Annotated in this window: 57 protein-coding genes, 22 tRNA genes, 3 rRNA genes and 1 riboswitch (2 of these 83 cut by a window edge); of the genes, 67 read left to right on the top strand and 15 right to left on the bottom strand. The window is 42.5% G+C overall.

Annotated features, from left to right (window positions below):
- The 11 genes in view from NST15_RS14425 to NST15_RS14375 are tightly spaced (at most 35 nt apart) and all read left to right on the top strand, a layout consistent with a single transcriptional unit that may run on beyond the window.
- Window positions 1-1,274: the 3' portion of a PBSX family phage terminase large subunit gene (locus NST15_RS14425; RefSeq protein ID WP_160758062.1), read on the top strand. Its footprint begins 28 nt before the window's first position; only the last 1,274 of its 1,302 coding nucleotides appear in the window; the start codon falls outside the window, past its left edge; its stop codon occupies window positions 1,272-1,274.
- The gene (locus tag NST15_RS14420) at window positions 1,271-2,728 is read left to right on the top strand and encodes a phage portal protein (RefSeq protein WP_035389215.1); all 1,458 of its coding nucleotides are present in this window, start codon (window positions 1,271-1,273) and stop codon (window positions 2,726-2,728) included. Before NST15_RS14425 ends, NST15_RS14420 begins: the two co-directional genes overlap by 4 nt.
- Window positions 2,729-2,763: 35 nt before the next feature.
- Window positions 2,764-3,855, top strand: coding sequence for an XkdF-like putative serine protease domain-containing protein (locus NST15_RS14415; RefSeq protein ID WP_342498604.1), 1,092 nt, complete (start codon window positions 2,764-2,766; stop codon window positions 3,853-3,855).
- Window positions 3,856-3,877: 22 nt separating this feature from the next.
- Window positions 3,878-4,801, top strand: a complete 924-nt coding sequence (locus tag NST15_RS14410; RefSeq protein ID WP_035389210.1) for a phage major capsid protein — start codon at window positions 3,878-3,880, stop codon at window positions 4,799-4,801.
- Between the two features lie 13 nt (window positions 4,802-4,814).
- Window positions 4,815-5,198 carry a DUF3199 family protein gene (locus tag NST15_RS14405; RefSeq protein ID WP_007500574.1) on the top strand — a complete coding sequence of 128 codons (384 nt, stop codon included), beginning with the start codon at window positions 4,815-4,817 and terminating at the stop codon, window positions 5,196-5,198.
- Window positions 5,195-5,551, top strand: a complete 357-nt coding sequence (locus NST15_RS14400) for a YqbH/XkdH family protein (RefSeq protein WP_017358987.1) — start codon at window positions 5,195-5,197, stop codon at window positions 5,549-5,551. The genes NST15_RS14405 and NST15_RS14400 overlap by 4 nt, the downstream gene beginning before the upstream one ends.
- Window positions 5,548-6,045, top strand: a complete 498-nt coding sequence (locus NST15_RS14395) for an HK97 gp10 family phage protein (RefSeq protein WP_017358988.1) — start codon at window positions 5,548-5,550, stop codon at window positions 6,043-6,045. The genes NST15_RS14400 and NST15_RS14395 overlap by 4 nt, the downstream gene beginning before the upstream one ends.
- A gap of 4 nt (window positions 6,046-6,049) precedes the next feature.
- A complete protein-coding gene (locus NST15_RS14390; RefSeq protein WP_017358989.1) occupies window positions 6,050-6,505 on the top strand; it encodes a DUF6838 family protein in 456 nt (151 codons plus the stop codon).
- On the top strand, window positions 6,492-6,704 hold the full coding sequence (locus NST15_RS14385; RefSeq protein WP_008344108.1) for a hypothetical protein: 213 nt from the start codon (window positions 6,492-6,494) through the stop codon (window positions 6,702-6,704). Before NST15_RS14390 ends, NST15_RS14385 begins: the two co-directional genes overlap by 14 nt.
- A gap of 3 nt (window positions 6,705-6,707) precedes the next feature.
- Window positions 6,708-8,054, top strand: coding sequence for a phage tail sheath family protein (locus NST15_RS14380; protein WP_017367936.1), 1,347 nt, complete (start codon window positions 6,708-6,710; stop codon window positions 8,052-8,054).
- A gap of 1 nt (window position 8,055) precedes the next feature.
- Window positions 8,056-8,499 (top strand): phage tail tube protein, encoded by a 444-nt coding sequence (locus tag NST15_RS14375; RefSeq protein ID WP_003213309.1) that lies wholly within the window; start codon window positions 8,056-8,058, stop codon window positions 8,497-8,499.
- A gap of 276 nt (window positions 8,500-8,775) precedes the next feature.
- Here NST15_RS14375 and NST15_RS14370 read toward each other — a convergent pair whose 3' ends face one another.
- Window positions 8,776-8,832, bottom strand: a complete 57-nt coding sequence (locus NST15_RS14370; protein WP_229200408.1) for a putative holin-like toxin — start codon at window positions 8,830-8,832, stop codon at window positions 8,776-8,778.
- 183 nt (window positions 8,833-9,015) lie between these two features.
- Between NST15_RS14370 and NST15_RS14365 the strand changes: the two genes are divergently transcribed.
- The 21 genes from NST15_RS14365 (at window position 9,016) to NST15_RS14265 (ending at window position 25,387) form a co-directional block, all read left to right on the top strand.
- Complete coding sequence (locus NST15_RS14365; protein ID WP_008344099.1) at window positions 9,016-9,456, top strand: phage portal protein; 441 nt, start codon at window positions 9,016-9,018, stop codon at window positions 9,454-9,456.
- A 41-nt stretch (window positions 9,457-9,497) separates the two neighbouring features.
- Window positions 9,498-9,635 (top strand): hypothetical protein, encoded by a 138-nt coding sequence (locus NST15_RS14360; RefSeq protein ID WP_008344097.1) that lies wholly within the window; start codon window positions 9,498-9,500, stop codon window positions 9,633-9,635.
- A 193-nt stretch (window positions 9,636-9,828) separates the two neighbouring features.
- A complete protein-coding gene (locus NST15_RS14355) occupies window positions 9,829-13,617 on the top strand; it encodes a transglycosylase SLT domain-containing protein (protein ID WP_342499060.1) in 3,789 nt (1,262 codons plus the stop codon).
- Window positions 13,610-14,278, top strand: a complete 669-nt coding sequence (locus NST15_RS14350) for a LysM peptidoglycan-binding domain-containing protein (protein ID WP_052320654.1) — start codon at window positions 13,610-13,612, stop codon at window positions 14,276-14,278. The genes NST15_RS14355 and NST15_RS14350 overlap by 8 nt, the downstream gene beginning before the upstream one ends.
- A gap of 11 nt (window positions 14,279-14,289) precedes the next feature.
- Window positions 14,290-15,300, top strand: a complete 1,011-nt coding sequence (locus NST15_RS14345; protein ID WP_017367933.1) for a hypothetical protein — start codon at window positions 14,290-14,292, stop codon at window positions 15,298-15,300.
- Window positions 15,297-15,563: a DUF2577 family protein gene (locus tag NST15_RS14340; protein ID WP_017358996.1), complete on the top strand. Its 267-nt coding sequence runs from the start codon at window positions 15,297-15,299 to the stop codon at window positions 15,561-15,563. Before NST15_RS14345 ends, NST15_RS14340 begins: the two co-directional genes overlap by 4 nt.
- A 14-nt stretch (window positions 15,564-15,577) precedes the next feature.
- Window positions 15,578-16,000: a DUF2634 domain-containing protein gene (locus NST15_RS14335; RefSeq protein ID WP_024719684.1), complete on the top strand. Its 423-nt coding sequence runs from the start codon at window positions 15,578-15,580 to the stop codon at window positions 15,998-16,000.
- On the top strand, window positions 15,993-17,039 hold the full coding sequence (locus NST15_RS14330; RefSeq protein ID WP_008344084.1) for a baseplate J/gp47 family protein: 1,047 nt from the start codon (window positions 15,993-15,995) through the stop codon (window positions 17,037-17,039). The genes NST15_RS14335 and NST15_RS14330 overlap by 8 nt, the downstream gene beginning before the upstream one ends.
- Window positions 17,026-17,949: a YmfQ family protein gene (locus NST15_RS14325; protein ID WP_342498603.1), complete on the top strand. Its 924-nt coding sequence runs from the start codon at window positions 17,026-17,028 to the stop codon at window positions 17,947-17,949. The genes NST15_RS14330 and NST15_RS14325 overlap by 14 nt, the downstream gene beginning before the upstream one ends.
- 11 nt (window positions 17,950-17,960) lie before the next feature.
- Window positions 17,961-18,344 (top strand): phage tail protein, encoded by a 384-nt coding sequence (locus tag NST15_RS14320; RefSeq protein WP_008344081.1) that lies wholly within the window; start codon window positions 17,961-17,963, stop codon window positions 18,342-18,344.
- A gap of 15 nt (window positions 18,345-18,359) precedes the next feature.
- Window positions 18,360-19,232 carry a hypothetical protein gene (locus tag NST15_RS14315; RefSeq protein WP_046526570.1) on the top strand — a complete coding sequence of 291 codons (873 nt, stop codon included), beginning with the start codon at window positions 18,360-18,362 and terminating at the stop codon, window positions 19,230-19,232.
- A gap of 10 nt (window positions 19,233-19,242) precedes the next feature.
- Entirely contained in the window at window positions 19,243-19,572 is a 330-nt protein-coding gene (locus tag NST15_RS14310; RefSeq protein WP_047946741.1) for an XkdW family protein, read from the top strand.
- The gene (locus tag NST15_RS14305) at window positions 19,569-19,745 is read left to right on the top strand and encodes a phage portal protein (RefSeq protein ID WP_017367927.1); all 177 of its coding nucleotides are present in this window, start codon (window positions 19,569-19,571) and stop codon (window positions 19,743-19,745) included. Before NST15_RS14310 ends, NST15_RS14305 begins: the two co-directional genes overlap by 4 nt.
- Window positions 19,746-19,954: 209 nt before the next feature.
- Window positions 19,955-21,160, top strand: coding sequence for a hypothetical protein (locus NST15_RS14300; protein ID WP_057079160.1), 1,206 nt, complete (start codon window positions 19,955-19,957; stop codon window positions 21,158-21,160).
- Window positions 21,161-21,682: 522 nt separating this feature from the next.
- Window positions 21,683-22,999 carry a hypothetical protein gene (locus NST15_RS14295; RefSeq protein WP_227820611.1) on the top strand — a complete coding sequence of 439 codons (1,317 nt, stop codon included), beginning with the start codon at window positions 21,683-21,685 and terminating at the stop codon, window positions 22,997-22,999.
- Between the two features lie 12 nt (window positions 23,000-23,011).
- On the top strand, window positions 23,012-23,332 hold the full coding sequence (locus NST15_RS14290; protein ID WP_047946742.1) for a hypothetical protein: 321 nt from the start codon (window positions 23,012-23,014) through the stop codon (window positions 23,330-23,332).
- The gene (locus tag NST15_RS14285; protein WP_039170001.1) at window positions 23,332-23,472 is read left to right on the top strand and encodes an XkdX family protein; all 141 of its coding nucleotides are present in this window, start codon (window positions 23,332-23,334) and stop codon (window positions 23,470-23,472) included. Before NST15_RS14290 ends, NST15_RS14285 begins: the two co-directional genes overlap by 1 nt.
- Before the next feature lie 36 nt (window positions 23,473-23,508).
- Window positions 23,509-23,721 carry a BhlA/UviB family holin-like peptide gene (locus NST15_RS14280; RefSeq protein WP_017367922.1) on the top strand — a complete coding sequence of 71 codons (213 nt, stop codon included), beginning with the start codon at window positions 23,509-23,511 and terminating at the stop codon, window positions 23,719-23,721.
- A gap of 12 nt (window positions 23,722-23,733) precedes the next feature.
- A complete protein-coding gene (locus NST15_RS14275) occupies window positions 23,734-23,997 on the top strand; it encodes a phage holin (protein ID WP_008361671.1) in 264 nt (87 codons plus the stop codon).
- 19 nt (window positions 23,998-24,016) lie between these two features.
- Window positions 24,017-24,838, top strand: a complete 822-nt coding sequence (locus NST15_RS14270; RefSeq protein WP_050826539.1) for an N-acetylmuramoyl-L-alanine amidase — start codon at window positions 24,017-24,019, stop codon at window positions 24,836-24,838.
- Between the two features lie 102 nt (window positions 24,839-24,940).
- Window positions 24,941-25,387 (top strand): hypothetical protein, encoded by a 447-nt coding sequence (locus NST15_RS14265; RefSeq protein WP_017359003.1) that lies wholly within the window; start codon window positions 24,941-24,943, stop codon window positions 25,385-25,387.
- 59 nt (window positions 25,388-25,446) lie between these two features.
- On the opposite strand, the gene NST15_RS14260 is transcribed toward NST15_RS14265, so the two are convergent.
- Both NST15_RS14260 and NST15_RS14255 read right to left on the bottom strand, forming a co-directional pair.
- Window positions 25,447-25,519: transfer RNA gene (locus NST15_RS14260), tRNA-Ala, on the bottom strand.
- A 72-nt stretch (window positions 25,520-25,591) separates the two neighbouring features.
- Window positions 25,592-26,149: a GbsR/MarR family transcriptional regulator gene (locus NST15_RS14255; RefSeq protein ID WP_035389194.1), complete on the bottom strand. Its 558-nt coding sequence runs from the start codon at window positions 26,147-26,149 to the stop codon at window positions 25,592-25,594.
- Between the two features lie 207 nt (window positions 26,150-26,356).
- On the opposite strand from NST15_RS14255, the gene betB reads away from it, so the two are divergent.
- Both betB and NST15_RS14245 read left to right on the top strand, forming a co-directional pair.
- Complete coding sequence (gene betB, locus NST15_RS14250) at window positions 26,357-27,826, top strand: betaine-aldehyde dehydrogenase (RefSeq protein WP_050826538.1); 1,470 nt, start codon at window positions 26,357-26,359, stop codon at window positions 27,824-27,826.
- Between the two features lie 27 nt (window positions 27,827-27,853).
- Entirely contained in the window at window positions 27,854-29,062 is a 1,209-nt protein-coding gene (locus NST15_RS14245) for an iron-containing alcohol dehydrogenase (RefSeq protein WP_008344050.1), read from the top strand.
- 40 nt (window positions 29,063-29,102) lie between these two features.
- On the opposite strand, the gene NST15_RS14240 is transcribed toward NST15_RS14245, so the two are convergent.
- Window positions 29,103-29,582: a DinB family protein gene (locus NST15_RS14240; protein WP_060781648.1), complete on the bottom strand. Its 480-nt coding sequence runs from the start codon at window positions 29,580-29,582 to the stop codon at window positions 29,103-29,105.
- A gap of 205 nt (window positions 29,583-29,787) precedes the next feature.
- Between NST15_RS14240 and NST15_RS14235 the strand changes: the two genes are divergently transcribed.
- Together NST15_RS14235 and NST15_RS14230 are read left to right on the top strand one after the other, a co-directional pair.
- Window positions 29,788-30,318: a hypothetical protein gene (locus NST15_RS14235; protein ID WP_017367919.1), complete on the top strand. Its 531-nt coding sequence runs from the start codon at window positions 29,788-29,790 to the stop codon at window positions 30,316-30,318.
- 11 nt (window positions 30,319-30,329) lie between these two features.
- Complete coding sequence (locus NST15_RS14230) at window positions 30,330-31,877, top strand: flotillin family protein (RefSeq protein ID WP_065460946.1); 1,548 nt, start codon at window positions 30,330-30,332, stop codon at window positions 31,875-31,877.
- A 31-nt stretch (window positions 31,878-31,908) separates the two neighbouring features.
- On the opposite strand, the gene ftsW is transcribed toward NST15_RS14230, so the two are convergent.
- From ftsW to NST15_RS14215, 3 genes are read right to left on the bottom strand one after another with little or no spacing between them, the layout of a single operon-like run.
- Window positions 31,909-33,051, bottom strand: a complete 1,143-nt coding sequence (gene ftsW, locus NST15_RS14225; protein ID WP_029575419.1) for a putative lipid II flippase FtsW — start codon at window positions 33,049-33,051, stop codon at window positions 31,909-31,911.
- On the bottom strand, window positions 33,048-34,202 hold the full coding sequence (gene rodA, locus NST15_RS14220; RefSeq protein ID WP_050826536.1) for a rod shape-determining protein RodA: 1,155 nt from the start codon (window positions 34,200-34,202) through the stop codon (window positions 33,048-33,050). Before rodA ends, ftsW begins: the two co-directional genes overlap by 4 nt.
- Before the next feature lie 14 nt (window positions 34,203-34,216).
- Window positions 34,217-34,876, bottom strand: coding sequence for a DUF1232 domain-containing protein (locus NST15_RS14215; protein WP_065460943.1), 660 nt, complete (start codon window positions 34,874-34,876; stop codon window positions 34,217-34,219).
- Between the two features lie 149 nt (window positions 34,877-35,025).
- On the opposite strand from NST15_RS14215, the gene NST15_RS14210 reads away from it, so the two are divergent.
- On the top strand, window positions 35,026-35,580 hold the full coding sequence (locus NST15_RS14210; RefSeq protein WP_065460941.1) for a GNAT family N-acetyltransferase: 555 nt from the start codon (window positions 35,026-35,028) through the stop codon (window positions 35,578-35,580).
- 239 nt (window positions 35,581-35,819) lie between these two features.
- On the opposite strand, the gene thiT is transcribed toward NST15_RS14210, so the two are convergent.
- Entirely contained in the window at window positions 35,820-36,395 is a 576-nt protein-coding gene (thiT, locus tag NST15_RS14205) for an energy-coupled thiamine transporter ThiT (RefSeq protein ID WP_007500615.1), read from the bottom strand.
- A gap of 96 nt (window positions 36,396-36,491) precedes the next feature.
- Window positions 36,492-36,594, bottom strand: a riboswitch (TPP riboswitch).
- Window positions 36,595-37,029: 435 nt separating this feature from the next.
- Between thiT and NST15_RS14200 the strand changes: the two genes are divergently transcribed.
- From NST15_RS14200 to NST15_RS14085, 24 genes are all read left to right on the top strand, one after another.
- Window positions 37,030-38,578: ribosomal RNA gene (locus NST15_RS14200) — 16S ribosomal RNA — on the top strand.
- A 183-nt stretch (window positions 38,579-38,761) separates the two neighbouring features.
- Window positions 38,762-41,692 (top strand): 23S ribosomal RNA (locus NST15_RS14195).
- A gap of 61 nt (window positions 41,693-41,753) precedes the next feature.
- Window positions 41,754-41,869 (top strand): 5S ribosomal RNA (gene rrf / locus NST15_RS14190).
- The 16S, 23S and 5S rRNA genes sit together here with 21 tRNA genes alongside, the layout of an rRNA operon.
- A 498-nt stretch (window positions 41,870-42,367) precedes the next feature.
- Window positions 42,368-42,443 (top strand) — tRNA-Val (locus NST15_RS14185).
- Between the two features lie 33 nt (window positions 42,444-42,476).
- Window positions 42,477-42,552 (top strand) — tRNA-Thr (locus NST15_RS14180).
- Window positions 42,553-42,589: 37 nt separating this feature from the next.
- A tRNA-Lys gene (locus tag NST15_RS14175) sits at window positions 42,590-42,665 on the top strand.
- A gap of 7 nt (window positions 42,666-42,672) precedes the next feature.
- Window positions 42,673-42,755, top strand: a tRNA-Leu gene (locus tag NST15_RS14170).
- 30 nt (window positions 42,756-42,785) lie between these two features.
- Window positions 42,786-42,857, top strand: a tRNA-Gly gene (locus NST15_RS14165).
- Between the two features lie 12 nt (window positions 42,858-42,869).
- A tRNA-Leu gene (locus NST15_RS14160) sits at window positions 42,870-42,955 on the top strand.
- Window positions 42,956-42,966: 11 nt separating this feature from the next.
- Window positions 42,967-43,043, top strand: a tRNA-Arg gene (locus NST15_RS14155).
- A 7-nt stretch (window positions 43,044-43,050) separates the two neighbouring features.
- Window positions 43,051-43,127: transfer RNA gene (locus NST15_RS14150), tRNA-Pro, on the top strand.
- Window positions 43,128-43,134: 7 nt separating this feature from the next.
- Window positions 43,135-43,207 (top strand) — tRNA-Ala (locus NST15_RS14145).
- 26 nt (window positions 43,208-43,233) lie between these two features.
- Window positions 43,234-43,307, top strand: a tRNA-Met gene (locus NST15_RS14140).
- 4 nt (window positions 43,308-43,311) lie between these two features.
- Window positions 43,312-43,388 (top strand) — tRNA-Ile (locus NST15_RS14135).
- Window positions 43,389-43,395: 7 nt separating this feature from the next.
- Window positions 43,396-43,488: transfer RNA gene (locus NST15_RS14130), tRNA-Ser, on the top strand.
- Window positions 43,489-43,510: 22 nt separating this feature from the next.
- Window positions 43,511-43,587 (top strand) — tRNA-Met (locus NST15_RS14125).
- Between the two features lie 15 nt (window positions 43,588-43,602).
- Window positions 43,603-43,679: transfer RNA gene (locus tag NST15_RS14120), tRNA-Asp, on the top strand.
- A gap of 16 nt (window positions 43,680-43,695) precedes the next feature.
- Window positions 43,696-43,768, top strand: a tRNA-Phe gene (locus NST15_RS14115).
- 24 nt (window positions 43,769-43,792) lie between these two features.
- Window positions 43,793-43,868, top strand: a tRNA-His gene (locus NST15_RS14110).
- Window positions 43,869-43,879: 11 nt separating this feature from the next.
- Window positions 43,880-43,953, top strand: a tRNA-Gly gene (locus tag NST15_RS14105).
- A 16-nt stretch (window positions 43,954-43,969) separates the two neighbouring features.
- Window positions 43,970-44,046, top strand: a tRNA-Ile gene (locus tag NST15_RS14100).
- A 6-nt stretch (window positions 44,047-44,052) separates the two neighbouring features.
- A tRNA-Asn gene (locus NST15_RS14095) sits at window positions 44,053-44,127 on the top strand.
- A gap of 3 nt (window positions 44,128-44,130) precedes the next feature.
- A tRNA-Ser gene (locus NST15_RS14090) sits at window positions 44,131-44,221 on the top strand.
- 7 nt (window positions 44,222-44,228) lie between these two features.
- Window positions 44,229-44,300 (top strand) — tRNA-Glu (locus NST15_RS14085).
- Window positions 44,301-44,376: 76 nt separating this feature from the next.
- On the opposite strand, the gene NST15_RS14080 is transcribed toward NST15_RS14085, so the two are convergent.
- The 3 genes from NST15_RS14080 to NST15_RS14070 all read right to left on the bottom strand — a co-directional run bounded on the left by NST15_RS14080 (window position 44,377) and on the right by NST15_RS14070 (window position 46,731).
- On the bottom strand, window positions 44,377-44,853 hold the full coding sequence (locus NST15_RS14080; RefSeq protein ID WP_008342900.1) for a tryptophan-rich sensory protein: 477 nt from the start codon (window positions 44,851-44,853) through the stop codon (window positions 44,377-44,379).
- 87 nt (window positions 44,854-44,940) lie between these two features.
- Window positions 44,941-45,675: a TraR/DksA C4-type zinc finger protein gene (locus tag NST15_RS14075; protein ID WP_017367914.1), complete on the bottom strand. Its 735-nt coding sequence runs from the start codon at window positions 45,673-45,675 to the stop codon at window positions 44,941-44,943.
- Between the two features lie 117 nt (window positions 45,676-45,792).
- On the bottom strand, window positions 45,793-46,731 hold the full coding sequence (locus tag NST15_RS14070; protein WP_017358382.1) for a 1,4-dihydroxy-2-naphthoate polyprenyltransferase: 939 nt from the start codon (window positions 46,729-46,731) through the stop codon (window positions 45,793-45,795).
- 382 nt (window positions 46,732-47,113) lie between these two features.
- Here NST15_RS14070 and NST15_RS14065 point away from each other — a divergent pair, with 382 nt between their 5' ends.
- The 6 genes from NST15_RS14065 to menC all read left to right on the top strand — a co-directional run bounded on the left by NST15_RS14065 (window position 47,114) and on the right by menC (window position 54,557).
- Window positions 47,114-48,532, top strand: a complete 1,419-nt coding sequence (locus NST15_RS14065) for an isochorismate synthase MenF (RefSeq protein ID WP_017358381.1) — start codon at window positions 47,114-47,116, stop codon at window positions 48,530-48,532.
- The gene (gene menD, locus NST15_RS14060) at window positions 48,525-50,267 is read left to right on the top strand and encodes a 2-succinyl-5-enolpyruvyl-6-hydroxy-3-cyclohexene-1-carboxylic-acid synthase (RefSeq protein ID WP_058213944.1); all 1,743 of its coding nucleotides are present in this window, start codon (window positions 48,525-48,527) and stop codon (window positions 50,265-50,267) included. The genes NST15_RS14065 and menD overlap by 8 nt, the downstream gene beginning before the upstream one ends.
- Window positions 50,252-51,082, top strand: coding sequence for a 2-succinyl-6-hydroxy-2,4-cyclohexadiene-1-carboxylate synthase (menH, locus tag NST15_RS14055; RefSeq protein WP_058213943.1), 831 nt, complete (start codon window positions 50,252-50,254; stop codon window positions 51,080-51,082). The genes menD and menH overlap by 16 nt, the downstream gene beginning before the upstream one ends.
- Window positions 51,083-51,096: 14 nt before the next feature.
- Entirely contained in the window at window positions 51,097-51,915 is an 819-nt protein-coding gene (gene menB / locus NST15_RS14050) for a 1,4-dihydroxy-2-naphthoyl-CoA synthase (RefSeq protein ID WP_008342913.1), read from the top strand.
- A gap of 70 nt (window positions 51,916-51,985) precedes the next feature.
- Entirely contained in the window at window positions 51,986-53,446 is a 1,461-nt protein-coding gene (locus NST15_RS14045) for an o-succinylbenzoate--CoA ligase (RefSeq protein ID WP_342498602.1), read from the top strand.
- Window positions 53,433-54,557: an o-succinylbenzoate synthase gene (gene menC, locus NST15_RS14040; protein ID WP_058213941.1), complete on the top strand. Its 1,125-nt coding sequence runs from the start codon at window positions 53,433-53,435 to the stop codon at window positions 54,555-54,557. Before NST15_RS14045 ends, menC begins: the two co-directional genes overlap by 14 nt.
- Before the next feature lie 105 nt (window positions 54,558-54,662).
- Here menC and NST15_RS14035 read toward each other — a convergent pair whose 3' ends face one another.
- From NST15_RS14035 to NST15_RS14020, 4 genes are all read right to left on the bottom strand, one after another.
- Window positions 54,663-54,854 (bottom strand): hypothetical protein, encoded by a 192-nt coding sequence (locus tag NST15_RS14035; protein WP_017358376.1) that lies wholly within the window; start codon window positions 54,852-54,854, stop codon window positions 54,663-54,665.
- 25 nt (window positions 54,855-54,879) lie between these two features.
- On the bottom strand, window positions 54,880-55,038 hold the full coding sequence (locus NST15_RS14030) for a DUF1540 domain-containing protein (RefSeq protein ID WP_008360682.1): 159 nt from the start codon (window positions 55,036-55,038) through the stop codon (window positions 54,880-54,882).
- Between the two features lie 68 nt (window positions 55,039-55,106).
- Complete coding sequence (locus tag NST15_RS14025) at window positions 55,107-56,153, bottom strand: cytochrome d ubiquinol oxidase subunit II (RefSeq protein ID WP_169476099.1); 1,047 nt, start codon at window positions 56,151-56,153, stop codon at window positions 55,107-55,109.
- Window positions 56,154-56,175: 22 nt separating this feature from the next.
- A protein-coding gene (locus tag NST15_RS14020; protein ID WP_035391038.1) for a cytochrome ubiquinol oxidase subunit I crosses the window boundary here: on the bottom strand, window positions 56,176-56,260 show its end. The gene runs 1,247 nt beyond the window's last position; the window shows 85 of its 1,332 coding nt (coding positions 1,248-1,332); its start codon lies beyond the right edge, outside the window; its stop codon occupies window positions 56,176-56,178.

The raw sequence follows: 56,260 nt of genomic DNA, 5'->3' as shown, positions 1-56,260 counted from the left end.
AACACTTTTTGTTCGATTGGAATCAAAAGTTTCAGTTTTTAGTAGGCGGCTATGGCTCATCCAAAAGCTATCACATTGCTTTAAAGCTGATCTTAAAGCTGCTTGAGGAAAAACGGACAGCACTTGTCATTCGAGAAGTGTATGATACGCACCGGGAGTCGACCTATTCTCTTTTACAAGAAATCGTCAGCGATCTTGGCATCGATCATCTAGTAAAGTGCCGCAGTTCACCGCTTGCTCTCACTTTTCGCAATGGGAGCAGCATTTTATTTAAAGGACTGGACAAGCCTGAGAAATTGAAGTCGATCAACAACATCTCAATTATTTGGATTGAGGAGTGTTCCGAGGTTTCTTATGAAGGGTTTAAAGAACTGCTTGGAAGGCTGAGACATCCGGTTTTACCTCTTTATATGATGTTATCGACGAATCCCGTTGGTCAGGATAATTGGACGTACAGACATTTCTTTCGAGATGAGCAGCTGAAACGTTTTGTCCTTGATGACGAAACCTTATACAAACAGCGAACCATCGTGATAAAAGATACGTACTATCACCACTCAACAGCAGAAGACAATCTATTTCTTCCTAAAAGCTATGTCAAGCAGCTGGATGAGCTGAAAGAATACGATCCAGATCTTTATCGAATTGCAAGGAAGGGATACTTCGGTATCAATGGCACAAAAGTGTTTCCGCAATTTGAGGTCAGACAGCATGCTGACGTATTAGAAGCGATCGGGCAGATTGAAAGACCGCTGAAACGGGCGGGGATGGATTTTGGATTTGTCGAATCCTACAATGCGCTCATTCGGTTAGCTGTCGATCATGAAAAAAAGTACTTATATATTTATTGGGAATATTACGACCGCGGGAAAACGGATGATGAAACAGCTGTTGATCTGAAAGAATTTGTTGAATCAAAGGAACTCATTAAGGCAGACGCAGCAGAACCTAAAACGATTCACTATTTTCGGCAGCGCGGATTTCAAATGGTCGCTGCACATAAGTTCCAAGGCTCACGTTTGCAATATACAAAGAAAATCAAACGATTTAAGAAAATCATTTGTTCTGATGCTTGCCCTTATACCATCTATGAACTTCAATCACTAACCTATAAGGCAGATAAGAACGGCCGCTTAGAGGAAGATGAATTTCAAATCGATCCACACACATTATCCGCCATTTGGTATGCGCTAGATGATTATGAGGTGACCGATTTGAAACAGACTGCTTCAGAGCGTGTCCGTCCAAACCGAGAGAGGAGGTCCATACAATGAAACAATTAAAAGCAACGATTATGAAGGCCAACATGTCTGATCATACAAAACAAATGTATGAGGATGAATTTTCATACGAAAAAGATGACATTGTCCCCCCGCCCTACCATATCAATGAATTAAAAAGCATGGCAGAATACTCAACGATTCTTCAGCAATGTATAGATGCGTATCGAACAAACATTTTAGGTTTTGGATTTGGGGTGGAATACGCCTTTGATTTTAATGCGGAAGATGTGAAACCGGTCAAAAAGAAGACAGCCGAGAAGGAATGGACAAGACTCGAAGAGTTTACGAAATACATGAACTATGATGAGTCTGCTGACGTAATTCTTGGTTATGTCCTAGAAGACCGGGAGAAAACAGGAAATGGCTTTTTAGAGGTGCTGCGGGATGGACAAGGAAAGCCGGCAGGAATCGAGTATTTGGATGCACTCCATATCCGCATTTGCAAGCTAAGTGAGCCAGTCGACGTCGAATTCCGCTACACAGAAAACGGCGAATTAAAGACGATGAATCGCAAGAAACGATTCCGAAAATATGTGCAGGTCATCAATGAGAAGAAAGTCTTTTTCAAGGAGTATGGTGATCCGCGCATATTAAATTGTGAAACAGGCAAGTACGATGATGCTACACCAGAACCGCTTCAAGCAACAGAAGTCATTCATTTTAAAATTGGCAGTGGGACGTATGGGATTCCCCGCTGGATTGGCAACATCGTCAATATGTATGGCGCACGAAAAGCAGAAGAGCTGAATTATCTTTATTTTAAGCAAGGACGGCATGTACCTGGTGCCATCATTGTCGAAAACGGCATGCTGTCAGAGACTTCTTATCAGCAGCTACAAGATTATATGGATGATATTGAAGGCTCTGACCATGCGCATAAGTTTTTATTGCTTGAAGTAGAAGGGCTTCCGACAGAAAAAGGATTAACAGGTGAAGAAGATGTATCAAATGTCAAAGTGAACTTTAAATCCTTGGCGGAAATCCTGCAAGAGGATGCGCTCTTTTTAGAATACGATGAAAAGACGAGAAACAAAATCCGCTCCGCTTTTCGTCTGCCGCCTATTTACACAGGAGAGTCACAAGATTATAACAAGGCCACAGCAGATACCGCGCGTAAAACAACGGAGGAGCAAGTATTTCAGCCAGAGCGGCATCTTATTACAGGGAAACTCAATACTCTTTTTCTCCCGGATTTAGATATATGGCATGTCCGCTTTCTATTAAATGGCCCTGACTTTAGAGATCCATTAGAGATAGCGAAGGTTCTGACACCATTTATTCAGGCTGGGGCAGTATCGCCAAATGATTTACGAGATCTTGCGGGGCGTATTCTTGGCAAGACGTTAGAGGAATGGCCGGAAGAATTCTACCACCGACCTTTAGAAAGCCGCATAAAAACAGCTGATGGGCTGTCTCCATCTGAGCCAAACCGGCTAGAGAAATAGAAGGACGTGAGCTTTTTTTGAAAGGGGGTGAACATATGCCAAGGGAATTAAAAAACGCAAAAATTACGCATGTTTCCTATGTAGACAGGGCCGCCAACCAAAAGAAATTTTTCTTGATGAAAGCAAAGAAAAAGCAGCCTGACTTTCAAAAAGAAGTCAGTGTCCTGACGAAGGCAGAGGATGCCCATCGCCTCGTATATGGCGTCGTGTATGAACCAAATACACCTGATGCACATCAAGACTTTATGTCGGCCAAAGAAATTGAAAGAGCAGCACACGGTTTTATGAAAGATGCCCGTCACATTGATAAACAGCATGATTTTCAAGACGGTGTTGGCGAAGTCGTCGAATCATACATTGCCCCAGCGGATTTTGAAGTAGGCGGGGAGCTGATTCAAAAAGGATCTTGGGTACTTGTGACAAAGGCATCACAAGATATTTGGGACCAAATTCAGCAAGGCCATATTACAGGCTACTCAATGGCTGGAACAGCAGACATCATCGCAATAGAGGAACACGATCAGCTCCTATCTCAAGAAACGAACGAGAGAGGGCTTTTTTCTTTGCTGAAAAATTTCTTTTTGAAAGAGGAAGGTGCAAATATGCCACAACAATTTTGGAGCGTTTTAGATCATCTGCTGGAAACGTTGCAGTCAAGTGATGGTGATGAATCTAGCGTAAGAGCGGCACTTGAACAATTGATGCCAATTGTGCAGGATGTGTTGAAAACAAATGATGTCCTCCAAACGATTGGCGAAAGACCAGCATCCGTTCAAAAGCAAGATGCCGGATTAACGACTGATCAAGTACGCGAACTAGAAAAAGCAAAAATGGCCATCGACAACGTTTTACAACAAGCGGATAAACAAGGGACAGATCAAACAGGTGAAGAAGAACCTGTACAAAAAGTGCTGGAGCAAGTGGTTGCGCCAATTCGCCATCAGCTCTCTTCCTTAGAGAAATCAGCAGGCAGAGAAAAAGCAGCGATTCAGGATGTGCTTCAGCAACAGCTACTGCCTATTTCAGAGCGGATACACATGCTTGAAAAAGCGCGGGGCATTTCTAAACAAACAAATCACGATACACAAAATGATATGACAAAGCCCATATGGGATGGCTTACTATAAGCCTAAATAAGGAGGAAAAAGTGTGAGAAATCAAGAGTTGATTCGCAAGGCTGAAATGACACTTGCCAGCTTAAAAACAGGCGGTCTCATGAACGCAGCCCAATCCAACACATTCATTAGAATGATGCAAAATACACCAACCGTTTTAAATGATGCACGTATCATTCCAATGGAAAGTGATTCACAAAAAATCGAAAAAATCGGCTTCGGTCAGCGCATTTTACGCCCAGCAGAAGAAGGCAAAGCGCTTGATGCAAAAGACCGTGTTGTCCCAGCGACAAGCACTGTTCAGCTCAATGCAAAAGAAGTCATTGCTGAGATTCATATGACGTACGACAGCATTGAAAACAACATTGAAAAAGACGGGATTCAGCAAACCATTATGCAAATGCTGGCGGAACGAGCGGCAGTCGATATTGAAGAACTGATCGTCAACGGTGATACAACATCACAAGATCCATTTTTAGCTCAAATGGATGGCGTACGAAAACAGGCAGTTTCTCATATTGTCGATGCGAATGGAGCGGAAATTAGCCGTCAAATGTTCAAACAAGGCTATAAAGCGATGCCGTCAAAATATTTACGTGTACCTCAGGATTTCCGTTTTTATACATCCCCAAGTTTAGAGGTCGAGTGGAAAGACCAAGTAGCAAACCGTCAGACAGGTCTCGGAGATGCGGCGATTCAAGGCGGCCTTTCTTCTGCATTCGGTGTTCCGGTCAAAGGTCTTGCCAATATGCAGCCATATGATGAAGCAGGAACAGATGTATCAGATATTTTACTGACACATCCGAAAAACATTATCGTAGGGTTTTCTCGCAATATTCGCATTGAAGTAGAAAAAGATATTCGCAGCCGTAAGTTTATCATTGTTCTGACAGCGAAGCTCGACAGCAAATTTGAGGAAGAGGATGCTGTAGCCAAAGTCATGAAAGTGAAAGAGTAGGTGACAGCAGGCTATGATCATTTCTGCTGAGGAACTACAAGCCTATTCTGTATTTGATCGCGTGAAAAATCGTTCTGTAGAGAGACTAGCGGCAGATATTATTGAAGCAGAAGCAGCGGTATTTCAAATGGTCGGGCACGATTTTACGCATGAAAAATATCAGCCCATTCCTGAAAAAGCAAGGATCGCCTTATTAAAAATGGCCCAGTATTTTGCCATGCTGAATGATGATGAATCCATGATGAAAGGCTTGACTTCAGAAAAAATGGGTGATTATTCATATGCAAAGGCAGCGGACAAAGTGAAAGGCAGACCTTATGTGTATGCCCTTCTTGTTGATTATATTGAACCGTCATTAACTGGCGGCAGCGCCAATTTAAAGGTGAGATCATTATGAGCTATGATTCTCTATTAACGGATCGCTGTGATCTTTTTCACTTAGAGAATGAGGGGGCAGTCCGTGGCAAATTTGGTATACCAGCAGGGGATCTGCAAACGGACCTCACTTATCCTGATACACCAAGTATGAGAGATGTGGCTTGCTATGTTGTAGAAAAAAGCCAGTCACTCGTGCAAGAAGAACCGAATACAGTTATCTATCAGTCCTATCTCGTCCATTTCCCTTTAGCAAGCGACATTCGCTTGCATGACAAAATGGTGTGGAACGGCATCTCACTCAAGTTGCAGCAGCCAAAAAGAGTGAAAAATCATCACATGGAAGTGATGGCCGTCAGAAAGGAAAACTTATGAAAATTGATGGACTTGACCGGCTGCTATCCCAGCTCCAACAGGCAAATAGTATCGGCTTAACGGCGCAATATCAAGAGTGGTTACAGGAAATGGGCTTACAGTTTTTAGACATCATTCAAGATGAAATCATCAAAGAAAAGGCTGTTGATACAGGCCGTCTCCTCAATTCCTTTCAAAAAGGTGACAAGGAGAATTACTTTCTCACTTCCCGAGGCGGGCTCACGCTAGAAGTGGGGACACAGCTTGATTATGCCTCTTACGTGAACGATGGACATGCCATTTCTTCAAATGGAGAACGAAGATGGGTGCCTGGCAGATGGAACGGCAGCCGCTTTGAATATGATCCGAACGCCAGTACTGGCATGATGCTTTCATCTCAATGGATTGAAGGAAATGGGTACTGGGATCATGCCGTCATGCTCTATGAACAAATGTTTGAACACTCGCTAGATCGAAAGCTTCAAAGCTGGATCGATCGACATTTTGGGAGGTGATGGAATGAATCAAGAAGTCGGGGCAATCATGCATTATATATACACACGCTTTCCTGTGAAAATGTATGATCGTCTTCTGCCAGAGCGTTTCCAAGTGCCATCTGTTTATGTGCCGCCAGTGACTGTCATTAGTGGTCCAGATACAGTGTCTACTTTTATGAAATCTTATTCGCTGCAAGTGAAAGTGTTTCATATGGATACAGAAAAAGCGCATGATGCGGCGGAAACAATCGTCGATGCATTGCTTGCTGATCGTCAAATCATTCAGATGATCAGTGAAGATGGAGAGGTGCTTGATGATTATGTCCGCATAAAAAGAGTGGAAACAAGAATCATAGATCAAGGTGTAGCAGCGATTGTCCTGACGTGGGATAGCAGCTATTGGTACAACCGAGATAAACAGCCAAGCCTAGAAGATATCAATTTTTCAGATGGGGTGATCAAACGTGAGCAAGACTAAAAAAACACAGCTCGATCAAACAGCGGGCGAAGAAAAAGAATTTGGCTTTTCATTTGAAGCCTTAAAAGAGCACAGCAAGGATCTTTTTGGGGTAAAACCAGAAATCCTTGAAGGTGCTCTTTTTTATATCAAACATCAACCAATTACAAAAACAGAAGCAAAGAAGCACATCGATGCTTTTTTGTCCAAGGAGGTTTAAAGGATGAACGGAGGCACTTTTACACCAGGTACAGAGAAAAAGCGTCCTGGCATTTACTTTAATTTTAAAACAACAGCAGAGCAGCGAATTACTTTAGGCGAGCGAGGAACAGTTGCACTTCCTCTTGTCATGAGCTGGGGAGAACCAAAAACCTTTATTTCCGTTTCCGATATGGAAGACTTAAATAAAAAGGTCGGGCTCAACATTGATGATAAGTCACTTCTTCTTTTCCGTGAAGCGAAGAAAAAAGCGCAAACGGTCTTGCTTTACCGTCTAAACGAAGGAGAGCCAGCCAAAGCGGAAATCGCAGAAAACTTTGTGGTCACAGCCAATTATGGTGGTCAAAAAGGAAATGAGATTACCATTCAAGTGGCAGAAAATGTACTCGACAGCACAAAGCGTGACGTCATCACCTATCTTGGAACAGATATTGTCGATAAACAGGTGGTCAAAGATGTCAAAGATCTTGTGAAAAACAAATACGTTCAATTTTCTGGTGAAGGCGAAGCGGTCATTACTGCAGGAGCGGCTTTAAGCGGCGGGAAAAACGGTGTGGCAAGTGTCGCAGATTATACAGCTTTCCTAGAAGCAGCTGAAACGGAATACTTTGATGTCATTGCACTCCCAGTCGATAATAGTGAGCAATTAAAAGCAACATTCGCGTCATTTATTGAGCGTTTACGTGATAAGCAAGGACGTAAGGTGCAAGGCGTTGTGGCTAACTATGCAGCTGATCAAGAAGGAATCATCAATGTCACAAGCGGTGTTGTTTTAGAAGACGGAACAGAACTGACGCCTGCTCAAACAACAGCTTGGGTCGCAGGAGCAAGTGCAGGAGCGAATTTTAATCAGTCACTGACCTTTGTTGAATACGAAGGCGCAGTCGATACATTAGAGCGTCTTGATAATGATCAAGTAGAATACCGTTTATCACAAGGAGAGTTTCTTTTCACTTTCGATGCAAGAGACCGCACGGTGAGCGTTGAAAAAGATATTAACTCTTTGACAAGCTTCACGGTTGAAAAGAACCAGCAAATGGCGAAAAACAAAATCATCCGTGTGCTAGATGCAATCAACAATGATTTAACATTTGAACTGAAAAATTTGATTAAATTACGCAAAGCCAATGGCAATGACATTCCAGCATCAGACGACGGTGTGCAGCTTGTGAAAACACTGATTACACAGTATCTCACACAACTTCAAGATGGAAGCGGCATTACAGGCTTTAACTCAGAAACAGATATCGTCATTGGCCTCAATGAAGATCGTGATGGATTTATCATCGATTTAGCAGTACAGCCAGTAGACGCAGCAGAAAAATTCTATTTCAATGTGGAGGTGAAGTAAGATGGCTTTTAAAGCGCAAAATACAATCTCAGGTAAAGAAGGTCGTCTTTTCTTAGAAGGTGAGGAGCTTGCCTTTATCAAAACGTTTGAAGCAAACGTGGAGAAAAATAAATCAGAAGTGAATGTGATGGGCCGCCGAATGACTGGTCATAAAACAACAGGGGCAAACGGAACAGGAACGGCAACATTCTATAAAGTTACGTCACGTTTCGTTCAACTTATGCTCAACTATGTGAAAAAAGGGGAAGATCCTTATTTCACTCTTCAAGCGGTAATTGATGATAAATCATCAGGCCGAGGCACAGAGCGTGTGACATTATTCGATGTCAACTTTGATTCAGCTAAAATTGCTGGACTAGATGTTGATTCAGAGGCACTTGAAGAAGAAGTTCCATTTACATTTGAAGACTTTGATCTGCCTGAAAAGCTGAAGAATTCTTTCTAAGAAATGCGGAGGAAATTAGCTAATTAATTAGCTAAATAAAAACCAAATATGCTATAATGCAAATGTAATGAAAAATGAATGCATTTGTAATGCACATTGCATTCAATGACACACAAAATGATGTTTACATGCAAAGCGATTTGCATACAATAAAAAGAAGCCAGGATGCGCTAACATCCCGGCAATGTACAATGAGGCCCTTCAAGGGGCTGGCTTATCAATTAGATAGTTTTAAGGATAGACTTTCCCTTTCACCTACCAAAGCTCAAGGGGAGTCTATTTTTTGTTTATATACGTCAACAAAGCAAGGATAAACATCCCGAATAAAAGCATTAGGGAAATCGCTTGGAACGTTGACATGAGCATCACCCCCTTCCTATCGGGGATGAGCCAGACACCCTTGAGCAAGCCGTTCAATTGTACGAGTTATATTATACATGAAAAGATTGGAAAGCACATTCAAAAATGGATGTGCTTTTTTGTATTCAAAAAACAAACAAAAGGGAGTTTTTAAACATGAGCGAAAAACAAACATTTGATCTTTCATTTTTTATGCCAGGACAAACAGTAGAAGCGGAAGAGGTCAAAGTGCCAATTTCTAAGCGTTTTGTTGATAAAAAAGGGAATGTCATTCCTTTTGTCTTCAAAGCGATTACCACGGAACGTATTGATGAACTGGAAAAAGAAAACACCACGTTCAAAAATGTCAAAGGCAGAGGCCGTGTGAAAGACTTAGACAGCCAGCGCTTCTACGCACGGATTGCCATTGAATCGACGATTTATCCAGATTTCCGCTCAAAGGAATTAAGAGAAGCCTACAGCACACAAGATCCAGTTGAAGTTGCAAAACGTGTTTTATCTGTCGGTGGTGAATACGCAAACTGGTTAAACAAAGCCATTGAAATCAACGGATTTGAAGACGAAATTGAAGATTTAGAAGACGCAGCAAAAAACTAATAAAAGATGGGGATAAGGAAGCAGTGTTTTTATATTACGCCATGCATGAGCTTCACTATTCCCCATCAGAACTTCTCGATTTATACGAAGCACCAAGACAATTTAAGGCATTCTTATTCGGACTCATCAGCTACAAGCTCGATATGCTAGAAAAAGAAGCAAAGAAAGGAGGGAAATAAACTGGCGAAGCTCACTGCACGATTTGAATTAGAAGACAAAGTATCAAAGAAGCTGTTGCGCATTCAAAAACGATTTCAAACGTTTGAGAAGCAGCTCAAACCATTTAGAAAACCGATGAAAATAAGCCTGGAAATGGATGAAAAGAAGCTAAGGAAATTCAATTTATCGATGAGAAGGTTTTCTGTATTGTCCATGAAGCTAGATCAGGGGATCTATCGTGATCTCAGATCATTAGCAAACCAGCTGAACATGATACCGAAACAGATGGTCATATCGATTCAAGCAAAAGGACTAGATGTCATTAAATCCAGTATAGATCGATTGAAACAATCCGGAACAAGTCCAATCCTGTTTACGTTCAAACTGAATGATCAGTTGTCAGGAAAAATGTCATCGATCAAAAAATCAATCCTTCAGCTCATGAACAGAACATACTATATGAGATTAAACATGGTTGACCAAGCCACCGCTGCCATTCAACGAATCAAAAAGACACTCAAAAGCTTGACAATGGCTAAACACGAAATCAGAGTATCTGTTCAAGACAATGCAAAGAGTAAGTTGAAAAAACGAGATCAGGCAGAGTCAGTTGTGAAAGAAAAGAAAATCAAAAAAAAACCTAATGCGACAGCTGCTACAAAAACGCAGGAAAACAAACAAAGCTGGCTGGGGAATTTGGGGAACAAGGCGTTAAAAGAAATTGAAAAATATGCAGGTGACGTCTCAGATAAATTGAAGGAAAAATTAAGCCCAAGGAAATTTTGGGATGAGAAGGCGCTACCTTGGGTTGAAACGAAAATAGACGAATACAAGCAAGAAGTAATAGGACGAATTAGTGAGAAAATTAAAATCAATCCTGAAGAGTATCTAGATAAATGGTTTAACAAAGGATTAGATTTGATCCTTGGTCCGAAAAACCAATCGAGCGAAAACAACACTAACTCATCAGCTCAAAATCAAACGACAGAAACCCCAACAAATCCAACTCCTAATACGCAGCAAAATAATCGAAATGGAAAAGGTTTGTTTCGTAGTAGTTGTTGCCCTTGTTGTGCTCGTGGTTTAAGTAGGCGTGGCTCTAATAGGACAAGAAATAGAAATGGTCGTTCACAAAGACAACCCTCAAATCCTACCGCCACAACAAGAACGGAGAGGTATAGAAGACCTCAAGGTAGATTAGGAAAACTTAAAACAAGTGCAGGTAAGATTTTTGAAAAAGTACCTAGTGGATTGAAGAAAACCACAGGCATAGTAGCCTCTGTAGCCGGACTTGCGGGCTTGATGAAAGGTAGTGGAGGGCTAAGTGGATTAGGAGGTGTACTTAAAAATATAGGAAAAGGAAGTAGCCAGCTTTTAAAGAGAGTACCTATCTTGGGGAACTTATTAAGTGCTACAGATTTGATAGGAACAACGAAAGAAAACGTTGGAGAAAAAGTAGGTGGATTCTCTGGAGGGCTTGCAGGAGGAATCAGTGGAGCAGCAATAGGCCAAACTCTAATTCCTATACCGTTTGTAGGAGCTGCTGTTGGGGGTGTTGCTGGGAGCATCGCCGGAACTTTAGGTGGATCAAAACTTGGGGAATTATTTGATACCTCAAAATTAAAAGAGAATATTTCAAATACGTTATTTAGTGAGGATTGGTGGAGTGAAAAGTGGGGAAGTGTTAAAACCTCCGCAGAGAAATCTTTAGGGAACTTAAGTGAAAAATGGGAAGATATAAAAACAACAGCATCTAATACACTATTTAATTCAGAATGGTGGGCAGAACAGGCCGGGTACGTTACTGGAGCTTTAGAATCTACTGTATTTAATGGAGAATGGTGGAGCGAGAAATGGGATGCTATCAAAGATTGGACGCAAGAAAAATGGGACGGTGCAGTCGAGATATGGAATTCTATCACAAAAAAACTTGGTGAGACCGTTTTTAACGGAGAGTGGTGGGGAGAAAAATGGGATAGCGTAAAAAAATGGACCAAAGAAAAATGGGATGGTGCCGTTGATATATGGAACTCAATTAAAGGAAAAATCCGTGAAACTGTCTTTAATAAAGATTGGTGGGGCGAGAAGTGGAATGATGTAAAAAATTGGTCGAAAAATAAATGGGAACAATCAAAAACAATTTGGTCAGCTGCAAAAGCAACTGCTTCTTCTACCCTATTTAATAAGAACTGGTGGACAAATAAGTGGAATGATGTAAAGTCTTGGGGTAAAAATATTTTAGGAGATACATGGGATTTAATTAAAAGTAAAGGCGCGGAAGTTATTGGTAAGCATATTGTGAAATTTGAAAAAGGTCGGGAAAAAGGGCGGAAAGATTTTAAACCTGATCAAAAAGCCACAGGCGGCTATATCACCCAACCTACCTTATCATGGATTGGTGAAGCGGGTAACGAATTTGTCATTCCAACTCAAAATAACCGGGGCCGTGGGAAGATGTTGCTTGCACAAGCTGCTTCTCATCTTGGAATGTCTGTTGTGCCAAGCAGCAGCGGAGCAGCAAGTCCAGTTTCTAGCTCTCCAGCTCCAATAACGCCAAATGCTCCAGCAGCTCCAACTGCTTCTGCCGGTTCAATTGGTGGAACGGTTTCAATGAATGGAAACATCCAATCTGCCAGCATAGGTGAGCAATTTAATCATGATTTTGAACAAGGGCTGAATCAAAAGGTGGTTTCACTTGATCAATGGAAGCAAAAAAACATTCAGCAGCCATTTAATCAAATGACATCAGATTCAGGAAAGTACGGACAACAAACGGTATCGGCATTTGCTACTGGCCAGCAAATGACACCAACAGGAACTGATAGCTTTTTGCAAAGTCGTGTAAAAGCACCATACCAACAAGTGATGACAGCATCACCAACTTGGGGTTCTGGAACTGTTAGTGGCTTTGCAACAGGTCAAAATGCCACATCAATTGGCACAAGCCAATACGTAGACCAACACGTCAAACAACCATTCCTGCAAGCCAAACAAGAATCACCAGGATGGGGTTCAGGAATGATCGATGCCTTCAATAGCGGCATGCGTTCAAAAGCAAGTGAAGTCACACAAGCTGCCAAAGAAATGGCGAAGAAAGTGGAACAGGCGTTTAGAGAAGAACTAGACATTCATTCTCCTTCGCGTGTCATGATGAGTCTAGGGAAATTCGCATCGATTGGTGTCGTCAAAGGGCTCGATTCAGTTGATGTGAAAAAGTTTGCTGAAAATCAAGCGGGTTCATTAATCGGAGCGTTCAGCGGTATGGGTGCTTCAGGTCTTAGTGTTCAGCAATGGCTCATGGCAGCTCTGATGGCGACTGGCACATCGATGAGCTGGCTTCCAGGTCTTATGACAATCGCTCAGCACGAATCAAATGGTAACCCGAAAGCCATCAACTTGTGGGATTCCAACGCCAAGAAGGGAACGCCTTCTAAAGGGTTAATGCAAACCATTGGGCCGACCTTTCATTCTAATAAAGGCAAGGGCATGAATGATATTTGGAACCCAATTCATAATGCCGTAGCAGCCATTAACTACATTAAGGGCAGATATGGAACAGTCTTCAATACACCGGGATTACGGAGTATGAGAAGAGGCGGTCCTTATAAAGGCTACGCCAATGGCGGATTGATTACTCAGGAGCAGGTAGCTAGAGTCGGTGAAGGAAACAAACGCGAGTGGATTATTCCAGAAGAAAGAGGCATTCGCGGGAGATATTTATTGACGCAGGCAGCAAAGGCACTTGGGATGCAAGTCTATGATCCATCAAATGCATCTGCTCCTTTACCAGAATCACAGATGCAGCAAGTTACCTCAGCACAGTCAGCTGGGAATACAACAACGTCTGGTAATAAACAAATCACCATCCAGTTTAATGGTGATCAGCATTTCCATAATGGACAGGATCAGCAATCGCTTGTCGAAAAAATTAGACAAATGCTTGTAGACGAATTGGAAGTAGAGCTTCAGACAGGAACGAAAGGGGTCGTGATCGATGGGTAAATCAGTGTATCAATTGTGGATTTCCCAAGGCAAGGAGAAGTTGCGATTCCCTGTGCTTCCATCCGAACTTGAGCTCACAAATAATGTACAAAATGAAACAGTGAAGGTCTCCTCCTTTGGAGAACTGACTTTTATTGATGTACCATCGGCTAAACAAGTATCATTCACCTCATTATTTCCTAAGAAATATTCGCCAATTGCTGAATATAAAAGCATTCCATCACCAGAGAATGCAATAGCGAAAATTGAACGAATGATGCGTTCAAAGAAGTCTGTGCGACTGATTGTGACAGGGACTAAAATCAATATGACGTGCAGCATTGAGAGCTTCACTCACAAGGAAGGGTCTTATGACATAGGTGATCGTGAATTTACGATCGAGTTAAAGGAATATAAAACCGCATCGCCTAGGAAAATCAAACGAAAGAAAAAAGCGAAACAAACCAAAAAGAAAAGACCCTCAAAAACACCACCAAAATTGTACACTGTCAAAAAAGGAGATACTCTGTGGGCCATTTCAGGCCGTTTTTATGGCGATAGTACAAAATGGCGGCGTATTTGGAATGCCAATAAAGCAGCGATGATCAAACGAAGTAAACGGAATATTAAACAGCCGGGACATTGGATTTTTCCAGGGCAAAAATTGAAAATACCACAATAGGGGGGCTGACATTGATTGAGCTTTTTGCCATCAGAAGCGGCACGATGTATGAGCTTGTCACAGAGAGTGTGACACTTCAGGGGCAAAGGTATCAGGCCCCTCGCTCTATTCAGGCGAACATTATCACAAAGCAAGGCAGTCAAACATATTACCGTGTCTCAGAAGGAGACACGGTTCTTTTTAAGTGGAAAGGAAAAGAGCTGTTCAGAGGCATCGTGTTTTCTAGGACGCCTGTTGAAGGAAAGCTGACCTTTACCGCATACGATATGCTCCAATATTTAGTGAAAAACCAAGATGTATATGTTTTTTCAAATCAACGGGCAGATCAAATTTTGAGGCGGATCGGGGCAGACTTTCAAATTCCTATGACATCCATCGCAAATACAGGACATGTCATGAAGTCTCTCGTCTTTAAAAATGACACGAGTTTATATGACATCATTTTAAAAGCATTGAAGGAAACGAAGCGGCAAACCGGTAGAAATTATCAAATTTATTCTGCTAAAGGCAAGATGGGGCTGAGAGCTTGGCCCGATCCAGAGGACGTGTGGGTCATTGAATCAGGCGTCAACCTCATCGGTTATCAGTACAGCACCTCCATTGAAGAGACAGCAACACGTGTGAAGATGCGCACGTCTGTAGACGAACAGGGGAAGAATAAGAAAAAAGGAAGCAAATCAGATATTGTGGTGATCGAACAGGACAAAGCGGGTCAGAGTCAGTACGGCATTTTACAGCATGTGGAGACGGTCACAGGTCAAATCAACCAGCCGCAGCTTCAAAAAAGAGCGAAAGTACGCCTAGCTGAGAAAAAAGGCGTCAAACAAGAAGTGAAAAGCATACAAGCACTCGGAATCCCTGAACTGCAAAGCGGTCTGCCAATCTATTTGAAAATCCCTGAAATCAACATCAAAAAAACCTACTGGATCGATCAAGACAAGCATGAATTCAATGGAGTGAAGCACACCATGACAATTGACGTCGTTGAGAAAAATTCCATGCCAAAGGGTGATCAAGCATGAGATTAAGTGAAGCAATTAAACGACTCGCTGTCAATGCAGTAGATGCAGCTTCTCCAATTGATCTGGTGATTGGAGAGGTCACAATGGCTTCGCCTCTTCACATCCGATTAAATGAAAACAGTAAGCTGATCATTCCAGAAGAACTGCTTATTTGGCCTAAACGCTTAAATAAGGGTGAGGATGATGAGTTGAAAAGGGGAGACAGCATTATGGTACTTGCAATGGCAGGAGGGCAGTCCTTTTACATCATCGACAAATTGTAAGGGAGGTGATGAATGTGGCACTTTCACCAGAGGAAGAAATCGAGGAAACAGAAGAAGACGAAGAGGTAGAAACCTCGACGACGTATCGCATAGATTTTGAAAATGGTAGGCTGACAAATGAAGCCATTACAGGCATTGAAGCGATCCGACAATTTATTTATATGACATTGCGAACAGAGCGCTATGCACATCCCATTTACAGTCACGACATTGGCACTGAAATTCAGGAGCTATTGACCGATACAGAAGCAACAGATGAATACAAAGAAATGGAGATTCCAAGATTGCTAGAAGAAGCATTGGTCGTTGATGAGCGGATTGATCATATTGAAGAGATAGAGGTCACGAAGCAAAATGATGCCTTTCAAGTCAAACTAGCCATTGTCACAGATGAAGGCACATTAGAAATAGAGGAGGTGATGGAGGGAGATGTTTGAGGAGCAAACGTATGAGGCGTTGATGGAAAGAATGCTGGACAGGCTGCCAGATGACATAGATAAAAGAGAAAACAGCGTTATTTGGAATGCCTTGGCACCTGCTGCTGCTGAACTGGCTCAGTCGTATATTTGGCTTGATCAAGTGTTTGAGCTTGTCTTTGCTGATACAGCACAGGGGGAATTTTTAGATCGCCGAGCGGCAGAAGTAGGGATTGAACGAAAGCCAGCCACCAAAGCGGTGTGGTCCGTAACCATTCAACCAGAGAACGTAAACATTCCAGCAGGATCAAGATTCTTTATTGAAGACGTTTATTTTCAATTTTCAAAGGACGGCACACTTGAATGCGAGACAACTGGTACAGCCGGCAATGGGCAATTAACAGGTCAGCCGCTGCTATCGCTTGATACCATTCCAGGTCTAGAGTCGATGATCATGAAGGAATTGGTGATACCAGGGCAAGAGGAAGAAGATGATGCGTCATTATACGATCGGTATTTAATACGCGCAAGGCGAGAGGCTGTCAGTGCCAACAGAGCACATTACAAAAAGTGGGCCGAGGAAGTGGTTGGTGTCGGCAGAGCGAAAGTGTTCCCGCTATGGAATGGAGAGGGAACGGTCAAAATTGTCATCACAGATGGCAATCTAGATGTAGCATCTGAGCTTCTTGTCAAAAGGGTCCAGGAGTATATCGATCCTGTACCGGGAGAAGGAGAAGGGCAAGCTCCTATTGGCTCAAAAGCAACTGTGGAAAGCGCCAAGTGGCTGGATATTGACGTAGAAGTGTCCGTCGAACTTCAGATGGACTGGACACTTGAGGGTGCGCAAAAAGAAATAGAAGAAAAGGTCAAAGCACTGTTAAAATCAATCGCATTTGAAAAAAGTACGATTCGAATGTCCGCTTTAAATGATATTTTGTACCATTCAGAGAGTGTGTCCGATTATGCAAACGTCTTATTGAATGGGGAGTCAAAAAACTTAGTATTACAGGACATTGAGATACCACGTCTGAGGCAGGTGAAGGTTATTGAGCAAACTTGATGAAATGAAAAACTACTTGCCGCCTTATTTCACAGAGATTTATGATGTGGATCATTTACTAAAAACGGAGGCGCCAGAGTTTGAACAATTGGATGAATTCATTTTTGATGTAACGGATCAGTTCTTCCCTTTAACAGCGACGTGGGGATTGAATCGTTGGGAAAGAATGCTCAAGGTGCAGCGAGAGTCAGATGATTCGATTGAGCTGCGCAGAGCGCGATTACTTAATATGATGTCGAACATTCCACCAATTACGTATCTTTCATTAGAGAAATCTGTGAATCGATTTCTTAAAAATCCGAGTGCGATCATCCGTCTTACAGTCAACCGTTATCATTTTGCATTGCGTGTCAACCTGGATGACCTGCAAAACACAAGATATATCGTCGAAATACTCGAAACGTTAAAGCCAGCACATTTGGCGTATACGTTCACCGCCAGTCATCATACCGATGTTCATGAAACAAATGATCATCACCAGCGGCTCACACTGCGAAGCAGAGTGGGCTTTTTCGATCATATTCCAATTTTACTCAATGGTGAATTCGTATTAAATGGAACGTTCTATCTCAGCGGGATACGAGGTGCTACGGAGGTCCCTGCTCGCTTTCGGCATTCATTAAAGATGAGAATGCTGCTTCAACAAGAGAAAGAAACAGCATATCGTCTGAATTATGTCATGACTGGAGCATCGCATGAAACGAAGCAAGCAGCTACGCTGACTTTGCGCGCAAAGAACCAGCTTTCACATCAAATGAAAAAGAGGATGACGTTCCGCTTACCGGTACATGTTCAAAATGAACAAGACGGCAGTTTACTGATCAAGGAGCATTATTGGATTCTCGATGGATCCATTCCGCTTGATGGATCAAAAATGCTAGCAGCAACTTCTAAAAAAATAGACCTATAAGGAGGATCACAATGGCTGATCAATTAACCGTAACCACACTATATGCACGTCAACAAATGGCAAAGGCACGAGCAGAAGGAACAAAACTCACAAAAGTCGTCAAAATGGCGTTCGGAAGTGGAGGAACAAAGGATGGAAAACCAATCTCTCTTGACGGAACCGAACAAGCACTCAAAAAAGAACTGATTCAAAAAAATATTGACTCGTTTACCTTCATGGAACCGGCAAAAATCCGCTACACCTGCACCATCGCTGAAGGAGAACTCGCAGGCGAAGTCATCAATGAACTAGCCCTTGTCGACGAAGCGGGCAAATTCACCGCCATCCGAACCATGACAGACAAACAAAAAGACGGCGACATCGAATTTGTTTTTGAGATTGATGATATTTATTAATGGAGGGGAAAAGAAGTGGACATAAAATCACCTTTACCGTTTGAAACCTCTGACAAAGCCCATGCCAACTTATTTAACCGGATGGTCGATACACTTGTGGAGAATGACAATGCGCTCAGTAGACAAATAGAAGGAATCACAAATGAAAGCTTGTTCATTTTAACAGGCGATCAAGCCATTCAAGATGCATCAGTCAGCGGTGAGCAATATCCAAATGGGATTACGTTGATGGCTATAGCGAATGATACCGGATATCCTACAAAATTAGGTTTTGTGAAGAACGAAAAAATAAATGAGTATCGTTTTATACAATATTATTATGGCAACGGTAATGAAACAACTAGTTATTTTACTAGTACTGGTATTTGGTTTAGACAATGGTATATAGCCTCAGGGTGGACAGAGTGGCACAAAATCTCTGGTTTTCTTCATACGAACATTGGTACAACTGGTAAGCAGTTGCTTAATAATGCTGAGCGACAAAAAATCCTTTTTAATCGAAAAATCAAAGATAGTCACAATAATTTTGATATAAAAAATAGTCGTTTTATTTGTCCGGAAAACGGAATGTATCTAGTAAACGCTGGAGTCTATATTGAGACGGTTCAAATGTATGCAAATTTTGAGCTGTCTATTTTTTTAAATGGTAAAAATTATAAAAATATATCTCATTATAGACATCTCCCTGCCACACCCTCTGAAACGGCAAAACTTGATATAGGTTTATATGGGGCTGCGAATGTTCCAGCTAATAAAGGAGATTACGTTGAAATTTACATGTATATAGGCTATGCGGGAAATTCTGATCGTTATATATCTGATAATTCAGGTTGGTACAACTATTTCGATATTACGGAATTAGGCGGCCGCAATTTCCCGAGAGTGTAGGAGGATTCAGATGATTTTATATGAAGCCATTAAGTATAAATACCCCGATGCGGACCCGCAAAAAGATTTTGAACTAAGAAATGATGGCGATGGTTCGTATTTAAACGAGTGGCATCTAGATGTGCCAAAGCCAACGGTAGAAGAGTTGAAAAAATGGTGGGAGGAATCCCAAGCCAACCCGAGGTATGAACCACCTCTTCCACTAGATTATCTAGCACAAGAAGTAGCCAAAGAAAAGCTAGTGAGAAAACAGCTTGAACACCAATGTGATCTTCTAACAAATGAACTAAAGGTGCTAAAAAATGAGATCCTTTTCATTAAAGGAGAGAGTGAAACATGAATTATTGGGTTATGGCATTATATTTCCAATGGGTGACACCTGAATTAGTTAAAGAAGCAGTTGAATTAGGTGATTGTTCGATGGAAGATCTAAATGCAGGATACGAGCAAAGGATGCTCACTTTAGAGCAGTTGCAAGAAATAAAACAAGCATCAAGAGTGAAAACTGAATAGAAATAAAAGGACCATACCTGATTTTTCAATGACATGTTCAAAGCACTACTTGAGAACGATATTAGAGCAGTTCTTAAAACATACAAATGATGCGAGAATACAGCAGCTAATACAAAAAAGCAGAAATGTGATGATTCACAGAGTGATTAGATAACATTATATAGTGGAAGGAAGCGTATAGTGATAATAGATTTGAAAGGAGAATGATCATGGAGATTAAGACACCACGCACTTTTAAAACAACTGATAAAGCCCATGCTGATCTATTTAATGACATGGTTGAGGCTTTTCTTGACAATGATGTGGGTCTATTAGAGTCAATCAATCAACATATGATAGATATAAATCCACATGCATCTGAAGCAGAAAAGAAAAAATGGAACGATTCTCAGGGCTATAAAATTACAGCGGATAATGGAAGTCATTTAATTAATGTGCGAGCTGATGCTAGGATTTTTGATATGATAAAAGGAAAAGGAACGTGTACTTTTTATGCAGCTTCTGGAGTCGAAGATTCCCCATCAAATCTTTCATTGAGAGGATTACAGACAGTAGGCCAAGATAACATTGGTACTGGCTTTGCTGTAGATATTGCTGGTAATGCTTATAGTTTTTACTATAATGCTGCAGATACTACTATTAACTGGACAAAGCTCCCGTCAAATGCTGAAAGAAATAAATGGAATGATGGGCAATTGTCTAAGATTACTTCAGATAATGGAGGGGTGATTCTATCTGTTTCAGATGGTGAAGATTTACTTGAAAAGGTTGTTTCTTTAGGCCCGAAGCATGGTACATTTTATGCCACAGGTAAAGCATTAAACAGCCCAACTACAAGATCATGTCGTGGTATGTATCATTTTACTTCTCAAGATAGTAATGGAAAAGGTACATTTGGATGGGTCATAGCAATAGATTATAACAATTACATGTATACAAATTATCTTGATTTAAATTTGGGGTGGCAAGGCTGGAAACGTGTTTTAACAAAGGAGGATATGGATAATACTTCTTTTGTTGATACGTATGATCTCGATAATTCTTCTGTATCAGCCGTTGAAAATGTTCCAACAAAACTGAATTTTGGTGATACAAGATCAGACGATTTAGGAGAGTATAATCGTTCGCGAGCTGAAATTACACTGAAAAATAATGGTCTGTATTTAATTAGGCTTTATCTTAATAGCAATAACATTCCTGTTGGATCAGATAGCATTTTGTCATGTTATGTGAATGGTACAGAATTTCAACGATTAGGTAATTGGAATCCTGTTATCTCATCAAGTATATGTGTATTGTACCTTCAACAAAAGTTTAAAGCGGGGGATAAGTTAACATTTTATATTACACCCAAAAACACTGGAAGAACTATTACAGTAAATAGGGCTTATGTTACTTTGTCACAGCTAAGATAGGATTATTTGAAAAATAAAGTGTGTGTGCAAATCGGTGGAAGCTGTCGTTCAAAACTTAATGACGTTCACTTTTACTAGATTCTATTTTATGTGTTCAATACAACAAAGGAACGAGAACAGAAACGCAATGCACAATACATGTTGTTAAAATTATTGGGTCAAATTGCAGGAAGAAAGAATGAGTTTGACTCTGTTGTTTTTACAATAAAGGAAGGGAATAGACCCATGCAATCGATCCACTTTATTGGAGTGGCGTCAATCATAGGTAAGGGCAGACGTGACAAATTAATATTATAAAAATCAGGATATTTGAAAAAATATGTACTTAATATTGTTCTAATGACTTGAATCCTAATGAATTCATCACGTTTGGTTCCAAATCTAAGAACGAAGTGAAATAACTGATTTTTATCATAACATCACCTAATTCGTAATGTTTTTTGGAAGGAGAATAAGATCATAAAAACACCTCAACCTTTTAAGACGAGCGATAAAGCTCATGCAGATCTCTTTAACGATTTAGTGAAAATTTTAATTGAAAATGATCAGGAACTACTAGAACAATTCAACCTTCATACGGGAGATCCAATTCCTCACGTATCTGGTTCAGAAAAGAAAAAATGGAACGAATCTCAGCTATATAAACTGACAAATGATAACGGGTCCCAATTGATCAATATTCCTGCTGGTGGCAGTATCTATGAGGGAATTAAAGCGCTAGGGGCTTGCTCATTTTATGCGCCAGGTGGTTCTGGAGTAGTCGATTCCCCAGCTATAGGCAATGCTGCACTAAGAGGCTTTCAGTTTGTAGGTCAAAATAATATTGGCGTAGGAATTGCAATTGATACATCAGGCAACTCATTTTGTTTTTCCTATCATGTGAATGACATCGGAATCAACTGGATGCAAATGCCGACTCAAAATGAAAAAAACAAATGGAATGCAGGACAATTGTCTAAAATTACTGCTGACGATGGAAAAGCTTTTGAAAGAATTAATGCAGATGATCCTAGTATTTTAGATAAGCTGATAAAATTGCCGGGAGTTCATTCATGGTACATTCATGAAGCACATCCAGATCTTCCGACAAGAAGTTCAATGAGGGCTTTGTCTGTTTTTAGTGAAAATACCTATGGATGGGTCATCGGTGCAAACAATTCAGGAGATGTCTATATTAACCGTTCAACAACTGATGTAACGGGTACACAACAAGAGTGGAGCGGTTGGAAACGTCTTAATGACCATAACCTATTAAATTCAAAGGGATTAAGACTTTCCATGTCAATAGGAACTGATATTTTAACGCTGCCATCCGGCTTTTACTTTGCAGTAGGATCTAATGTTGTAAATATGCCTGTCGATAATGATTCTTCTTGGTTTAATATCGATATCTTAGAAACTGTAAATGGTAGAAAGACCATTCATGTCTGCAGAAGTTACGACAACACTCATTGGTTCGGAACGGTCCATACTGATGGTGTTTTTAAAGGGTGGAAAAAACTAGTAACTGATGCTGATTTTGAAAATGTTAAGTGGCTAAATGTAACCTTAGGTAATGGTTCTTCTATTGGAGAAAGACCAGTTGAATATACTAGATGGGGAAATTTATTATTGTTGAGAGGTCACCTAAAAGCAAATAGAGAAGTTATCTGTGGAAGTATTCCAATTACAGGCTTACCAGATAAAGGCCTAGTAGTATCAGTTCCCGTATCAGGTACAACGGGTCATAGTAAATTACTTATATACAAAACAGGAGAGCTAAAGCTAACTGGTTTATTATCAGCAAATGATAGTGCGGTAACTGGCTACTATTTAGACACGGTCATCCCATTAAATTAAGGAAGTGATAGTATGATACAAGTCTATGAATACAATCATCGATACGAATTGGTCAGACCTATAGAAGTGTCTCAGATGGATGACGAAGGAAATTATGTAGTGCCAGATCAATGTACAACGATTGCTCCACCTAATAATCCATCCTTCTATAAAGCAGCATTTGATGTGAAAAAACAACAATGGTATGAATCAGCGACCCAAGAGTATATAGACAGCTTAAAACCGGCCCCTCTCCCGCCAAGTGATATAGAACTTTTAAAGAAACAAAATGCTTTGTTATCAAAACAACTAACGCAGCTATTAGCTATGCAAAAAGTAGGTGCTTCAGATTGATGTTTCCAACTGTAGCGGATATCAAACAATTCTGGGACTGGCAGTGTTACGGCCCAGAGGACATTGCATTTTATGTAAGCATTGGATGGATCTCGGCAGAAGACTATCAAAATATAACTGGAGAAATATACAAAGCCTAATGGCTTTATTTTTTTGCCGGAAAGAAGGTGATTCAAATGGAAGTAGATGTCGTTCAAAACTTAATGACACAAGGCCCATTTGCTGTTCTCTTTTGCTGGATTCTGTTTTATGTTCTCAACACAACAAAGGAACGAGAAAACAAACTCAATGAGCAAATCGAGGCACAAAATGATGTGTTAGCAAAGTTTAGTGAGAAGTATGACGTCGTGATCGACAAGCTCGATAAAATTGAACGGAATTTAAAATAGGAGGAAAGCATCATGAAAACATTCGACAAAGGCACTGTGATTCGCACAGTGCTTCTTTTTATTGCGCTTATCAACCAAACGCTTGTCATGTTTGGACAAACAGTGCTGCCGATTAGCGAGGAGCAAGTGCAAACCGTAGGAGAGGCACTATATGTGGCAGGTTCCACAATTTTCACTATGGTCACTGCCGTGATCGCTTGGTTTAAAAATAATTATGTGACCTATAAAGGTCAATTGCAAAAAGATGCCCTGAAACAAAGAGGGTTAACAAAATAATTTTTGAAGGAGAAACAATATGGTGAAGATCATTCAAGCACTCATCCCAAAACAAAATCGCAACAGACCAGGAAACAGGATGAAGCCGCTCTATATTACGGTGCATAATACATCGAACACTGGACGGGGGGCTGATGCGGCAAATCATGCAGCATTTGTTGCTCGGGCAAGTACCGGGGTTAGCTGGCACTACACGGTCGATGATCAGGTCATTTATCAGCATTTACCTTTAAACGAAAATGGCTGGCACGCAGGAGATGGCAGGGGAACCGGCAATATGAAATCAATTGGAATTGAAATTTGTGAAAATGCAGGCGCTAACTTTGAACAGGCTGTTAAAAACGCCCAATGGCTTATTCGGAAACTGATGGGGGATTTAGGAATTCCTTTATCTAACGTGGTGCCACATAAGCATTGGAGCGGGAAGGAGTGTCCGCGTAAGCTGTTAAATCGGTGGGATGGCTTCAAAGCTGGTATTGCATCAGCATCTACAAGTCAAATGACAACAGCTAAACCTGTGAAAGAAACATCTATCAAAACCATATCAACGAGATCAACATCTAAAACCAACAAGGTCAAAAAAACATACAGTTTGCCTGCAGGTATTTTAAAAATGACGAAGCCTCTTACAAAAGGGTCAGCTGTAAAAGCTGTACAACAAGCCTTAGCATCGATTTATTTTTATCCTGATAAGGGAGCGATCAACAATGGAATCGATGGGTACTACGGACCCAAGACTGCGAATGCAGTGTCTCGATTTCAAATGATGCATGGGTTAACCCCGGATGGCATATATGGTCCAAAGACCAAAAAAACATTAAGTAAGGTCATAGAAAGTTAACACATATGGAATGAATCAACCCTTATCTATTATAAAAAAGTAAAATAAAACCATTTTTGGCGTTATTTGTTGTATAATGGTAAAAATGAATGGAGGGGTTGTATGAAGCGGATATGTGTAATGATGTCTCTTTGTTTCATTGTCATGTTCCATTTTAATATGGAAAAGGTTGCAGCTAAGACCATTTATCGAGAAGTAGAAGTTGATTTCATCATGACGGAACAGGAAAAAGATCTGTGGGTACCAGGAGGTCAAAATAATCCTGAACAATATCCATCTACTTATGGCTACCAATTTTCTATACTAAATGCAGAGGGGTGTACTCTAGAGGTGACACTCTACAGAACATCTTTATCAGGAACGGATTTTCCGTCATCAGTCAAAGAGTATACAGGTAACCAATATGATCTAAGTGCAACAGACCGAATTTTATCAAGTGGGCGCTACATTTATAGACCCCATGGTATTAAGCTGACCAAAAAAGAAGGCTGCGGGGATGTTGAGATAAAAGGAGTCTTTGGTTATCAAATTCAAGAACCAGACAAATAAGCTTTTATGAGTAAAATCAAATGAAAAAGCCTATCCGTCATTGGATAGGCTTTTGATAATGGAGCATAGCGGGATCGAACCGCTGACCTCTACGCTGCCAGCGTAGCGCTCTCCCAGCTGAGCTAATGCCCCGAAGTATTACGACATAACTTATTATAATCAATCCTCCTGTAAAATTCAAGCTGTAAAACACAAACACCCCGGCTATTTTTCTTTCTGATCAATCGGAATATAGTCAAAGATGTCTCCCGAATGAACCGAGTGGGCTAATCGTCTAAGCCAGTCATAATAGGCTTTTGAGCTTTCAAGCTGTTCAATGAGCTGTTTCGCTTCCTCTCTTTCATGTTCCTCTGCCTGATCATCACGAGCTACATCTTGAAGGCGTTCTTGCGCTTCTTCAATCGCTGCTAGATTGACCTCAACCTCTCGTTCCCATTTTTGCGGGAAGAAGTTCATGAAAAACTTAAAAAAGTCTTTCTCAGCAACAAAGCTGTGTTTTCTTCGGCCACGGTGAAAGGTCTTTTTGACAATATTCATGTCTTGCAGTTTTTTCACACCCGTACTCATACTAGGCTTACTCATTTGCAGCTCTTCACGCATTTCATCCAGCGTCATTTCCTCATTTAAATACATCGTTCCATATAAAATACCCGCACTTCTAGTAATGCCATAGAGATCCATTGTTTCAGCGATGGAATCAATGACGAGATCTTTAGCAGCTAAAATGCGTTCTTCTGCTTGTGGCTGTTCCTGCTTTTTCATCTTGTCCCTGCTTTCTATTAAGTGAATTCAATACGTTCAAAAAAATCTTTATGGACTATATGTTAACGAAAGAATGCAAAATGTCAAAATAAAAGAAGCATATCCACCCTTTGACAGAAAAATTTGAACATGTTAAGTTAATTATGTTCAAAACGTTAAATTTTTATTTAACAAACTTACCAAAGAGAATCAGAGGAGGTTCCTTCTATGAGTCAAACACTATTTATCGATGGACAATGGGTTGGCGCTAAGAGTGGCGACACAAGAGATATCATCAATCCATTTAATCAAGAAGTGATCGCGACAGTCAGTGAAGGATCAAGAAATGACGCGCAGTTAGCCATTAAGGCAGCGAGAAAAAGCTTCGATCAAGGTGATTGGGCAAACATGCCTGGACTTGAGAGAGGAAATATTGTGTTTAAAATTGCTGAATTGATTAGGCGAGACCTAGATGAATTAGCCAAATTAGAATCACTTGATACCGGCAAAACATTAGAAGAAAGCAAAGCGGATATGGACGATATTGCGAACGTGTTCCAATATTATGCGGGGCTTGCTGATAAGGATGGCGGGGAAATCATTGCATCGCCTATTCCAAACTCAAAAAGTGAATTAGTCCGAGAACCTGTCGGTGTATGCGGTCAAATCACTCCTTGGAACTATCCATTGCTTCAAGCGAGCTGGAAAATCGCTCCTGCCCTTGCAGCTGGAAATACAATCGTACTAAAGCCAAGTGAAATTACACCATTAACCACGATAAAAGTTTTCAAACTTATGGAAGAAGCGGGTGTTCCAGCAGGCGTTGCCAACTTAGTACTTGGACCTGGAGCAACTGTTGGAGATGAGCTGGCTGTCAATGACCAAGTCGATTTAATTTCATTCACAGGCGGTATTGAAACAGGGAAGAAAATCATGCAGGGAGCCAGCGGGAATGTGAAAAAAATCGCCCTTGAGCTCGGCGGGAAAAACCCGAATATCGTCTTTCAAGATGCTGATTTAGACGTAGCGGTTGACCAGGCAATGAATGCTGTGTTTTTCCATGCAGGGCAAGTGTGTTCAGCAGGTTCACGCTTGTTAGTGGAAGAATCTATTCATGATGAATTTTTAGAAGAACTGGTGAAGCGTACGAAAAAAATCAAGCTAGGCAACGGCTTTGATGAAGGAACCCAGAGCGGACCGCTCATCTCAGCTGAGCATCGAGAAAAAGTAGAAAAATACGTCAGTATTGGTCTAGAAGAAGGAGCAACCTTAGAGACAGGTGGGAAACGACCTGATGCAGAGGAGCTTCAAAAAGGATTCTTCTACTTGCCGACGATTTTCTCAGGCTGTACATCAGAGATGCGAATTGTACAGGAAGAAGTGTTTGGACCAGTCCTCACTGTCGAATCCTTCCGATCAGAGGAAGAAGTCATCGAGCTGGCAAATGACACGATTTATGGTTTAGCAGGAGCGGTGTGGTCTTCTGATATCGGCAAAGCCGAACGAGTGGCTCGTCAATTAAGATTAGGCACGGTATGGATCAACGACTTCCATCCTTATTTTGCCCAAGCACCGTGGGGCGGGTATAAACAATCAGGTCTTGGACGTGAATTAGGACGTACGGGCCTTGAAGAATATACGGAACTAAAACATTTATATCGAAATACAAAACCAGAAGCGGTTCATTGGTTTAAATAAATATCACTTATCTGGAGGAGATTCTATATGACTTTAAATATGAAAATTGAAAGCATGCAAAAATTCCATACGTTTGAAATTCCGACTGTCATCAAGCATGGCATTGGGGCAGTGAAACATGTTGGGGAAGAAGTGAAAGCATACGGCGTTTCAAAGGTATTGCTTGTCACAGATCCTGGTATTTATCAAGCGGGTGTTGTAGATCCAGTGATTGCTTCATTAAAAGAAGCACAAGTTGATGTGGTTCTATTTAATAAAGTAGAACCAAACCCGCCAGTCCGTTTAGTGAATGAAGGATCTGCGTTATATGAAAAAGAAGGCTGTAATGGTTTAGTTGCAGTAGGCGGCGGAAGCTCAATGGATACAGCGAAGGCTATTGGTGTGGAAGCGACTCATGAAGGATCAGTTCTTGATTACGAAGCGGCTGAGGGGAAAAAACCGCTTGAAAATAGAATCCCTCCGTTAACCACAATTCCGACAACGGCTGGTACAGGTTCAGAGGTCACGCAGTGGGCAGTGATCACTGACGAAGAAAGGGAATTCAAATTCAACACAGGTGGACCGCTCATTGCAGCTCACCTAACAGTGATTGATCCTGAGCTTCATGTATCAATGCCGCCGCATGTGACGGCAATGACGGGTATCGATGCACTTGCGCACGCGATCGAATGCTATACGATGAAGTTTGCTCAGCCAATTACAGATGCGGTAGCGCTCATGGCCATTGAATATGCTGCTCATTATATTCGCCGTGCCTTTGCCGATGGAGAGGATTTGGAAGCAAGATATGGCATGGCACAAGCTGCGATGCTTGCCGGACTTTCCTATGGCAGTGAATCAGCTGGCGCAGCCCATGCGATGAGCCAAACGCTTGGGGGCATTATTCCAGTCGCACATGGTCAATGTGTAGCGGCAATGATGGGACCTGTCATGGAATATAACTGGAAAGGGTACCCAGAGAAATTCGCCCGGATTGCGCAAGCATTCGGTATTGATACAAGCAGAATGACAACAGAGGAAGCTGCAAAAGCAGCAGTGAATTGGATGTATGATTTAGTGGAAGACCTAGAAGTTCCTTCATTAGAAGAACAAGGTGTACCAAAAGATATGATCGACCGTTTATCTAAAGAAGCAATGAAAGATCCGCAAACAGTTGGAAACCCAAGAGACCTGAACGAAAAAGCATACAACTGGATTTACGCTCGCTGCTTTGATTTAACACCTAAAACAGTGTAACAATGAAAAAAGGCTCCCAAAAGGGAGTCTTTTTTACATCTTATAGCTGTTCTTTAATTTCTTTAATTTGATGAATATGGCGCTTTTCATGTGCGCCGATAAAATCAAGGTATTGCTTTAATGAAAGTTCTTCAAACACAGGATGTGCAATCACGCGTTTGAAATCTTCCTCTGTAAACGTTGATAAAATTTGATTTAATTTCTCACGAGCTGTATCAAGCTCATCTTTTAAATGTGTAGGTGTCACATGCTTGCGCTCTGGCTCAACAATACTAGGCGCAGTGGCTTTTCTTGAACGATCCTCTGCCATTTCCACCGGCTTTGGCTCATATTCTTTAATCGGTGCTTTTTTCCCCTCGGCAGCTAGATGTTTTGCTGCAACTAGGTCCATCTTCTTTAAATGATCTGCCACCTCTTGAATACTCCAAGTATCATCAGATAATTTTTGATTCAATTGTTCTTCGTTCAAACCTTGCAGCTCTTGCCACAATTTTTGTCTTGCATCATGTAATAAACTCATTTTCATCACCTCAAGATCAAATTTTAACATACTGGTACATGACAATCATTCTTGAGCTATCGTTGAATTCCTTTGAAGAATTGTGAGGAAATTTGAAACCTTTACAAAAGTGGTTCGTATTACCTGTTAGAAGGAATACACTTGGATGTGAGCATGGTCTAAATGAATGAAAGGCTGCTCATTTCATAAAGAAAGGGTGAGGAAGATGGATGTGTTTGGGCTGCCTCTTCAGACGCTGTACTTATACATATTGATGGTATCAGGAATCCTGACGCTTGTTTTCGTCTTTTTTGGCGATGTATTTGATGGATTGTTTGAAGCGATTCCTGTCCCGTTCCTTCAACCAACATTGATCCTCGCATTTCTTACCTTTTTCTCGGCTGGAGGATTTATCTCTGAAAAAACAGCAATTGTAGGAAGTGGACTTGGCGCCGTATTATCTGCCATCCTCGCAGTGGTTCTCGTTACTTGTTTACATGTATTTGTCTTAGTCCCGCTTTCCTCTGCTGAAGAATCCCTTTCATATACGGAGGCCGACCTAAAAGGAAGAACTGGGGAGATCATTGTATCTGTACCAAAAGATGGGTTTGGAGAAGTGCTGTTAATTAGTAACAGCGGGAAAATCTCAAAGCCTGCCGTCAGTTTCGACGAAGAGGAGATTCCATATGGAACCCGGGTGCTGGTCGTCGAAGTGAACAAAGGCGTGTTATCTGTTATACCAAATGAAGAAATCTAGGAGGGAATGCTATGCCAGGAACAACCATATTAATTATTATTGGAATTGTGTTTGTGATTCTCATTGCACTTATTGGTGTATTTGTTTCGAAATACCGGACAGCTGGTCCAGATGAAGCATTAATCGTCACAGGAAGTTACCTCGGAAGTAAAAATGTCCACGTGGATGAAGGTGGAAACAAGATTAAGATTGTAAGAGGTGGAGGTACCTTTGTACTCCCTGTTTTTCAACAAGCAGAGCCGCTCAGCTTACTATCTAGCAAGCTAGATGTTTCAACGCCTGAAGTCTATACTGAACAGGGTGTACCGGTCATGGCGGATGGAACGGCCATCATTAAAATTGGCGGATCAATTGAAGAAATCGCCACTGCGGCAGAGCAGTTTTTAGGGAAAACAAAAGAAGATCGTGAAAATGAAGCAAGAGAAGTACTAGAAGGACACCTTCGCTCCATTTTAGGGTCAATGACAGTTGAAGAGATTTATAAAAACAGAGAGAAATTTTCTCAAGAAGTACAGCGTGTCGCTTCTCAAGATCTAGCGAAAATGGGTCTTGTCATTGTATCGTTTACAATCAAAGATGTCCGTGATAAAAATGGCTATTTAGAATCACTAGGTAAACCTAGAATTGCTCAAGTGAAACGCGATGCAGATATTGCGACAGCAGAAGCAGATAAAGAAACACGTATCAAACGTGCAGAAGCAGATAAAGATGCGAAGAAATCTGAGCTTGAGCGTGCCACTGAAATCGCTGAAGCAGAAAAAATCAATGAGCTGAAAAGAGCAGAATTCAGACGTGAACAAGATACAGCAAAAGCAAGCGCTGACCAAGCGTACGATCTTGAAACAGCTCGTAATCGTCAGCACGTAACTGAACAAGAAATGCAAGTCAAAATCATTGAACGTCAGAAGCAAATTGAATTAGAAGAAAAAGAGATCCAGCGTCGTGAGCGTCAATACGATTCTGAAGTGAAAAAGAAAGCAGATGCGGACCGTTATGCTGTTGAGCAGTCGGCTGCGGCGGAAAAAGCGAAGCGTCTTGCAGAAGCAGATGCGAAGAAATACAGCATTGAAGCAATGGCAAAAGCAGAAGCAGAGAAAGTTCGGATTGACGGGCTTGCCAAAGCAGAAGCCGATCGTGCAAAAGGGGAAACAGAAGCAGAAGTCATTAGGTTGAAAGGACTTGCGGAAGCAGAAGCGAAAGAGAAAATTGCAGAAGCATTCGAACAGTATGGTCAAGCGGCGATTCTTGATATGATTGTGAAAATGCTACCTGAATATGCGAAACAAGTATCTGCTCCACTTTCTAACATTGATAAAATTACAGTTGTTGATACAGGTGGTAACGGGGAAGGCAGCGGCGCCAACAAAGTGACCGGCTATGCGACAAACCTTATGTCCAGTCTTCAAGAAAGTCTGAAAGCTTCCTCTGGAATTGATGTTAAAGAAATTATTGAGAATTTCTCTGGCAAAGGCAATGTGAAACAAAGCATCCAAGAACTGACGAATGAAATCAAACAGCCAAGAAAAAAAGAAATCGCTGATCGTCAAATAGAAGAATAAAAATCAAAAGACACCTTCTGATAGAGGGTGTCTATTTTAATTGGGGTACATGCCGGTGTCTTTTGATAGATGAAGAGAGATTCACAAGAATGCCTGCAGATATCATCATGAACACCAATGAAGATCCGCCGTAGCTAATAAAGGGAAGAGGAATGCCTGTAATGGGGAGAAGCCCAAAGACAGCTCCTAGATTAAAGGCTGCTTGAATCGTAATTTGAAAAGTAAGCCCGATCGTTAATAGCTTTCCAAATGGATCTTGTAAACCTTGAACGATTCGAACGGCGCGATACATGATGAGTAGGTAGGCACCCATCACAAACAACAGCCCCATGATTCCCAGCTCTTCACTAATGATGGCCATAATAAAATCTGTATGGGCTTCAGGAAGAAACCCTAGTTTTTGAATGCTTCCGCCTAAACCATTCCCGGTAAGCCCTCCTGAATTCATGGCGAGATAAGAATGGATCAGCTGATAACCATCTCCATCCTCATACATGAAAGGATCACGAAAAGAAGTGATTCGTTTCAAGCGATAAGGAGCGGTCACAGCAAAAAAAGTGATCCCTGCCGCAGCTGTCGAACCTAGTAGAATGAGGTGGCGTGTTTTAAGTCCAGCACATAATAAGACGATACCGCAGCTCAATAAAATAGAAACTGCTGTACCTAAATCTGGCTGTTTTAAAATCAATAAAAAAGCTAGACTTAAAAGAAGAAGTGGAGGCAGTACTCCTTTTTTAAAGGATGTAATGTACGCTTGTTTCCTTGCATATACATAGGCAAAATAGATGATCATCACTAATTTCACAGCCTCAGACGGCTGGATGATCAGAGAGCCTAATTGAATCCATCGCTGTGAATTGTTTTTGACAACACCGATTCCTGGAAGCAGGACAAGGAGAAGACATAGCAGTGACAGCATCACAAGCCAACGAATCCATTTACGGTAAGCTTGATATGGAACCAGGGCTGCAGCGATGAAAAAGAAGAACCCAATCAAAAGCCATTGCCACTGTTTCATGAAGAAGTAGCTGCCCTGTCCATATTTTATTTCGCCTAAAGGATAACTCGCACTGTACACCATCAGCAATCCAAAGAAACAAAGACAAACAATCGTCCCAGCAAGAATGTAGTCGATTTTTTTTAGGTGAGAAAGAATCAATGACATCACCTTCAATCCCAGTTACGTCCAAACATGTAGGATGAGGACCTCAGATTGACACTAAACACAAGGCCAATGGCGATCATATTGGTTAAAAGCGCACTGCCCCCATAGCTGATAAAAGGAAGGGCAAGACCAGTCACAGGCATTAGCCCTACTGTCATCCCTACGTTTTGGAAGACTTGAAAGACGATCAGTCCAACCACCCCAGCACATATATACAGCCCATAAAGGGTATTCGCATGCATAGCCACATGAATCATTCGATAGATCATCATAAGATATAAACAGATCAATAGGGAGGCGCCGATAAAACCAAACTCCTCACCAATAACTGCAAATATAAAATCTGTGTGGGCTTCAGGGATATTTCCCCCTTGTACTTGATTTCCTTTTGTATAACCGCTTCCTGATAATTGTCCTGACCCAATGCCAAGCATTGCTTGTTTCAGTTGATACCCATATGTCGAATCAAATTCATCTGGGGAAAGCCACCCATAAATGCGATCAAGCTGATGAGGTTTAATCACTTTTGTAAAGTGCTCAAAATGTTCATTGTGCAAGTAGGTCAAAAATGCAAGAAGCCCGAGAAAAGAAGCGATTAATGCAGCGATCATCTTACTTGAAATTCCTGACACAAGCATCAGTGTAAAAGCTATAGACAAGATCACAAGTGCCGTTCCCAAATCTGGCTGAATTAAAATCAGGAAAAAAGGAACAGCGGTCCAGCATATGATTTTCATTGTGGGAATCATGCTTTCTTTAAACGCAAAGCGCTGATGTTTGTATCGATTTAAAATAGCCGCTAACAGAAGAATGACAAAAATTTTCATAAATTCTGATGGTTGCACTTTCATGGGCCCAAAGCTGATCCATCTTTGGGAGCCATTTTGATTCGTGCCAAAAAAATGAACGAGAATGATGAGGAAAAGACCACCTGCAAATAATCGAAAAGATAAACGCTCAAGCAGTTCATAATCAAAGTAAGCAACTGCCGCCATAAGGCCAAAACCGACGATATACCAGAAAACTTGTCTTTTGACGAAATAAAACATATCTTGCGTTTCATACTGGCCCGATCCGCTATACACAGCCAGCAGGCTGATCACAAAGAAGCAAATGACAGTGAATAATAATGCGAAGTCAATGCTGTTCTGTTTTTTCATGTCTCCGTCACCTGCTATGACCTATTTGTCAGCTGATTTAATACGACCTGCACCGCTGCAGCGTCATCAATATAGCCGATCGGAAAAATATAATCTGGTATTAAATCAACGGGCATAATGAAGTAAAGTAATGCGCCTCCCATCAACATCAATTCTCGAGAAGTACCCCGTGCGCTCATGAACGAGCTGTACATGCTTTTCAATTGATCAAGAAATGGCCCAACACCGCTTATCGTGTCTATCTTTTTTTCAAACTTTGCTGAGATCGTTTCTTTTCCCTCGTCTGATTGACTATAGGTCTCATATTCATTTAACTTCTGTTTCAATTCATTCTCGCTGAACGTTCCGTCATAGACATCATGATCTTTCAGCGTTCGCTCAATCTCTCCTACCGCTTGAATGAACGTATCACCGTGAATTCTTTCGTTTTTAATTGAAAATCCAGCCGTGGCCAATAGATGATCTAAAGAAATGTGTAGAGCATCTGATAGCCGCTGTAAATGGTTCAAAGTCGGTTTTCTTTTTCCGTTCATGATTCTAGACAGTGTGGCTTTATCAATTTCTGTTTGTGTACTCAGTTCTCTTAATGAAAGAGAACGTATTTGCAGTTGTTCTTTTAAAAACTGCCGAAGCTCAGTTGTTTTAAATTCCATCTCTTTCTTCACCCTTTTCATAAAGTTCAACTCTTTAATAGAAGAAGTCGTACCCAATATATAGGGGTGTTGACAAAATGTCAACGAATATCCATTAGGGATTGAATTTTATAAAATAGCAACTTATCATATGAAACATAGAGTAAGAAATGGCTAAAAGGGGTGTTCAGATGAAGGTTAGACATGCAGTACATAATGATATTCCTAAAATTGCCGAAATTCATGTGAAGAGCTGGCAAACGACTTATCACGGCATTATTTCACAAGAGTATTTAGATGATTTAAATGTAGAGGAGCGGGAAGAGAGCTGGAGAAGCAGGTCGCTTGAAGGCACGTTTGTCGCAGAGGATGCTGACGGAGTATTTGGTTTTGCTTCCTTCGGAAAACAGCGTGATGAGAGATATTCAATATATGATGGTGAGCTTTATGCCATCTATTTGTTGCAGAGAAAACAGAAATCAGGAGCGGGTATGGCTTTGATTGCAAAAGGTGTGGATTATTTAATAGAGAAAGGCTATCATAATATGCTGCTCTGGGTATTTGAGCAAAATTCAGCAAAGCAATTTTATCAAAAGCTTCAACCCAGTTTTGCCGTCACCAGCCAGTTCGAGCTGGCTGGTGAGAACCATGAGGAAATAGGGTATGGATGGGAACTGTCTGTACTAAGTGATCATGTTCAACAAATTATATCGTCAGCTTCCAGTAATAATGAGAGAAAAAAGTAAAAAGGGTGGCGAGTAAAATATAAGATATAAAAGGAGAAGCCTCTACTTTTCCTTTCACACCTGCTATTTTTAATGCCTCATAGAAACTTGCCAAAAAGTAGGCGAGACTGAGGATGTAACAGCACAGCATAATGGAGTAAGGATTCATCGTCGTACCTCCAGCATGAAATCTTCTACTATTAATAGATTCAATAGAGCAGCAAATTATGCATAAAAAATAACCCGCTGAAACAGCTGGGTTATTTTTGTCGAGGAAAAACCAAACGAGACGCACTAGGAATGAGTAAACAAAGAACAATACTACAAATGATAAATGAAGGAATCATATATGTGCTGTTATAAACTAATGAATACACCCATCCTGGTGTTCCTTTTGGTGCATAATGAGAAAAGAAAACTACACCTGAAATAAAGAACGTCAGCAGTCTGAAGAAACTGGCGACAAATACAGCTAGGATAATATAGAAGAATTGTTTCTTTCGCTTTTTATCCTGAATGGCTTTTTTAATTGATCCTGAGAATAGCCCGCTTAAACAAATCACAACAGATGCGACAAAGTAATCGAGAAATCCTTGTACAGGTGTAGCAATAATAGGATTGTTCATCAGCTGTAGTCCTGCGATTAACACACCGATGATAAATCCAGCAGACACGCCCCATCTAATGGACATGAGAATGACAGGAATCATGATCAGTGCAATTGACCCGCCGTTTGGCATTCTTAAAAAGAGACCTGATAAATAATCTAAAACAAGTGCAAGAGAAGTCATGATGGCGATCTCCATCAGTCGTACTAATTGATTTGATTGTTGCATAAAAAAATCCCCTTTTCACGAATTGTGCAAGGAGAGACCATGTCAGGATGAGTATGTGATTCATAGAAAAACATATCGGCTTGCATACATGCATGTATGCAAGTGATTCCACATTCCTACTTCAGTATTAACTGACAGGTTCAAAGGGTCAGAACAACGAATTGTTCACTCTCAGCACGAGGCTCCCCCTGCGGTTATTAAATTTTAATCTATTATAAATATACTAAAGACCTACAGGATCAACAATAGTGAATTATGGAGTTAAGCCCTTTTTGTACGAATATATAGGAAGAGATCAGGAAAAATAAATTATTTAGAAAAAATACTTGTTTCTTCTTTTAAAAGGTGTTATATTTGTATTCGCCGCTGAAACAGCGCGGTTGAGAAATAACATTCAAGAAAAAAGTTGTTGACTTCATCTTGATAGAATGTTATATTAATAAAGTCGCCTCTGAGCGATAACGAAGATGATCTTTGAAAACTAAACAAGACAAAACGTACCTGTTAATTCGAGTTTTTATAAAAAATCCTATGATACATCATAGGTAGTCAGTCAAACTGGCGAGGCAGGAAATGATCACATGCTAAGTTCGCTACATCGTGTAGCAACGCATGTGTGATATGCATCCTGCATACCTCGGAGAGTTTGATCCTGGCTCAGGACGAACGCTGGCGGCGTGCCTAATACATGCAAGTCGAGCGGACAGAAGGGAGCTTGCTCCCGGATGTTAGCGGCGGACGGGTGAGTAACACGTGGGTAACCTGCCTGTAAGACTGGGATAACTCCGGGAAACCGGAGCTAATACCGGATAGTTCCTTGAACCGCATGGTTCAAGGATGAAAGACGGTTTCGGCTGTCACTTACAGATGGACCCGCGGCGCATTAGCTAGTTGGTGAGGTAACGGCTCACCAAGGCGACGATGCGTAGCCGACCTGAGAGGGTGATCGGCCACACTGGGACTGAGACACGGCCCAGACTCCTACGGGAGGCAGCAGTAGGGAATCTTCCGCAATGGACGAAAGTCTGACGGAGCAACGCCGCGTGAGTGATGAAGGTTTTCGGATCGTAAAGCTCTGTTGTTAGGGAAGAACAAGTGCAAGAGTAACTGCTTGCACCTTGACGGTACCTAACCAGAAAGCCACGGCTAACTACGTGCCAGCAGCCGCGGTAATACGTAGGTGGCAAGCGTTGTCCGGAATTATTGGGCGTAAAGGGCTCGCAGGCGGTTTCTTAAGTCTGATGTGAAAGCCCCCGGCTCAACCGGGGAGGGTCATTGGAAACTGGGAAACTTGAGTGCAGAAGAGGAGAGTGGAATTCCACGTGTAGCGGTGAAATGCGTAGAGATGTGGAGGAACACCAGTGGCGAAGGCGACTCTCTGGTCTGTAACTGACGCTGAGGAGCGAAAGCGTGGGGAGCGAACAGGATTAGATACCCTGGTAGTCCACGCCGTAAACGATGAGTGCTAAGTGTTAGGGGGTTTCCGCCCCTTAGTGCTGCAGCTAACGCATTAAGCACTCCGCCTGGGGAGTACGGTCGCAAGACTGAAACTCAAAGGAATTGACGGGGGCCCGCACAAGCGGTGGAGCATGTGGTTTAATTCGAAGCAACGCGAAGAACCTTACCAGGTCTTGACATCCTCTGACAACCCTAGAGATAGGGCTTTCCCTTCGGGGACAGAGTGACAGGTGGTGCATGGTTGTCGTCAGCTCGTGTCGTGAGATGTTGGGTTAAGTCCCGCAACGAGCGCAACCCTTGATCTTAGTTGCCAGCATTTAGTTGGGCACTCTAAGGTGACTGCCGGTGACAAACCGGAGGAAGGTGGGGATGACGTCAAATCATCATGCCCCTTATGACCTGGGCTACACACGTGCTACAATGGACAGAACAAAGGGCTGCGAGACCGCAAGGTTTAGCCAATCCCACAAATCTGTTCTCAGTTCGGATCGCAGTCTGCAACTCGACTGCGTGAAGCTGGAATCGCTAGTAATCGCGGATCAGCATGCCGCGGTGAATACGTTCCCGGGCCTTGTACACACCGCCCGTCACACCACGAGAGTTTGCAACACCCGAAGTCGGTGAGGTAACCTTTATGGAGCCAGCCGCCGAAGGTGGGGCAGATGATTGGGGTGAAGTCGTAACAAGGTAGCCGTATCGGAAGGTGCGGCTGGATCACCTCCTTTCTAAGGATATATGGAGCAGCGTACGTTTTTCGTCTTGTTTAGTTTTGAAGGATCATTCCTTCAAAACATGTCTCTAGCGAGACAGGATTGTTCTTTGAAAACTAGATAACAATAAGTAATACATTCACATTGAATGCAATGCAAAGTTCATCACACATAGTGATTCTTTCTAAAGTAAGAAATGGTTAAGTTAGAAAGGGCGCACGGTGGATGCCTTGGCACTAGGAGCCGATGAAGGACGGGACGAACACCGATATGCTTCGGGGAGCTGTAAGCAAGCTTTGATCCGGAGATTTCCGAATGGGGAAACCCACTGCTCGTAATGGAGTAGTATCCATACTTGAATACATAGAGTATGAGAAGGCATACCCGGGGAACTGAAACATCTAAGTACCCGGAGGAAGAGAAAGCAAATGCGATTCCCTGAGTAGCGGCGAGCGAAACGGGAACAGCCCAAACCAAGAGGCTTGCCTCTTGGGGTTGTAGGACACTCTATACGGAGTTACAAAGGAACGATATAAGCGAAGAGGTCTGGAAAGGCCCGCCAAAGAAGGTAACAGCCCTGTAACTGAAATGTTGTTCTCTCCAGAGTGGATCCTGAGTACGGCGGAACACGTGAAATTCCGTCGGAATCCGGGAGGACCATCTCCCAAGGCTAAATACTCCCTAGTGACCGATAGTGAACCAGTACCGTGAGGGAAAGGTGAAAAGCACCCCGGAAGGGGAGTGAAATAGATCCTGAAACCGTGTGCCTACAAGTAGTCAGAGCCCGTTAACGGGTGATGGCGTGCCTTTTGTAGAATGAACCGGCGAGTTACGATCCCGTGCAAGGTTAAGCAGAAGATGCGGAGCCGCAGCGAAAGCGAGTCTGAATAGGGCGCATGAGTACGTGGTCGTAGACCCGAAACCAGGTGATCTACCCATGTCCAGGGTGAAGTTCAGGTAACACTGAATGGAGGCCCGAACCCACGCACGTTGAAAAGTGCGGGGATGAGGTGTGGGTAGGGGTGAAATGCCAATCGAACCTGGAGATAGCTGGTTCTCTCCGAAATAGCTTTAGGGCTAGCCTCAAGGTAAGAGTCTCGGAGGTAGAGCACTGATTGGACTAGGGGCCCCTACCGGGTTACCGAATTCAGTCAAACTCCGAATGCCGATGACTTATCCTTGGGAGTCAGACTGCGAGTGATAAGATCCGTAGTCGAAAGGGAAACAGCCCAGACCGCCAGCTAAGGTCCCAAAGTATACGTTAAGTGGAAAAGGATGTGGAGTTGCTTAGACAACCAGGATGTTGGCTTAGAAGCAGCCACCATTTAAAGAGTGCGTAATAGCTCACTGGTCGAGTGACTCTGCGCCGAAAATGTACCGGGGCTAAACGTATCACCGAAGCTGCGGACTGTTCTTACGAACAGTGGTAGGAGAGCGTTCTAAGTGCAGTGAAGTCAGACCGGAAGGACTGGTGGAGCGCTTAGAAGTGAGAATGCCGGTATGAGTAGCGAAAGACGGGTGAGAATCCCGTCCACCGAATGCCTAAGGTTTCCTGAGGAAGGCTCGTCCGCTCAGGGTTAGTCGGGACCTAAGCCGAGGCCGAAAGGCGTAGGCGATGGACAACAGGTTGATATTCCTGTACCACCTCCTCACCATTTGAGCAATGGGGGGACGCAGGAGGATAGGGTAAGCGCGGTATTGGATATCCGCGTCCAAGCAGTTAGGCTGGGAAATAGGCAAATCCGTTTCCCGTGAAGGCTGAGCTGTGATGGCGAGCGAAATTTAGTAGCGAAGTTCCTGATTCCACACTGCCAAGAAAAGCCTCTAGCGAGGTGAGAGGTGCCCGTACCGCAAACCGACACAGGTAGGCGAGGAGAGAATCCTAAGGTGATCGAGAGAACTCTCGTTAAGGAACTCGGCAAAATGACCCCGTAACTTCGGGAGAAGGGGTGCTTCTTAGGGTGTTAAAGCCCCGAGAAGCCGCAGTGAATAGGCCCAGGCGACTGTTTAGCAAAAACACAGGTCTCTGCGAAGCCGTAAGGCGAAGTATAGGGGCTGACGCCTGCCCGGTGCTGGAAGGTTAAGAGGAGCGCTTAGCGTAAGCGAAGGTGCGAATTGAAGCCCCAGTAAACGGCGGCCGTAACTATAACGGTCCTAAGGTAGCGAAATTCCTTGTCGGGTAAGTTCCGACCCGCACGAAAGGCGCAACGATCTGGGCACTGTCTCAACGAGAGACTCGGTGAAATTATAGTACCTGTGAAGATGCAGGTTACCCGCGACAGGACGGAAAGACCCCGTGGAGCTTTACTGCAGCCTGATATTGAATGTTGGTACAGCTTGTACAGGATAGGTAGGAGCCTTGGAAACCGGAGCGCTAGCTTCGGTGGAGGCATCGGTGGGATACTACCCTGGCTGTATTGACCTTCTAACCCGCTGCCCTTATCGGGCAGGGAGACAGTGTCAGGTGGGCAGTTTGACTGGGGCGGTCGCCTCCTAAAATGTAACGGAGGCGCCCAAAGGTTCCCTCAGAATGGTTGGAAATCATTCGCAGAGTGTAAAGGCACAAGGGAGCTTGACTGCGAGACCTACAAGTCGAGCAGGGACGAAAGTCGGGCTTAGTGATCCGGTGGTTCCGCATGGAAGGGCCATCGCTCAACGGATAAAAGCTACCCCGGGGATAACAGGCTTATCTCCCCCAAGAGTCCACATCGACGGGGAGGTTTGGCACCTCGATGTCGGCTCATCGCATCCTGGGGCTGTAGTCGGTCCCAAGGGTTGGGCTGTTCGCCCATTAAAGCGGTACGCGAGCTGGGTTCAGAACGTCGTGAGACAGTTCGGTCCCTATCCGTCGCGGGCGCAGGAAATTTGAGAGGAGCTGTCCTTAGTACGAGAGGACCGGGATGGACGCACCGCTGGTGTACCAGTTGTTCTGCCAAGGGCATCGCTGGGTAGCTATGTGCGGACGGGATAAGTGCTGAAAGCATCTAAGCATGAAGCCCCCCTCAAGATGAGATTTCCCATTCCGCAAGGAAGTAAGATCCCTGAAAGATGATCAGGTTGATAGGTCTGAGGTGGAAGCGTGGTGACACGTGGAGCTGACAGATACTAATAGATCGAGGACTTAACCTATATTCTAATGTGAAAAATGAACATTGTTATCTAGTTTTGAGAGAACATTCTCTCCATCAGGTTTGGTGGCGATAGCGAAGAGGTCACACCCGTTCCCATACCGAACACGGAAGTTAAGCTCTTCAGCGCCGATGGTAGTTGGGGGTTTCCCCCTGTGAGAGTAGGACGCCGCCAAGCTTTTCAAAGGATCAGTTCCAGTCGGAACTGGTCTTTTTTGTGTTTTTTGAAAGAAGATGAACCTAATTATGTTGTATGAATCAGATTGATTTAATTGACGACAAGTGTGCAGATGCTCTCAAACAACGAGAAAGTCTGTGAAGCATGTTCACTTTTAAATGTAGAGAAAAATAATAGAGAGAAAGAATAGCAGGTGTATAGTCAAAACATTCATTGCGTTTAACAGTTAAAATGAAGAAATATCTATATCATTAAAGTATAAAAATTGAAAGGCTGCTGATATTTTTAAAGGATTTACTCGTTTTTAAAGAGAATATAGAGAAGAGAAATACAGCTGTTAATCGCTGAATTGAAGCTATTTTGACTGGTAACATAAACATCATCTGTTAAAAGAAATACGTTATGAAAAATGAAATAAAATTTTTTTAATATAGCCTTTACAAATGAGTAAAACCTGTATATAATAATCTTTGTCGGATCGAGAGATTCCTACATAGTGGAGGATTAGCTCAGCTGGGAGAGCATCTGCCTTACAAGCAGAGGGTCGGCGGTTCGAGCCCGTCATCCTCCACCATATTTATTCTTACATAATGTTAGGATAGATAAAGCCGGTGTAGCTCAACTGGTAGAGCAACTGACTTGTAATCAGTAGGTTGGGGGTTCAAGTCCTCTTGCCGGCACCACTTTCATATGGTAAGATAGACAAGTCGCTTTAAAAGCGAGCCATTAGCTCAGTTGGTAGAGCATCTGACTTTTAATCAGAGGGTCGAAGGTTCGAGTCCTTCATGGCTCACCATTTTTATGCGGGTGTGGCGGAATTGGCAGACGCGCTAGACTTAGGATCTAGTGTCTTTATGACGTGGGGGTTCAAGTCCCTTCACCCGCATTGCCAAACAACATAAAGAAATCCTGTAATGCGGAAGTAGTTCAGTGGTAGAACACCACCTTGCCAAGGTGGGGGTCGCGGGTTCGAATCCCGTCTTCCGCTTATACCATCCACGCCGGGGTGGTGGAATTGGCAGACACACAGGACTTAAAATCCTGCGGTAGGTGACTACCGTGCCGGTTCAAGTCCGGCCCTCGGCATTATAAAATAAGCGCCCGTAGCTCAATTGGATAGAGCGTTTGACTACGGATCAAAAGGTTAGGGGTTCGACTCCTCTCGGGCGCGCCATTAAGATCGGGAAGTAGCTCAGCTTGGTAGAGCACTTGGTTTGGGACCAAGGGGTCGCAGGTTCGAATCCTGTCTTCCCGACCATCTTTATGGGGCCTTAGCTCAGCTGGGAGAGCGCCTGCCTTGCACGCAGGAGGTCAGCGGTTCGATCCCGCTAGGCTCCACTTTTTAAAAGATTATTTTATATCATGGCGGTGTAGCTCAGCTGGCTAGAGCGTACGGTTCATACCCGTGAGGTCGGGGGTTCGATCCCCTCCGCCGCTATAAAGGACCTTTAGCTCAGTTGGTTAGAGCAGACGGCTCATAACCGTCCGGTCGTAGGTTCGAGTCCTACAAGGTCCACCATCTATACGGAGGAATACCCAAGTCCGGCTGAAGGGATCGGTCTTGAAAACCGACAGGGGTGTCAAAGCCCGCGGGGGTTCGAATCCCTCTTCCTCCGCCATATTTTTAAAAAATGATATCATCGCGGGGTGGAGCAGTTCGGTAGCTCGTCGGGCTCATAACCCGAAGGTCGCAGGTTCAAATCCTGCCCCCGCAACCAAATTTTTTCTCTATTGGTCCGGTAGTTCAGTTGGTTAGAATGCCTGCCTGTCACGCAGGAGGTCGCGGGTTCGAGTCCCGTCCGGACCGCCATTTTAAATGAATACATGGCTCGGTAGCTCAGTTGGTAGAGCAACGGACTGAAAATCCGTGTGTCGGCGGTTCGATTCCGTCCCGAGCCACTTTTACAAATAAATATTAGTATGGCGGTTGTGGCGAAGTGGTTAACGCACCAGATTGTGGCTCTGGCACTCGTGGGTTCGATTCCCATCAATCGCCCCATACATATTTTTGCGGGTGTAGTTTAGTGGTAAAACCTCAGCCTTCCAAGCTGATGTCGTGGGTTCGATTCCCATCACCCGCTCCATTTGCATATCGTTCATGGGCCTGTAGCTCAGCTGGTTAGAGCGCACGCCTGATAAGCGTGAGGTCGGTGGTTCGAGTCCACTCAGGCCCACCATGACTTTCCGCAGTAGCTCAGTGGTAGAGCTATCGGCTGTTAACCGATCGGTCGTAGGTTCGAATCCTACCTGCGGAGCCAAATGGAGAAGTACTCAAGTGGCTGAAGAGGCGCCCCTGCTAAGGGTGTAGGTCGCGCAAGCGGCGCGAGGGTTCAAATCCCTCCTTCTCCGCCATTTTTCTGGCCCGTTGGTCAAGCGGTTAAGACACCGCCCTTTCACGGCGGTAACACGGGTTCGAATCCCGTACGGGTCATTTTTTAAAGAGGTCTAATAAAGACCTCTTTTTTATTTTCCGCAAAACGAAAGACCGCCATCATAGCGGTCTTTTCTTACATATTCATGGAATAGATCGTATAAGACAAGTATGTCGCAAAGAATCCCCATAAAACATAAGGAATCAATAAAATTGGGACAACATTGCTTAGTTTACGTGAGACGATGACAAGCGCGAGTGCTGTCAGTGCTACAAGCAGGCAGTCGATCGTAGCTGCAAATAAATCTTTTTGTGTAAATTGAAAAAAGCTAAAGGCTTGATTGAATACATAATTTAGAAGAAAAAGAATCCAAAATGGTAATGTGATTTTTTGAAAACCATACTTTGCATAAATGATGGCGGCAGATAACGAAATGAGGGCGAATAAGACAGCCCAGACCGCACCGATGACACCACCACTAGGTGTCCATTCAGGTTTATTTAGTGCGTCATACCATTCTCTGTCGATAGGGAACAGGAACCCTGCAATAGAAAATAATGCGTATGTAATAAAGAAGACGATAACCGCCCAAATGATACTTTTTTTAGCCATCCAGAAATCTCCTCCCAATCAATTCACTCTTCAACTTATTTCCCAATTATTACATGATATAAACATCAAGCCCCCAATATGTGGGGACTAATGATTTTTTTTAGTATAAGGTTCTTCTTCGTACGGCTTCAAGTCACCAAACACCGTCATGACACCTTCTTCATCTAATGCTTCTTCATAAGCTTCGTGTGCTTTATTTGGATAGACCTTGCTTGCTTTACCTTCAATATCAGCAGCTGCAAATCCTTCGTAGTCTTCCACATAATCTTCATCTTCTGACTGTGTATACACATCATCGTAAGTCAATGGAGGAAATTCCATATCGGATGGGGTATCAGAGTTTCCATAGCGTTCTACATCTTGGTAGGCATCTTCGCCATCATATGCAGCACTTTCTTCATTTTCAAATTGCCCTGAGGGCGGACTTAATAAGTCCTCTTCAATGGGACGGTTTTGTGAAACAGTCTGTTCTTTGGAATGCTCTGTGCATGTGACAGCGGTGGGAAGGGCTTCTAAGCGCTCTTTAGGAATAGGGGCTTTACACACTTTACACAAACCATAAGAGCCGTCTGCCATTGCTTGGAGTGCTTCATTGATATCGGACAGGTGCTCATGTTCCAAACTGTTTAAGGCAATGTCTTTTCCGCGTTCGAATAGTTCTGTTCCTTGGTCGCCAGGGTGGTTATCATAGGCTGACAGTTCGCCCACTGAATCATAAGGAAATGATACTTTCTGTTCATCGTCATGGCTTTTGGCTTCAATTTCTTGTTTTTCATCGAGAAGTCGCTGCTTCAACTGATGTAATTCGTTTTTAGACAACAAAGCGATCACCCTTTCATATCAAACATATTGTTAGTATGAGCAAATTTTTATGTAAGACTTGTGCCAATTTGAAGCAATTCTTCAATAAAAAACGCCTGCGGCTGCAGGCGTTTCGTGTTATGCGAGATAGTATTGTAAGATCAATGCGATCGTTAACAGGAAACCAAAAAACGTATTGGTTTGTGCTGTCGACTTCATGGCATTCATTAATTCAATTGGTTTTTCTTTTTGCTTAAATTCTTTAATGGCTGTATAAGCTTTTGGCACACTGAGTAAGACAAGAAGACTCCAAAGACCCACGATATCCATAAAGATATAAACAAAAATGAGTACATATGAGATCACAAACATGGAAAGTAGGATGTTGACTGCCGCTTTACGTCCAGCTAGGATAGCAAGTGTCTTTCGTCCATTCTCTTTATCACCGTCTAAATCACGGATATTGTTCGACAGTAAGATGGCACCAACTAAAATAGAGATGGGTAATGAAATGAGCACAGCTTTTGATGTCAATGTTCCTGTTTGGATATAGAAACTAATTAAAATGATGCCTAGTCCCATAAAAGCACCTGATACAAGTTCTCCAAATGGTGTATAAGCAATTGGTACAGGACCGCCGGTATAAAAATAGCCTGCTGCCATACAAATTAGTCCTATGAGTGCAATCCACCAGCTAGACATCATGCAAATATAGATCCCAAGTAATAAAGAAAGCGCGAATAAGGCATAAGCGAGGCCTAAAACTGTTTTTGGTTTTACACCGTTTCTCACGATCGCTCCGCCGATACCGACAGATTTCTCATTGTCCAATCCGCGAACATAATCAAAGTACTCATTAAACATGTTCGTTGCAATTTGGATAAACATCGATGCAAATAGCATAGCTAAAAATAGCCCAACATGTATTTGACCACTCGGAAGTGCTAGGACAGTTCCTAAAGTAACGGGAATAAATGCCGCTGTTAATGTATGCGGTCGTAGTAAATTCCACCAAATCCGCCAGTTCTTATCAGGCTTTATTGGTGAAAGCTGATCTGATATCGATTGATGCTGCATAAAATATACTCCTTTAAATAAAAAAATACGTACACGTCCAAATTCCAGTTTAGCAAAGTTCAAAAAGGTGTCAATATATTGATGCGATGAAACAAGAAAAAGATGTTTGCTAATCGTTCCCATATAGAGAGAAAGCTTGATCTTCGAACAGGTCTTACCATTTTTTAAGAGATGTTCTCATTTCAATAAGCGGGAGCGAAAAAATCTTGAAAGCGTGATATAATAAGGATTCGAGGTTTTAAAAGCTGTTTTCTTTACTAAGTTCATCTGTTAAGGTTTATAATAGAAAAGCAGGTCATTCGACATACTCGAATGTTCATGTATTTTTTACATGATGGTTTTATTTTTATATGTTATTTCATGGATTTTGGAGGAATGTATCATGGTGACAACAGTGCAAAGTACTTTCCGGCAGGAAGCGCTTGCGACATTAGAAGAAGCGAATAACGTCAACCATGCTGTTTTGATAAGCTACTCCAGAAGAGTTGACGATCTGGATCCTCTTGCCTTTTTCCAAAGCGGCGAAGCGGATTTTTTAGGCGAGCGGTTTTTTTGGTCTGATCCAGAAAGCCAAATGATATTTTCTGGACTTGGCAGAGCGGCCGTGATTAAATCATCAGAGCAAGGCAAAGAACGATTCAATATCGTCCATCAAGAATGGGAGCAGCTGAAACAGCATATGTTCCATTTTCATGATGAGAAGGAGTTAAAGCAAGCGGCAGTTGGTCCGCTTTTATTTGGAGGATTTTCATTTGATCCATATGAAGAGAAGGCGCGTCACTGGGAAGCATTTGGCGAGGCTCATTTTTTTGTGCCATCGATGATGCTGACTGTTTCAAAAGAGGGCACGTTTCTAACGATCAATGAATGGAACGAGGTGGACGGGAATGTTCATCAGCTCATTCAAGAGTTAGAACAGAAAGCTTCTAATTTTGATGCATTGCCTGTCAGAAATCATGGACAAGCTGAGCTTGTTCATATGGAAGAGTTAGATGTCCAGGAATGGATGAAAGCAATCCATGAAGCGACAGAACACATTCGTGTGAACGAATATGAAAAGGTTGTTTTAGCAAGAGAAGTCTTGCTTCACTATAAAAATCAAATTGAACTCGCTCCACTATTAGCAGAATTACTAAAACATCAAACAACGAGTTATGTATTTGCTATAGAGCAGGGAAGACAAGCGTTTGTCGGGGCGACGCCTGAACGTTTAGTGAAAAAAAGCGGTGGTGAAGTCTTTTCATCTTGTTTGGCAGGTTCTATTGTACGTGGTCAAGATGAAGTAGAAGATCAGGCACTAGGTGAGGAACTGCTTCATGATGAAAAAAATTTGATTGAACATCAAATTGTCGTGAATATGATTGAGCAGGCATTTGAAGCAAACTGCCATCATGTGCATAAGCCAAATCAACCAAGTCTTTATAAAACGAAAAACATTCAGCATTTATTTACACCCATTGTGGGAGAAATCAAAAGCAGCTGTTCACTCTTTTCATTAATTGAACAGCTTCATCCAACACCAGCGCTTGGAGGATATCCTAAGGAAAAAGCGGTAGAGGTGATTCGTGAAATCGAACCGTTGAAACGCGGTTGGTATGCGGCGCCAGTGGGATGGATTGATTCTAAGGACAATGGAGAATTTGCTGTCGCCATTCGATCAGGTCTTATTGAGGAAGACCAAGTTCGTTTGTTTGCTGGATGTGGAATTGTAGAGGATTCCCTTGCAAAACAAGAGTATGAAGAAACGCAAGTGAAATTAAGACCAATGCTGTCTGCTCTTGGAGGTCGTCCTATTGAATAATCAAATCATGACAAGATATATTGGCAGATTAATGGATGAATTTGTGCAAAGTGGTGTGAAGGAGGCAGTTGTTTGTCCTGGCTCCCGTTCAACACCGCTTGCGATGCTCGCTCTTGCTCATCAAGAAATCAATGTCCATGTGTTAGTGGATGAACGGTCTGCTGCTTTTTATGCACTGGGTCTTGCGAAAGCGAGCCAAACACCAGTACTGCTCATTTGTACGTCAGGTACGGCAGCAGCTAACTTTTATCCAGCTGTTGTCGAGGCACATTATTCCCGGGTACCACTGATTGTTTTAACTGCTGATCGGCCGCACGAATTGAGGGAGGTTGGGGCACCTCAAGCGATTGATCAGCAATTCTTATTCGGTAAGTTTGTTAAATGGTTCACAGACTTAGCCTTGCCAGAAGAAAGCCAAACGATGCTGCGATATGTTCAAACTGCTGCTGCTAGGGCAAGTCACGTGTCAATGCAGGAGCCAAAGGGACCAGTTCAGGTGAATGTGCCGCTGAGAGAACCATTGCTACCTGACTTGTCTATTGATCCTTTTGATAGAGAAGAAGGAGTTGCGAACAAAGTTTTAGCAGCAGGTCAAGCTCGTCCGGATGATCGGGTTATGTCAGAATTAGTGTCTATCATGAACAAAGCGGCAAAAGGAATCATTGTTGCTGGTGAACTTCACTCGCCGGAAGAGCAGGCGTCAGTCTTACGTCTTGCAAAAGCTTTTCATCTGCCAATTTTAGCTGACCCGCTTTCTCTTTTGCGAAATGGACATGAAAGTGAAGAATACATTATAGATGCATACGATTCTTTGTTAAAAGATGAGGCATTGCAGCAGCATCTCTTGCCTGAAATGGTCATTCGTTTTGGACCGATGCCTGTGTCTAAGCCTTTATTTAAGTGGCTGGAAAAGCATGCGGAAGTGAAGCAGATTGTCGTCGATGCTGCGGGTGGTTATCGAGATCCTGGTTTAAGCGCATCATACATGATTGAAAGTCATGCAGCCTCTTTTGTAGAAGAAGTCTTGATGAGAGCGGAAAAGCGTCAGGATACATCTTATTTACGACGCTGGCAGAGTGTCAATTCTTCTTTTAGAATGCATGCAAATCAATACAATGATGAGGACCTGACATTTGAGGGAAATGTGTATCGTCAGCTGCAGCACCTTTTGCCAAAAGAGAGTGTGCTCTTTATCGGAAATAGTATGCCTATTCGAGATGTCGATACCTTTTTTGAAACGCAGTCAAAACCGTTTCGGATGATGGCGAATCGCGGAGCAAATGGCATTGATGGTGTTGTGTCCACAGCTCTTGGAACATATGCAGCCTTGAAACAACCCATCACTTTAGTCATCGGCGATTTGTCTTTTTACCATGATATGAACGGTCTTCTTGCAGCTAAGCTAATGGACATTCCGCTCACGGTTGTGTTGTTAAACAATGATGGAGGAGGAATCTTTTCTTTCCTTCCGCAGGCATCCGATGAACCGTATTATGAAAAGCTCTTTGGTACGCCGACTGGGTTGAACTTTGAGTATGCATCAAAGCTATATGGGGGAACCTATTCGAAGCCGACAACGAAAGAAGAGTTAAAAGATGTGTACTTGGCGCATATCCAAGAACCAGGTCTTCATTTAATTGAGATTGAAACTGACCGGCATTCTCGCGTGGGCAAACATCGCCAAATGATGGACGAGATATTGAGGGAAGTGAAAAAAGAATGCCTTCACTCATAATACGAATGCACGATGGTGTGGCGTATGAGGTGATAGACCATAACCCATCTGCTGAAAATGCCACGTTATGTTTACATGGCTTTACAGGGAGTGCAGCTTCTTGGGCTTTTTTGAATACTTATACAGAAAAACATACGAGATTGATTCAGGTCAGCTTGCTTGGACATGGCCGCACAGACTCACCAAAGAGTATAAGAAGATATGCAATGTACCAGCAGCTGGCAGATCTTGCTGAGATTTTAGATCAATTAAAGCTTCACAAAGTGAACATTCTCGGATATTCTATGGGAGGGCGTATTGCTTTATCATTTGCCTCCCGTTATCCAGAACGTGTAAACAAACTGATTCTTGAGAGTACATCTCCAGGGCTGAACTCTTTTAAAGAGCGGATGGCGAGGCTGAATCATGATCATCAGCTAGCTCAAAAGATCAGACATGAAGGATTAGCGCAGTTTGTGGATTTTTGGGAGAACATTCCGCTGTTTGCTTCGCAGAAATCCTTGCCAGCGGACAGGCTAACGCAACTGAGAGAGGGAAGGCTAAAAACCGATCCTAACGGGCTGGCTCGCAGCTTAGAAGGTATAGGAACGGGCTCACAGCCGTCTATGTGGGAAGCATTAAAGCAGATAAAACAGCCTGTTTTACTCATTTGCGGAACACTTGATAAAAAGTTCTGTCACATCGCCAAACGTATGCAGCAGGCGCTTGAATACAGTCAATTCACAGTAGTAGAGCATGCTGGGCATACAGTTCATGTGGAACAACCACATTTTTTTGGTAAAATAGTAAGTGAGTTTATTTTATCGCAAGATTAGAGGAGGAAATATTGATGGCTATTGAATGGCAAACTGAGCGTCAGTATGACGAAATTTTATATGAAACATATAATGGGATTGCAAAAATCACCATTAACCGTCCGCATGTACATAATGCATTTACACCAAAGACTGTAAGTGAATTAATTGATGCATTCTCACGTGCTCGCGACAATTCAGATGTTGGTGTCATTGTCCTTGCAGGTGCTGGAGGAAAAGCATTCTGTTCAGGTGGAGACCAAAAAGTACGCGGTCATGGCGGCTATGTAGGAGACGATCAAATTCCACGTCTAAACGTCCTAGACTTACAGCGTTTAATTCGTGTCATTCCAAAACCAGTTATTGCGATGGTTGCGGGCTATGCGATTGGCGGCGGGCATGTGCTTCATGTCGTGTGTGACCTTACCATTGCAGCAGACAATGCGATTTTTGGACAAACAGGACCAAAAGTGGGCAGCTTTGATGCTGGTTATGGATCTGGCTATCTTGCACGTATTGTGGGTCATAAGAAAGCAAGAGAAATCTGGTACTTATGCCGTCAATACAATGCACAAGAAGCGCTTGATATGGGACTTGTCAACACAGTTGTACCATTAGAGCAGCTGGAAGAAGAAACAGTGAAGTGGTGTGAGGACATGCTAGAAAAAAGCCCGACTGCTTTACGATTCTTGAAAGCTGCATTTAATGCGGACACAGATGGATTAGCTGGTATTCAGCAATTTGCAGGAGATGCGACTCTTCTTTATTACACAACAGATGAAGCAAAAGAAGGACGCGATTCCTTTAAGGAAAAACGGAAGCCAGACTTCGGTCAGTTCCCTCGTTTCCCTTGATTCAATGATATGGATGAAAACAGCTTAGTGCATCAGACTGAGCTGTTTTCTTTTATGAAAAGGAGGTGTCATGATGAAGCAACCCAATTGGCTGCTGCACCGTGCGTATTTAACGCCAGACCGGGTCGCACTCATTTATCAAGACAAAGAGTGGACATTTCGTGATTTAGCGAAAGATGTAGACCAACTTGCAAATCGACTGACACGTGCATCTTTTAAAAAAGGGGATACGGTTGCGATTTTAATGAACAACCATCCTCACATGGTCATGCTTGTTCACGCTTGTTTTTTATTAGGCTTCAAGATTGTGTTATTGAACAATAAGTTAACAAAAGCAGAGAGACGTTTTCAGCTAGAAGATGCGAAAGTCATGGCTTTATTAACAGAGCCTGCATATGCAAATGAGCATCATGGTGATTTACCTGTTTATACAATAGAGACTTTACCTGATGCAGATCATGATATGGAAAAGAAGGTCGTACATGATATTGATTTAAATGAGACGGCGACGATTATGTATACATCTGGAACGACAGGACGCCCTAAAGGGGTGGAGCAAACGTTTGGCAATCATTTTCATAGTGCTGTTTCCTCGGCATTGAATTTAGGGATCAGGGAGGACGACCGCTGGCTCATTGCCTTGCCTCTTTTTCATATAAGCGGTTTATCCGCTATATTTAAATCTGTCATATACGGTATGACTGTCGTGCTTCATCAAAAGTTTGATGTCGATGAAGTCAAGAATGCTATTGAACAGCATCGAGTGACGATGTTGTCAGTTGTTCAAACCATGCTGTCCCGTTTATTAAATGGACTTGAAGAATGTCCATCATCTTTGCGTTGCCTGCTGTTAGGGGGAGGTCCTGCACCTTATGCGATGCTTCAAGAGAGTAAGGAGAAAGGATTTCCTGTGTTTCAATCGTACGGTATGACGGAGACCTGCTCGCAAATTGTGACGCTTGCGCCTGAATTTAGTGTGGAAAAGCTTGGATCAGCGGGAAAGCCCCTTTTTGGTTGTGAATTAAAGATTCAAGATGAGAACCGTCCGTGTCGTCCTTTTGAGCATGGTGAAATCATGGTAAAAGGTGCAAATGTCATGAAAGGCTACCTTTATCGTCAAGAGGCAACAGCTGCTGCATTTGAGCAGGGCTGGCTGAAAACGGGTGATATTGGCTATGTAGATGAGGACGGATTCTTATTTGTGCTTGATCGGCGGTCAGACTTAATTATTTCTGGCGGAGAGAATATTTATCCAGCAGAAATTGAAGCAGTTCTTTTAACACATCCAAATGTAAAGGAAGCCGGAGTGACGGGTATATATGATGAAAAATGGGGAGAGGTACCTGCTGCCTTCCTTGTGACAGATGAGCAGATTCCGGAGAATGAGCTCTATGCTTTATGTCAGTCGCAATTAGCCAAGTATAAATGGCCCGCCGCTTTTCACTTTGTGGATGAGCTGCCAAGGAATGCGTCGAATAAATTGCAGAGGCACAGACTCAAATCAAAGGGGTTTTTAGATGATTCAAATTGAACGTGTGATCTTATATCATGTCACGATGAAACTCAAACAGCCGTTTACAACGAGCCTTGGGACCATTGCAGAGCGTGAGTTTATTATTGTCGAGGTCAAAGATCAAACAGGATTAACTGGATGGGGAGAGGTATCTGCCTTCTCTTCTCCGTGGTATACAGAAGAAACCATCGAGACCTGCTATCACATGCTGAGGGCTTTCTTTATCCCGAACGTGCTGACCCGATCTTTTACACATCCTTCGGACATACCAGACAGCTTGTACCATTTTAAAGGCAATAGAATGGCCAAAGCAGGAATTGAGGCAGCTGTGTGGGATATTTATGCAAAGCGAGAAAATAAGTCCTTACGTGACGTCTTAGGCGGTACTAGAGATAGAATTCCATCTGGTGTCGTTGCGGGGTTAGGACCAATAGATGATATGATTCAGCAAATCGAGCAGTTTGTTGATCAAGGCTATCAGCGTGTGAAAGTGAAGATTAAGCCGGGACAAGATATTGGACTTCTACAAAAGATAAGAGAGTCTTTCCCTCACCTTCCGTTAATGGCGGATGCAAACTCTGCTTATGAATTAAAGGATATTAGCAAACTGAAGCAGCTCGACGATATTCGTTTATTAATGATTGAACAACCTTTAGCCGCAGATGACATTGTCGATCATCGGCATTTGCAAAAGCATTTAAAAACACCAATCTGTTTGGATGAAAGTATTTGTTCTTTAGATGATGCGAGAAAAGCTGTAGAACTTGGAAGCTGTCAGATTATTAATGTGAAGCCTTCACGAGTTGGAGGGCTGACTGAAGCTCTTAAGATTCATGCGTTCTGCAAGGAGCAGCAGATTCCGTTATGGTGCGGGGGAATGATTGAAACAGGCATTTCTCGCGCGCAAAACGTGGCACTTGCATCACTTCCGCAATTTACGATTCCTGGGGATATTTCAGCATCGTCGAAATATTGGGAGCAGGATATCATTTTTCCTGAAATCAAAGTTGAAAATGGGTTTATTGAGGTGCCTCGTTCTCCAGGTATGGGCGTAGAAGTTGATTATCAAGCGCTTCGTTCTTTCTCAGATAAAATTGATGTGTTTACAAAACATGATTTTGTGAAATGAAAACGAATGAATAGCCATTTGCACCATCAATAGAACCACTGTATAGTTGAGGAAAGTTTTTCCTTCCTGTCTGAACAAAAAGAAAGAGCGGTCATCCGCTCTTTCTTACTCTTCTACAAGCCCGCTGTCGTAAGCAAGCTGTCCAATATACTGATGCATGTCATTGGGCATGTCGGAAACATGTCCGTATTCATAATCCCAAAGATTTAAAAAGGAGTGAGCTGCTTGATAAAATGCAGCCTCGTCCGCGTCCTGAATTTCTTCAAGAAACGTTTGAGCAAGCCGATCGTTTTTCAAAGCGAAGCGCCTCCTTTAATGAGACTTAAAGGTCTTGAGGTTTAAACGTTTTACAGTCAGTTTCTTCACTTTTCTCAGCCGTATTTCCTGTATGGCTGACGACATAAATTGCATCTGCACCACAACGATTTCCAGCATTCCAGTAGGAACAGTTGTTTACTTCACAAAGGATTTTTTGACTCATACAGATGACCTCCTTTTGAGTATGTCTTTCATCTATAATGTAACCGAAGTAAGGGGCGTTCATTCATGTTAATCTTCCTGACGAATATAACGCTTATCTTTCATAAACAATTTCCAGAAGAAGTAGAACCCAGGGAAGAGGATGATAAACCCTACAATATACGTAATAAATAATGCCCTAAATGTGACGGGATCTGTAAACCCAGACATGATGGTAATATCAGGATAGGCCATATAGGGCAAATGCGCATGTCCATACACATAGCTTGCTAAGAAATATTGAATTGTAATGGCGATAACCGCTAAACGTGGTCTCCCTTTCCGATGTTTAAAGCGACTGTTTGGTAAAAATAGAGCCAAACCTGCAAGCAAAAACATGAGTAGAGAAACAAGAAGGATCGGGATGTTCTGCATCATTTTTGTGAACAGCCAATTGGCCTCACTTCTCAGTGTGAGCATGATAAAGAAAGCCATCATGAGAGAAAGTGGACCCGTAATCAGTGCTCCTCTTCTATAAATGTTATAAGCCTCATCTTCGTTTGCAACATTAGAAAAATCAGCTAAAAGCAAAGATGAGAGGAAAAGGGTACTGAAAATCGCAAAACCTACGAAAGAATAGACATTTGCGCTTGTAAAGACCAATCCTAAATCTAATGAGTAGACATTATTCTCCTGAAAGATGAATCCACCATGTGTAATGGGGAGAACCATGATGAGAATGGACGGAATAATAAAGCCGCTAATTCCTGAAATATATGTAACGGCTTTTCTATATTTTTTAGGCAGTGAATGAGAGAAGACGAGAAATCCGCTTCGCAGTGCAAGAAGCAATAAAATAATGCTGCCGGGTATTAATAGAACAGTGCCTAGCACAAATGTTGCACCTGGAAACAGGCTAAACAAGGCAACGACGATGGCTACAATGAACACGTTAGTTACTTCCCAAGTTGGAGAAAGATACTTATTTGCGATATTTGCGGCCTTTGTCTGCTCTTTGTTCATGTAAATCATTGACCAAAATCCTGCACCGAAATCCATTGATGCCATCACTGCATAGATAAACACGAATCCCCATAAGATGGTGATTGCAATGAGTGCATCAGTTGTTACATCCATTTGCATCAAGATCGCTCCCTTTTTAAGATTCTGTTAACCGTAAGTCTTCTTCAATTGAATGTTTTCTAAAGTAGTACGTCAGTACAATCACAGTTGCGATGCCTAAA

The organism is Bacillus sp. FSL R5-0820 (assembly GCF_038593385.1).
Lineage (GTDB): Bacteria > Bacillota > Bacilli > Bacillales > Bacillaceae > Bacillus > Bacillus altitudinis.
This window is presented reverse-complemented; position numbering and strand designations above follow the sequence as displayed.

What these genes read in the sequence shown, in the direction of transcription:
- NST15_RS14420 (WP_035389215.1), top strand. Translation starts at nt 1,271, where the DNA reads ATGAAACAATTAAAAGCAACGATTATGAAGGCCAACATGTCTGATCAT.
- NST15_RS14415 (WP_342498604.1), top strand. Translation starts at nt 2,764, where the DNA reads ATGCCAAGGGAATTAAAAAACGCAAAAATTACGCATGTTTCCTATGTA.
- NST15_RS14405 (WP_007500574.1), top strand. Translation starts at nt 4,815, where the DNA reads ATGATCATTTCTGCTGAGGAACTACAAGCCTATTCTGTATTTGATCGC.
- NST15_RS14400 (WP_017358987.1), top strand. Translation starts at nt 5,195, where the DNA reads ATGAGCTATGATTCTCTATTAACGGATCGCTGTGATCTTTTTCACTTA.
- NST15_RS14395 (WP_017358988.1), top strand. Translation starts at nt 5,548, where the DNA reads ATGAAAATTGATGGACTTGACCGGCTGCTATCCCAGCTCCAACAGGCA.
- NST15_RS14390 (WP_017358989.1), top strand. Translation starts at nt 6,050, where the DNA reads ATGAATCAAGAAGTCGGGGCAATCATGCATTATATATACACACGCTTT.
- NST15_RS14380 (WP_017367936.1), top strand. Translation starts at nt 6,708, where the DNA reads ATGAACGGAGGCACTTTTACACCAGGTACAGAGAAAAAGCGTCCTGGC.
- NST15_RS14375 (WP_003213309.1), top strand. Translation starts at nt 8,056, where the DNA reads ATGGCTTTTAAAGCGCAAAATACAATCTCAGGTAAAGAAGGTCGTCTT.
- NST15_RS14365 (WP_008344099.1), top strand. Translation starts at nt 9,016, where the DNA reads ATGAGCGAAAAACAAACATTTGATCTTTCATTTTTTATGCCAGGACAA.
- NST15_RS14360 (WP_008344097.1), top strand. Translation starts at nt 9,498, where the DNA reads ATGCATGAGCTTCACTATTCCCCATCAGAACTTCTCGATTTATACGAA.
- NST15_RS14355 (WP_342499060.1), top strand. Translation starts at nt 9,829, where the DNA reads ATGAAGCTAGATCAGGGGATCTATCGTGATCTCAGATCATTAGCAAAC.
- NST15_RS14350 (WP_052320654.1), top strand. Translation starts at nt 13,610, where the DNA reads ATGGGTAAATCAGTGTATCAATTGTGGATTTCCCAAGGCAAGGAGAAG.
- NST15_RS14340 (WP_017358996.1), top strand. Translation starts at nt 15,297, where the DNA reads ATGAGATTAAGTGAAGCAATTAAACGACTCGCTGTCAATGCAGTAGAT.
- NST15_RS14330 (WP_008344084.1), top strand. Translation starts at nt 15,993, where the DNA reads ATGTTTGAGGAGCAAACGTATGAGGCGTTGATGGAAAGAATGCTGGAC.
- NST15_RS14320 (WP_008344081.1), top strand. Translation starts at nt 17,961, where the DNA reads ATGGCTGATCAATTAACCGTAACCACACTATATGCACGTCAACAAATG.
- NST15_RS14310 (WP_047946741.1), top strand. Translation starts at nt 19,243, where the DNA reads ATGATTTTATATGAAGCCATTAAGTATAAATACCCCGATGCGGACCCG.
- NST15_RS14305 (WP_017367927.1), top strand. Translation starts at nt 19,569, where the DNA reads ATGAATTATTGGGTTATGGCATTATATTTCCAATGGGTGACACCTGAA.
- NST15_RS14300 (WP_057079160.1), top strand. Translation starts at nt 19,955, where the DNA reads ATGGAGATTAAGACACCACGCACTTTTAAAACAACTGATAAAGCCCAT.
- NST15_RS14290 (WP_047946742.1), top strand. Translation starts at nt 23,012, where the DNA reads ATGATACAAGTCTATGAATACAATCATCGATACGAATTGGTCAGACCT.
- NST15_RS14285 (WP_039170001.1), top strand. Translation starts at nt 23,332, where the DNA reads ATGTTTCCAACTGTAGCGGATATCAAACAATTCTGGGACTGGCAGTGT.
- NST15_RS14280 (WP_017367922.1), top strand. Translation starts at nt 23,509, where the DNA reads ATGGAAGTAGATGTCGTTCAAAACTTAATGACACAAGGCCCATTTGCT.
- NST15_RS14275 (WP_008361671.1), top strand. Translation starts at nt 23,734, where the DNA reads ATGAAAACATTCGACAAAGGCACTGTGATTCGCACAGTGCTTCTTTTT.
- NST15_RS14270 (WP_050826539.1), top strand. Translation starts at nt 24,017, where the DNA reads ATGGTGAAGATCATTCAAGCACTCATCCCAAAACAAAATCGCAACAGA.
- NST15_RS14265 (WP_017359003.1), top strand. Translation starts at nt 24,941, where the DNA reads ATGAAGCGGATATGTGTAATGATGTCTCTTTGTTTCATTGTCATGTTC.
- NST15_RS14255 (WP_035389194.1), bottom strand. Translation starts at nt 26,149, where the DNA reads ATGAAAAAGCAGGAACAGCCACAAGCAGAAGAACGCATTTTAGCTGCT.
- betB (WP_050826538.1), top strand. Translation starts at nt 26,357, where the DNA reads ATGAGTCAAACACTATTTATCGATGGACAATGGGTTGGCGCTAAGAGT.
- NST15_RS14245 (WP_008344050.1), top strand. Translation starts at nt 27,854, where the DNA reads ATGACTTTAAATATGAAAATTGAAAGCATGCAAAAATTCCATACGTTT.
- NST15_RS14240 (WP_060781648.1), bottom strand. Translation starts at nt 29,582, where the DNA reads ATGAGTTTATTACATGATGCAAGACAAAAATTGTGGCAAGAGCTGCAA.
- NST15_RS14235 (WP_017367919.1), top strand. Translation starts at nt 29,788, where the DNA reads ATGGATGTGTTTGGGCTGCCTCTTCAGACGCTGTACTTATACATATTG.
- NST15_RS14230 (WP_065460946.1), top strand. Translation starts at nt 30,330, where the DNA reads ATGCCAGGAACAACCATATTAATTATTATTGGAATTGTGTTTGTGATT.
- rodA (WP_050826536.1), bottom strand. Translation starts at nt 34,202, where the DNA reads ATGAAAAAACAGAACAGCATTGACTTCGCATTATTATTCACTGTCATT.
- NST15_RS14215 (WP_065460943.1), bottom strand. Translation starts at nt 34,876, where the DNA reads ATGAAAAGGGTGAAGAAAGAGATGGAATTTAAAACAACTGAGCTTCGG.
- NST15_RS14210 (WP_065460941.1), top strand. Translation starts at nt 35,026, where the DNA reads ATGAAGGTTAGACATGCAGTACATAATGATATTCCTAAAATTGCCGAA.
- thiT (WP_007500615.1), bottom strand. Translation starts at nt 36,395, where the DNA reads ATGCAACAATCAAATCAATTAGTACGACTGATGGAGATCGCCATCATG.
- NST15_RS14080 (WP_008342900.1), bottom strand. Translation starts at nt 44,853, where the DNA reads ATGGCTAAAAAAAGTATCATTTGGGCGGTTATCGTCTTCTTTATTACA.
- NST15_RS14070 (WP_017358382.1), bottom strand. Translation starts at nt 46,731, where the DNA reads ATGCAGCATCAATCGATATCAGATCAGCTTTCACCAATAAAGCCTGAT.
- NST15_RS14065 (WP_017358381.1), top strand. Translation starts at nt 47,114, where the DNA reads ATGGTGACAACAGTGCAAAGTACTTTCCGGCAGGAAGCGCTTGCGACA.
- menH (WP_058213943.1), top strand. Translation starts at nt 50,252, where the DNA reads ATGCCTTCACTCATAATACGAATGCACGATGGTGTGGCGTATGAGGTG.
- menB (WP_008342913.1), top strand. Translation starts at nt 51,097, where the DNA reads ATGGCTATTGAATGGCAAACTGAGCGTCAGTATGACGAAATTTTATAT.
- NST15_RS14045 (WP_342498602.1), top strand. Translation starts at nt 51,986, where the DNA reads ATGATGAAGCAACCCAATTGGCTGCTGCACCGTGCGTATTTAACGCCA.
- menC (WP_058213941.1), top strand. Translation starts at nt 53,433, where the DNA reads ATGATTCAAATTGAACGTGTGATCTTATATCATGTCACGATGAAACTC.
- NST15_RS14030 (WP_008360682.1), bottom strand. Translation starts at nt 55,038, where the DNA reads ATGAGTCAAAAAATCCTTTGTGAAGTAAACAACTGTTCCTACTGGAAT.
- NST15_RS14025 (WP_169476099.1), bottom strand. Translation starts at nt 56,153, where the DNA reads ATGGATGTAACAACTGATGCACTCATTGCAATCACCATCTTATGGGGA.